Source organism: Acinetobacter sp. YT-02 (assembly GCF_002412355.1).
Taxonomy (GTDB): domain Bacteria; phylum Pseudomonadota; class Gammaproteobacteria; order Pseudomonadales; family Moraxellaceae; genus Acinetobacter; species Acinetobacter towneri.
In genome coordinates, this window is the sequence record NZ_NOZT01000001.1 from 115343 (window position 1) to 173013 (window position 57671).

Below are 57671 nucleotides of genomic sequence, written 5' to 3' on the forward strand. Positions count from 1 at the left end.
GCTCGGCTGCTGAACCCAATGCCTCAAACCATGCACCACAGGCAAATTGCACCTGATTTAAAGCATGCTTGCTTGCATTTTCTTGAGCAACTGCAAGCGTTGGCAGGTAAATATCGGTTGCGGTTACCTGCCAATCTGGACGTTCAGATGCTAAAGCCAAAGCAATCGCCCCTGTACCTGTGCCTAAATCGACAATTACAGCATCACGTTGTAATGACAAAGCCAACACAGTTTCGACCAAAACCTCGGTATCAGGACGTGGCACCAAAGTATCGTGCGTGACTTTTAAATCCAGTGTCCAAAATGGCTGTGAACCTGTGATATACGCCAAAGGCTCGCCTGCTGCTATACGTGCCAAAGCCTGCACATACATCTGCTCTTGCGCGGCACTCAATTCCTGATCTGCACGATATTTTAATTCAAGCGCACTGAGTCCTAAAAAATGCTCTAACAACCAAATATTTTCTTGACGCTCATAGCTATCGACTTCACCACGTAGCGCCAAGGCTTGTGCAATATTCATTAACCACCGTTTTGCTGAGCAAGCATCGCCAACTGATCTGCCTGATATTCACGATGCAGACTATCTAGTAGTTCAGTTAAATCACCTTCCATCACCGCATCCAACTTATATAAAGTCAGGTTAATACGATGATCTGTCATACGTCCTTGCGGATAGTTATAGGTACGAATACGCTCAGAACGGTCACCCGAACCCACCAAATCACGACGCATTTCTGAAGTTGCTGCATCTGCTGCAGCACGTTTGGCATTTTCCAAACGTGATGCCAACAACGCCATCGCTTTCGCTTTGTTTTTATGCTGTGAACGCTCTTCCTGACATTCCACCACAGTACCCGTCGGAATGTGGGTTATACGCACTGCAGAGTCGGTTTTGTTAACGTGCTGACCACCCGCACCCGAAGCACGATAGGTATCGATACGCAAATCGGCAGGGTTAATATCTACCGTGGTGTCTACATCTACTTCAGGTAAAATTGCCACAGTACACGCTGATGTATGCACACGACCTTGCGATTCAGTCGCAGGAACACGTTGCACACGATGCGCACCACTTTCAAACTTCAAACGGCCATACACGCCTTCGCCATTCACCAAGCAAATGACTTCTTTATATCCGCCGTGTTCACCTTCATTTTCAGATAAAATTTCGATTCTCCAGCCCTGACTTTCGGCATATTTGCTATACATGCGGAATAAGTCACCCGAGAAAATCGCGGCTTCATCGCCACCTGTCCCTGCGCGAATCTCCAAATAAGCCGAGTTGGCATCATTCGGGTCTTTTGGAATCATTAAAATATTTAAGTCAGCTTCAAGTTGCTGAATCAGCGCTTTATTGTCTTTAATTTCTTCTTGCGCCATTTCCTTAAAGTCAGGATCAGACAACATTGCTTCGGCTGTTTCAATATCGGCTTCGGCTTGTGTGTATTGTGACCACACTGCCGTAATTTCGTCTAAATCACTGTGTTCGCGTGATAATTGACGAAAACGCTTGTTATCTGAAATCACTTCAACATCTGCCAACAAAGCAGTCAATTCTTCATGGCGGTCAGAAAGCTGATCTAATCGTAAACGTAACGATTCTTTCATTGTTTAAAAAATCTCAATGCAAAGGCTGTTACATGCAACACGCAGCACAGCGAAATAAAAAATTGCGCATAGTTTACCGATTCTACCACCCAAATAACATCATTATTAAGTCTGTACGATGTTTGAAATGCCTATCTGCAGATGTTCTAGCAGTATTTCTGCTTGATGATGCTGTGCATTGCGGTGAATGTACAACTCACCAAGTACCGCAATTAGCATCCGCATTTGGACATTTTTTTAGCAATTTTAATCAAACTCATACAAAGCCCACACCAAAGAACACCAATCTCGTCTGCACTCTCCACATTTTAAAAGCGGCGCTTTGTTAAATTGAGCCCATCAAAATTGATCATAAATAAGTCCTATAAATGGACATGGAGTTCAACATGAAACTTAATGCAATGTTAATGACAGCAGCTTTAGCCACAGCTTCAATGCTCAGTGCCAACGTTTATGCAGACAATACTACGCGCGTTGCCGCAGCCAGTGCTTTAGGCAGTGTTGCAGGTACAGCTATTGGTAAAAATATGGGTGGTACTACGGGTGCAACACTAGGCGCTGCCTTAGGCGGTGCTGGTGGTGCAGCCGTGGCGAGTGATAAGCGTCATCGTACTGAATCTGCAATTGGTGGTGCTTTGGGTGGTGGTGCGGGTTATACCGTAGGTAAAAATATGGGCGGTACCAATGGTGGTTATATTGGTTCAGCTTTAGGTGCAGCAGGTGGTGCAGCACTCGGCAATAAAATCTCGAAAGATAAAGAATATGACCGCTATCAAGAACGTAAATGGAAGAAAAAACGCAACCGTCGTTAATCTTGAACGATAGGCATAGAGCAGCAAAAAAGCATCAACACAGGTTTGATGCTTTTTTATAGGATTAATTTTTCTTCATATATCAGTTCAAAAAAACGACCATAATCAATATGAAGAAATTTAGCAGTGCAATTACAAAGTCTTTACCAAACTTTGCAGATTTACCTCATTGCCCTTCACGATCTTTGCCATCTGTTTCTATATCTTCATTACAAAACATATTAATCAATATTTGGAGCATCCGCATGAAACTTAATCGTATTTTATTGGGTAGCGTTATCGCAAGTTCTGCCTTGCTTATGAGTACTGCGTATGCAAACGATACACGTGTTGCCGTAAGTTCTGCCTTGGGTGGTGCTGTCGGAGCAGCAATTGGTCAACAAATGGGTGGACAAACAGGCGCGATGATTGGTTCAGCCATTGGTGGTGCGGGCGGTGCTGCAGCTTCTGCCAATAAACGTGACCGTAACGGTGCCATGATTGGTGCTGCCTTGGGCGGTGCAGGTGGATATAGCGTTGGTCGCAATATGGCAGGCAACAATGGTGGCTATGTCGGTGCAGGACTCGGCTCTGCAGGTGGTGCAGTATTAGGTCAAAAAGTTAGTGAAGACCGTCGTGATGATCGTTATGACCGCCGCTATGATAGCCGTGGCTATCGCTACAATGACTACCGTTATAATGACCGTTACCGCAAAGACAATGGCTTACATTTAGGTCACTATAAAAATGGTAAACGTCGTTAATTTCTCACGATACTTCTAACAATCAGCACCTTCGGGTGCTTTTTGTTTGCTGACTACTTGCTTGGATAAATGTTTTTTTATAAAGCGTGCTTTTTGGATGAATGTCGCGCGTTGTTAAATGGCAATATCTCATGACTCGCCCATATATCGAAAATTTTCGATATACAAAATCAGTGCAGCATCGTATGATAAAACTCTCTTTAATCAAGCTGGAATAAATGATGCGTTCCCTGCAAGACACAAAATTTGCCATTCTTGAACTCGCACCTGTACGTGATGATCAATCAGTACAGTTTTCACTGCATCATGCACTTGAATTAGCACGACACGCAGAACAACTCGGCTATGACCGTTTGTGGTTGGCGGAACATCATAATATGGATGGCATTGCCAGCTCAGCAACCGCAGTTCTTTTGGGTTATTTATTAGCAAATACGCAAAAAATTAAACTCGGTTCTGGCGGTATTATGCTCCCCAACCACGCACCGTTAGTGGTCGCTGAACAGTTTGGAACTTTAGCGACTTTATATCCTAACCGTATTGAACTCGGTTTAGGTCGCGCACCAGGCACAGATCAAGTGACCATGCGTGCGCTGCGTCGTGGGCGACAGGAAACTGAAGATCAATTTCCGCAAGATGTTTTAGAAATTTTGCATTACTTTAAAGATGCTGAACCACAACAACGTATTGTTGCTACGCCAGGACAAGGGACACACGTTCCTGTATGGTTGCTTGGTTCAAGTTTATTTAGCGCACAACTTGCTGCAAAATTAGGACTACCCTACTCATTTGCCTCACACTTCGCCCCGCGTATGCTTGCTCAAGCCATTCAGTTATATCGTGACAATTTTGAGCCTTCAGAATATTTAGAGCGGCCTTATGTGTCTATGGGTGTGCCAACAGTGGTTGCAGATACCGACCAAGAAGCAGAATTTTTGGCGACTAGTGCCTATCAGCGTGTTTTAGGTTTAATGCGTGGACAAAGCCTAAAACTCAAAGCTCCAGTCGAAAGTATGGATGGCTTATGGTCACCTGCAGAAAAAATGTCAGTTGATAGTTTTTATGCCATGGCGCAAATTGGCTCAAAGGCGACTGTCAAAGCAGGATTGGAAAACTTATTGGCGAAGTATGATGTCGATGAGTTTATTTTTACCTGTGACATCTATGACACAGAAAAACGCTTACATAACTTTGATTTGCTCATGCAAATGAAGTTAGATACTTAATTAGCTCCGACCTTGTAGTTCTATTAAGCTACAAGGTTTCATCAATTAAAAACATTTAAAATAAATAACTTAAATCCGTTTTCTTGTTCTCTTTCGCTTAAATCTCAGTAATCTCAGTTGAATTAATTTTCAATCTTTAGGAATGACTGGCTCGCCTGCATAAAAGACTTTACCAAACAGTACTGCCCCAACAAAATAGAGTAAATGTTCTAATTTATAAAATGAATATATCAAGAGATTCAGCATGGTCAGTCCTAAACACGACGTACATAGACACGCTTTTCAAAACTGCTTGGCAGATTTTCAAGAATTCCAAGGCGAATGCATTCCTGCAACTGAAATCAAACAGCATGACTTCACAGGTTTACGCGTTGCAGTTATTGGTGCAAATCAGGACAGCGTGGCACAACTCGATAGAATTTGTCAGCAAGCAACATCTGTTCAAGTCTTTCAAATTGCACCGCATTTTGTCCTGCCAAGTACAGAACGTGGCATCCATCGCCTAATTAGCCATCCTTTGGTGTTTAAAAATCGACGTTTGTTTAATAACCGCGTCAAAAATATTTTGGCTTTACGCTTTTTAGATGCTCAAGTCAAAGACACGTGGCTTAAACGTCAACTCACACCAAACATTGCAGATACACATCAACGCTATTTTAAATCTGATCATTATTATTCAGCTTTACAACGCGAAAATTGCCATTTGATTACTTGGCCAATTGTCAAAGTCTGTGCACATAGCGTGCATAGTATTGATGGACAAGAACATCCAATTGATACCATTATCACTACATTTTAAGTCACACTAAAAGCATTATCATTTAAATAAATAGTAGCTTGATTTTTATTCTATTTAAATCCAATAAAAAAGAGCCAAAATAAAATTTTGGCTCTTTTAATACATATAGTTTCATTAACCAATACGACGTTTTAAACCTGTCATTTGTAAAACACGTGTTGAAATTTCTTCAATCGACATTTCTGAAACATTTAAATATTTAATCCCTTCTGAAATATAAATACCTTCAATCGCACGTAATTCCATTTGGCATTGATTAAAACTTGCATAACGGCTATTGGCTTTACGTTCAGTACGAATTGCCACAAGGCGTTCAGCATCAATCATCAAGCCAAATAACTTATGTTTATGCGGCTTTAATACGGCTGGCAAACGGTTGTCATCGAGGTCTTCTTCAGTCAATGGATAGTTCGCCACACGAATCCCGAACTGTAAAGAAAGGTAGATGGAAGTTGGCGTTTTACCCGAACGCGACACCCCAATCAGAATCAGATCGGCCTTGTCGTAATGGCGTGTACGTGCGCCATCATCGTTATCTAAGGCAAAATGCACCGCATCAATACGTGCCTTGTAAGATTCAGAATCTGTTACGGCATGCGTCTGCCCGACCAAAGTGGTTGGTGGTGTTCCTAACTCTTCAGAAAGCTTACTAATTAAGCCTTCAAATACATCTAAATTAATTGCTTTGGCAGTGTTGATAATGTCACGCACATATTGGTCAACCAAGGTATCAAACACCAAAGGTAATTGACCATCAGTTTGTGCTCGGGCATTAATCTCTGCCACCACATTCATAGCCGCTTCTTCAGACGTAATATAAGGATGAATATGAATATCAAAGTCCACATTTGGAAATTGCGCTAAGAGTGAATGTCCAAGGGTTTCAGCCGTAATTGCAGTTCCATCGGAAATAAAAAAAACACTCCGCTTAATTTGTTTACCATCTGACATTAAAATTCTCCTTAAACATTTGTCTTAGTGCTATATAATCTTTATAGTAAACCGATCTTACATGACTGTCGCTTAGTAAAACCAAATTGCTAAGTAGATTTATTATAATTTCATGACAAGATAGTGATTAATACTGCAAAAGTGGAGTAACAACTTTGGAAGCGCGCGTAATTGGTCTGGAAAAATTAGGGAAACACGATGTTGAGCTCGTGGGTGGGAAAAACTCATCTTTGGGCGAAATGATCAGCCACTTATCTAATGCTGGTGTATCGGTACCAGGTGGCTTTGCAACAACAGCTGCTGCTTATCGTGAATTTCTCGAGCAAAGTGGCCTAAACGCTAAAATTCAAGCAGAGCTAAAAACACTCAATGTAGATGACGTGAATGCGCTTGCTGAAACTGGTGCAAAAATTCGTCAATGGATTGTCGACACTCCGCTTACTGCATCACTAGAACAAGAAATCCGAGTTGCTTTTGAAGCACTCTCTAACGGCAACCCAAACATCGCGGTTGCCGTTCGTTCATCTGCAACTGCAGAAGATCTACCAGACGCATCTTTCGCAGGTCAGCAAGAAACATTCCTAAACATCCGTGGCATTGACAACGTATTAATTGCCATTAAAGAAGTTTTTGCATCTTTGTACAACGACCGCGCGATTTCTTACCGTGTACACCAAAACTTTGACCACGATGTCGTTGCTTTGTCTGCAGGCGTACAACGTATGGTACGTTCAGAAACTGGCGCTGCTGGTGTAATGTTTACCCTAGATACAGAATCTGGTTTCCGTGATGCTGTATTCATTACTGCTTCTTATGGTTTGGGTGAAATGGTGGTTCAGGGTGCAGTTAACCCAGATGAATTCTATATTTCTAAGCCTTTATTAAAAGCAGGCAAACACTCAGTTTTACGTCGTAACCTTGGCTCTAAACACCAAAAAATGATTTATGGTGAAGAAGGCGCGGCTGGTAAATCTGTAGTTGTGGTCGATGTTGAAAAACAAGATCGCCAACAGTTCTCTTTAAATGATCACGAACTACAAGAATTAGCGAAACAAGCGTTAATTATTGAAGAACATTATCAAGCGCCTATGGATATTGAATGGGCAAAAGATGGTGATGACGGTCAAATCTACATCGTTCAAGCACGTCCTGAAACTGTAAAAAGCCGTGAAAACATCGGTACTATGGAACGCTACCTATTGAAACAAAAAGGTACGGTCATTTGTGAAGGTCGTTCAATTGGTCAGCGTATCGGTTCTGGTAGAGTCCGCGTTGTAACGTCTATTAAAGAAATGGACAAAGTTCAGGAAGGTGACGTTCTTGTTTCAGACATGACTGATCCAGACTGGGAACCAGTGATGAAACGTGCTGCTGCAATTGTCACTAACCGCGGTGGTCGTACTTGTCACGCTGCAATTATTGCCCGTGAATTAGGCGTACCTGCAATTGTAGGTTGTGGTAATGCAACTGAAGTTTTGACTGATGGTCAGGAAGTTACAGTTTCTTGCGCCGAAGGCGACACAGGTTTCATTTATGAAGGTGCTTTAGATTTTGAAGTTCAAAAGAACTCAATCGAATCTATGCCTAAACTTCCGTTCAAAATCATGATGAACGTTGGTAACCCAGACCGCGCATTTGACTTTGCTCAAATTCCAAACGAAGGGATTGGTCTTGCACGTTTAGAATTCATCATCAACCGTATGATTGGTGTGCATCCTAAAGCATTGCTTAATATTGACAGCTTACCACGTGAAACACGTGCAGCAGTTATGGCGCGTACTGCGGGCTATTCATCGCCAATCGAATTCTATGTAGAAAAATTGGTTGAAGGTATTTCTACCCTTGCTGCTGCATTCGCTGACAAACCAGTGATTGTGCGTATGTCTGACTTCAAATCAAACGAATACGCAAACTTAATTGGTGGTAAGTTATATGAGCCAGAAGAAGAAAACCCAATGTTGGGCTTCCGTGGTGCAAGTCGTTATGTGTCTGACAATTTCCGTGACTGCTTCGAGCTTGAATGTCGTGCCTTGAAAAAAGTACGTGACGAAATGGGCTTAACCAACGTACAAATTATGATTCCATTTGTACGTACCGTTGCTGAAGCAAAACGTGTGATCGAATTGCTTGCGCTGAATGGTTTAAAACGTGGTGAAAATGGTCTGAAAGTGATCATGATGTGTGAATTACCAACCAACGCATTGTTGGCTGAACAATTCCTTGAGCATTTCGATGGTTTCTCTATCGGCTCAAATGACTTAACTCAGTTAACACTTGGTTTAGACCGTGACTCAGGCATTGTTTCTCACCTGTTCGATGAACGTGACCCTGCAGTGAAAGCATTACTTTCTATGGCAATTCACGCATGCCGTAAAGCAGGTAAATATGTCGGTATCTGTGGTCAAGGCCCTTCAGATCACCCTGACCTTGCACGTTGGTTAATGGAACAAGGTATTGAATCTGTATCTTTAAACCCAGACTCAGTTTTAGACACTTGGTTCTTCCTTTCTGAAGAAAAAGCTCAACAAGCGTAGTAAAACGTGTTAAAAGAAAACCCATGCACCTGCGTGGGTTTTTTTTCAAATTCATTTTTTGAGATTTTATATTTATGCAAATTTACTTGGCACGAAATAATCAACAAGCTGGGCCATACACCTTAGAGCAGCTCAACCAAATGCTCGCCAGCCAACAAGTGTTGCTGACAGATTTGGCTTGGCACCAAGGCATGAGCGAATGGAAAGCTTTAGGTGAACTCACCCAAGGTAAACTTGTATATGAACCACAAGGCTACGTCAGCACACCACCTGCCCCTGAACATTCACCTTTTCAAAATACAGATTACACGGCTACAAACACATCACGACCAAGCTCAGCATCATCAAATTCAAGAACACAGGCAACAAAAAATGAATTGGCGAGCATTAACCAACGTGCTTTAGCCAAAATTATAGACATGTTGTTATGGTTGCCTGCAGCAGCACTTCCCTCTTTTTTCTTAAATGCGGACCAGTTTGAACAATTGTCTGGTTTACAACAAAAAATGCAGGCAGCGACAACGTCTGATCAAGCCATGCAATTGCAAACTGAACTCTTTCAGCTCATTCCAATGCAAGCTTGGCAAGCGGTGGCAATTTATTTATTGATTATGCTGGGCATACAAGCCTTCCTGCTGGCTAAAACTGGACAAAGTATTGGCAAACGTCTGACTAAAATTAAGATTGTCGATGCTGAAACCGATGAAAAAGTCAGCCTAATGCGTGTGTTTACTATTCGCTCTATCATTTTCATTATTTTGAATATGATGTTTATGCCCTTCATCACAATTTTAGATTATGGCTTTGCATTTGGTGCAAAACGACAGGCTTTGCACGATAAACTCGCCAAAACCAAAGTCGTAAAGCAATAATTTGATTTTATTTATTCAGGGATGATTGATCATCCCTTTTTTCTTATAATATTGATAAATATAAATAAATTAAAATTAACACAAATACTTCCGAGTATAAAAATTGGTTTTCATTCCCTCCACTTAAAGCCGCTTTATGTGTAGCTTAGTTTGTCGATATCAGGCATAATGCCCTACAACGTAGCGGTGTCCGATGATTAAGAAGACTTTTTCATCTTTTTTGATGTCTTTTTAATCATGCGACACTTTAATCGCTATCCCATATTAAATTAGGGAATGGGACTCTTCACCGAGGTTGTAAAATGAGACAAACGATTTTAGCTGTATTGTCTTTATCTACGATGGCTGCACTCTTAACTGGGTGTGGCGGTGATTTAGTACTTCTGAACTCAAAAGGTCCAGTTGCAGCAGGTCAAAGTAACCTGATGATGACTGCGATTTACCTAATGCTATTGGTGGTTATTCCATCTGCAATTATGGCATTGTGGTTCGGTTGGAAATATCGCGCATCGAATAAAGACGCAGACTATCAACCAACATGGTCACACTCTACTGCAATTGAAATTGTAGTATGGGGTATACCTGTTATTATTATTTGTATTTTAGCTTGGTTAACTTGGTGGGGTTCCCACAAGTACGACCCTTACCGTCCGCTAGAATCCGAAAAAGCTCCTTTAACTGTTCAAGTTATTGCTGAACAATTTAAATGGATCTTCATCTACCCAGAACAGAACATTGCTACTGTTAACGAATTACGCTTCCCAGAGCAAACGCCTGTAAGCTTACGTTTAACATCTAACTTCACAATGAACTCGTTCTTTATCCCTGCATTATCTGGTCAGATTTATGCAATGGCGGGTATGCAAACTCACTTGAACGTTTTAGCAGACAACACGGGCGAATTCCGTGGTTTCTCATCTAACTACTCAGGTTATGGTTTCTCGCAAATGCGCTTTAAAGCTCACTCTGTAACTCAAGCTGATTTTGAGCAATGGGTAACAGCTGTTAAAGCAGGTCAAGGTACGACTATCAATCCTCAAGCTGTTCAAAAAACAGTTTTAGATCAAGCTGAATTTGCTTCTTTACGTGACGGTAACCGTTCACAGAAACAAATTGATGCAATGGTTCGTAACGCCAAAACTGAATTAGAGAAAAAACTTGCTGCAACGGCTTTAAAAGAAGGTCCATATAAGACTCAGCCACATCCTGTGACTTATTACTCTTCTGTTGAGCAAGGCTTGTTTGAATCAGTGATCAATAACTATATGAGTAACTACCATGGTGCTGACCATTCAGCTCCTGTAGTGGCTGGTGAAGCGCCTGCTTCTGAAACTCATGTAGCAGTTGAACATGCGACTGCTTCTCAAGGGGAATAAGACATGAGCTTATTAGGTAAGTTAGGTCCAGATGCAATTCCTTACGATCCAATCGTATTGGTAACTGTTGCAGCGATGATCTTAGGTGGTCTTGCAGCGATTGCTGGTATTACCTACTTCAAAAAATGGGGCTACTTGTGGAACGAATGGTTCACATCTGTAGACCATAAAAAAATTGGTATCATGTATATCTTTGTATCTGTAGTCATGTTACTTCGTGGCTTCGCAGATGCGATCATGATGCGTCTTCAACAGTTCCTTGCAAAAGGTGGTGGTGAAGGCTATTTACACCCAGAACACTATGACCAGATTTTCACCGCACACGGTGTAATCATGATCTTCTTCGTGGCAATGGGTCTTGTTGTTGGCTTAATGAACATCTCTGTACCATTACAGATTGGTGCTCGTGACGTAGCCTTCCCGTTATTAAACTCTTTAAGCTTCTGGTTATTCGCTGGTGCTGCAGGTTTAATGATGGTTTCACTTGCATTAGGTGAATTCGCTGCTACAGGTTGGATGGCTTATCCTCCTCTATCTGGTATCGAATACTCTCCAGGTGTTGGTGTTGACTACTATATTTGGGCACTTCAGGTTTCTGGTCTAGGTACGCTTCTTACTGGTGTTAACTTCTTCGTTACCATCATCAAAATGCGTGCGCCTGGCATGAAACTTATGGACATGCCTGTTTTCACTTGGACAACATTAGTTACTGCGGTACTTATCATTGCAACATTCCCAGTTTTAACTGCGACAATTGCAATGTTAACGCTTGACCGTTACTTCGGTTTCCACTTCTTTACGAACGACATGGGTGGTAGCCCAATGTTGTATGTAAACTTGATTTGGACATGGGGTCACCCAGAAGTTTATATCTTAGTATTACCAGCATTTGGTATTTACTCAGAAGTAACTGCGACTTTTGCTCGCAAAACGTTGTTCGGTTACAAATCAATGGTGTACGCAACTGTTGCAATTGGTGTGTTATCACTCGTTGTATGGGTTCACCACTTCTTTACCATGGGTGCAGGTGCCAACGTTAACGCGTTCTTCGGTATCATGACCATGATTATTGCGATTCCTACTGGTGTGAAAATCTTCTCTTGGTTATTCACCATGTACAAGGGTCGTATTACCTACACTACCCCAATGCTTTGGACACTTGGCTTCCTTGTGACTTTCGGTATCGGTGGTTTAACAGGTGTATTAATGGCAGTTCCACCAGCGGACTTCCTTGTACACAACTCTTTATTCCTAATTGCTCACTTCCATAACGTAATTATTGGTGGTGTAGTATTCGCGATGTTCGCAGGTATCATTTACTACTGGCCAAAAATGTTTGGTTGGAGACTCAATGAAACTTGGGGTAAAGCAGCATTCTGGTTCTGGTTCTTCGGTTTCTACTTTGCATTCATGCCACTTTATATCCTTGGTTTCATGGGTATGACTCGTCGTTTGAATACTTATGACAACCCTGAATGGGATCCATACTTGGCAATTGCGTTCTTCGGTTCTGTGTTAATTGCTATTGGTCTATTCTGCTTCGTTATGCAGATTGTGGTTGGCTTCCTACAACGCAACCAACGCTTAGACCTTACTGGAGATCCATGGGATGGCCGTACGCTTGAGTGGGCTACTTCTTCTCCAGCACCGTTCTATAACTTTGCTCACCTTCCAAAGATCAATGGTATTGATACTTTCTGGACTGACAAAGAAAATGGTGTTGCATACGCTCGTCCAACGAAGTATGAAGATGTCCATATGCCAACTAACCGTGCAGCTGGCTTCATAATTGCAATGTTTATTACAACTATGGGCTTCGCATTAATCTGGCATATTTGGTGGCTAGCAATCGTTACGTTCATTGCGGCAATCATCAGCTTCATCGTGAGTTCTTTCACGAAGAAAGTGGACTACTATGTTCCTGCTGCTGAAGTTGAGCGTATTGAAAACGAACGCTATGCGATCCTTGAAAAACACTTGAAGAAGGACTAAGACATGGCTGAAGTACTTCATCACGACAACCACGGACATGATGATCATCACCACGATGATACGGACATCACCGTCTTTGGTTTCTGGACCTACTTGATGAGTGACCTTGTAATTTTCGGTACACTCTTCATCGCGTTCGCTGTATTAAGTAGCCACGTTCCAGTAGGCACTCCAACAGCTAAAGATTTGTTTGGCGAGTCATTAGGCTTCGTTTTAACAGAAACTTTTGCCCTGTTGATTTCTTCTGTAACTTTCGGTTTTGCCGTTTTAGCTGCTTACAAGAAAGATGTTGCTAAAGTTCTAACTTGGTTAGGCGTGACTTGGGTTTTCGGTGCGATCTTTATTGGTATGGAACTTTATGAGTTCAACCATTTAGTTCACGCTGGACATGGTCCAAGTACGAGTGCGTTCTTATCTGCGTTCTTTACTTTGGTTGGTACGCACGGTATTCACGTAACTTCAGGTTTAGTTTGGATGATCGTGTTAATGGTTCAAATCAAGAAATATGGTTTGACTATTCCGAACATGCGTCGTTTAGCTTGCCTAAGCTTGTTCTGGCACTTCCTTGACATCGTTTGGATCTGTGTATTCAGCGTAGTTTACTTGATGGGAGTTCTCTAATGAGTCACGATCACAACTCTGCTGGTGCATCACACGGTAACACTAAGCAATATACGATTGGCTTTATCCTTTCTGTTATCCTTACCATTATTCCTTTTGGTATGGTTATGGCAGGTGGTTTTGGCCGTGGTATTTTGATTACTGTTATTTCGATTACAGCAGTTGCTCAGATTCTTATTCAATTAATTTATTTCTTGCATATGAATTCTTCTTCAGAGCAACGTTGGAACGTGATTGCATTCGTGTATACCATTCTGACCATTGCCATCCTTTTGGTTGGTTCTGTATGGATCATGAACTACCTACACTACAACATGATGATCTAAACTGGTTGTCATGCTGAAAAAGTATTTATTCCTGACAAAGCCAGGAATTCTCTTTGGTAATTTTATTACCACTTTGGGTGGCTACTTTGTAGCTGCCCAAGGTTCTGTAGATTTCCTTCTCCTACTGCTTACTCTGCTTGGTACAACGCTTGTTGTCGCCTCAGGATGTGTGGTCAACAATATTATTGACCAAGACATCGACCAAAAAATGCAACGCACACAAAACCGTGCTTTAGTGAAAAAAACTGTTTCTGTTCCTATTGCGCTGATTTATTCAGTGGTATTGGGCATAATTGGTTTTAGCATTTTATGGTTTGGAGTTAACGCATACGCTTTTCTTTTTGCACTGATTGGTTTCGTGGTTTATGTCGGCTTTTACAGTCTATGGACCAAACGCACAACAATTCATCAAACCATTATTGGCAGTATTTCAGGCGCAAGCCCACCTGTCATTGGTTATACCGCTGTTGCAAATCAATTTGACTTAGCTGCACTACTTATCTTTTTAGGTTATGCACTTTGGCAAATGCCCCACTCTTGGGCGATTGCAATTTACCGTTTTGATGATTACAAAAATGCGGGGATTCCAATTTTGCCAGTTGCTCGTTCAATTTTACGAACGAAAATTGAATCACTAATTTATGTGGTGTTATTTACCGTTGCCATGAATGGACTGTTTGTATTTGGTTATGCAAACTGGCTATATCTGGTTATTTTGAATGCACTTTGTATTTATTGGTTCTATATTGGCGTCATTGGCTTCAAAGCAGAAAATGATCAATTATGGGCAAAACGCTTTTTCCTATTTTCGGTTATTTTAATTACTGTTGTGAGTTTATGTTTTAGCTTTACAGCAACCGCACCAAGCATGCAAATCATACTTTTTTAAAAGATAGAGTTTAGCTCTATCTTTTAATGGAGTGCCTACCCTCTCCACACTTCAATATTTAAATAATAACAATTAACTGTCTTTGAATTATTCGTCCTTAATAATTTTTGCATTAAACACTCTAAAAGTTAGTGACATACAAATACAAAGCATAAAATTTAAATTCCAATCATAGATGCAAAATTTTACATTCCCTTTTTACCCAAGCCGATCTTTTCTTAGACCAAGCCTTGAATTTACTTGGTAAAAGCTCTAAAATTCACGCTTCGCAATTTTGCGACACAACTTCGGTTGTGACTCCTTGCTTCTGGCTCAATTTAGTCAGGGGCTGCATAAACCGTAAGGAGCTGACAATGCGTCACTACGAAATCGTACTTTTGGTACACCCAGACCAAAGCGATCAAGTTGTGGGTATGGTAGAACGTTACCTAACTCACATCAAAGAAGCTGAAGGTCAAATTCACCGTTTAGAAGATTGGGGCCGTCGTCAATTGGCTTACCCAATTAACAAAATTCACAAAGCGCACTACATTCTTATGAACGTTGAATGTGGTCAAACTACGCTTGACGAGTTAGAAGAATTGTTCCGTTATAACGACGCGATCCTTCGTAGCTTGATCATCCGTCGTGAAAACGCTATCACTGAAGAGTCATTATTGGCTAAGAGTGCTGAAGAAAAACGTGCGCGTAAAGCTCAACGTGAAGAAGCACAACACGCTAACCAAGACTCTGCTGAAGCTTAAGGAGAACATCAATGGCACGTTTTTACCGTCGTCGCAAGTTCTGCCGCTTTACAGCTGAGAACGTTACGTACATCGACTACAAAGATATCGATACACTAAAACAGTACATCACTGAAAATGGCAAGATTGTTCCTAGCCGTATTACAGGTACTAAAGCTCGTTACCAACGTCAATTAGCGCTTGCTATTAAACAAGCTCGCTACTTAGCGTTGATCCCTTACACTGACAATCATAAGTGAGGTTGAGCTGTGGATATTATCTTATTACAACGCATTAAGAACCTTGGTAAATTAGGCGATAAAGTTTCAGTTAAAGCTGGTTACGGCCGTAACTACTTGATCCCTCAAGGTAAAGCAGTTGCTGCAACTGAAGCAAACACTGCTGCATTTGAAGCTCGTCGTGCTGAACTTGAGAAGCAAGAAGCTGAAATTTTAGCTGCTGCTCAAGCACGTGCTGACCAATTGAACGAAGTTAACATCGTAATCACTGCTAAAGCTGGTGATGAAGGTAAACTTTTCGGTTCTATCGGTACTCGTGACATCGCTGACGCGTTAACGAATGCTGGTCTTGAAGTTGACCGTGCAGAAGTTCGTTTACCAAACGGTGCGCTTCGTCACACTGGTGAATTCAACATCGCAATCCAATTGCACCATGATGTTGTTGCTGAAGTTCTCGTTACTATCGTATCTGAGTAATTTGCTGCAAAAGAAAAGAGCATGCCTAATCGCATGCTCTTTTTTTGTCTTTAGAATATACGATTAGTACAATTTTCCTAAATCGTCCTGCACGCTTTGACTTATCCTTCGCCAAAATCTACTCGCTTTTTTTTCTAGAGGGCGTATCATCGGGAAGTGGAAAGAATATGAGTTTCAAATTCTATCCCCGTGCATTATTCAGCATTTACTGTTTTAAAAATCAGGGATTTATATGTCACAGGCGACTGCTAGCGCAAAGCAACATACTGCAAAGTCTGATCTAAAACCAAATGAGAACAGCCCGCTTAAAGAGTTTCGTACCCCACCGCATAACTTAGCCATCGAACAAGCTGTTTTGGCTGCGTTAATGACTGTGGCCGAATCTTTTGAACAAGTGGGTGATGTGCTACAAGAATCTGATTTTTACGCGACACGCCACAAATATATTTTCCGCGCCATTGATTCTTTGTCTAAAGAAAACTCACCTTATGATGCCGTATTGGTGAATGACTGGCTGATTAAACAAAATTTACTTGAAGCTGCAGGCGGGGAAGAATACTTAATGCAGCTCATGGCAGACTCGCCTTCTAGTTTTTATAACCTAGAAACCTATGCCACGAAAATTAAAGAATTCTCGACCCTCAGAAACATGATTAAAGTCAGTTCTGAAATTTTACAAAATGCCTATGACACCAAAGGTCGTAGCGTAAGTGAAATTTTAGACTTGGCCGAAACCAATATTTTCCAAATTGCCGAACAACATAATAACAATGCCAAAGCACAAGGCCCAAAAGCCATTTCGAGCGTGGTTGCCGATGTATTCGACAAACTTGATGAACTTTCTAAAATGGAAGGTAACATCACAGGCTTAACCACAGGCTTTGTGGAGTTAGATAATAAAACTTCGGGCATGCAAGCGGGTGACTTGATTATTGTCGCTGCGCGTCCATCTATGGGTAAAACCACCTTTGCCATGAACTTGGTCGAAAGTGTTTTGTTTAACAATGATTTGCCTGCCCTTGTCTACTCTATGGAAATGCCTGCAGACTCAATCGCAATGCGTTTAATTTCTGCATACGGCAAAGTGCATCAAGGGAATTTACGTTCAGGTAAACTCAGTGGCGATGAATGGTCAAAAGTCACAGGCACGATTTTACAACTGCAAGAAAAGCATTTGTATATTGATGACTCATCTGCCCTGCCGCCTACGGAAGTACGTGCACGTGCGCGACGCATTGCCAAACAACATGGCGGTAAAATTGGCTGTATCATGGTCGATTATTTGCAGTTAATGAAAGTCCCAGGCATGGGCGATAACCGTGTCGGCGAAATCTCAGAAATTTCACGTAGCTTAAAAGCCTTGGCCAAAGAGATGAACTGCCCTGTGATTGCTTTGTCACAGCTCAACCGCTCATTAGAGAACCGACCTAATAAACGCCCTGTGATGTCTGACTTGCGTGAATCTGGTGCAATTGAGCAGGATGCGGATTTAATCATGTTTATTTACCGCGACGAAGTTTACAATAAAGAATCTAAAGAAGCAGGTACTGCCGAAATTATTATTGGTAAACAGCGTAACGGCCCAATTGGTACGGTACGTCTTGCTTTTGAAGGGCAATATACGCGTTTTAGTAACTTATCTCCTGAGTATTATGCTCAGTATGATGATGAAGAGTAATGCTTGCATTGCTCTTTTTTATTAAAACCATGTTTTAATCTGACTTATTAACTTTGCCCACCATAGTTTCCAACTTGAGAGTAAATTATAATCTTGACTATTTTCTTCCATTTCAAGTGATGGAAATGCTTTATTTAATTGCTTGCATGTCGGATACTTTTGTTGCAGTTGCGCCAAATAATGTGTCTGATCATAGTCTATAAAACCATCTAAAATCCCAACCTCTGATCTATCGACTGTAGAACAATTTGAGGTCTGCTTATTCCAAGCTAAAAATGGGACAATCGGTTTAGATAAAACAAGCTGGTCATTCTTACAGTTTAATGTTGCAAATGAAACTACTTGATATTGCTGGGGTTTAGCACCATCTGGTGCATAAGCTAAACCAATAATTAATTGGTTTTTAGCTGTACTTTTACCTGAAAATCCACTGTACCATTGAGTAGGCTTTTTATATTTAACCTCATCTAGTATTGAGCGAAAAATAAATTGACCTGAACTGAGTTCAAAAATGAAGTCTGAACTCTCCTGTACTGCCAGTGAACCTTGGTAACGGGCAATAAAAACGTCATTGGGTGAATGTGGCATACAAGCCATAACTGACTGACAAAAAAATAAAGTACTCCATCCCAGATAACAAAATATTTTCATCATTTATTCAACATATCCAAGTTTAAAATGCATTGTTTAATCTCTCTTTGAGTTCATTTAAATTACGAACCCACTCTCCACAATCTTCTGAGTCTTGCCATAACTCGTACAGTTCAGAATTTTCCTAAGTGAGAGCATCTAACGCCATAATAGCTTTTAGAACGCATAGTTTTATATGAAAAATAAAGCCTGAAACTTTTACAAATTATTTGCAATCAATAACCTAATAGATTTTTCGATCTTAAGTTAATTTATGATCAAAAACTTAAATGTTCATGTCTATTTGAGGTTGATAGGTCTACAATAGTGAATATTTTTAAATAGAACTATTTTTAGTATTTATTTATCACTCCACAGTGTATCTAACACAAATTACCAATTGTCATTCCCAAGGAGTAACGAGGGTGCGCCAAGCAACAGTTTATATTGACAGTCAGGCACTGCAATATAATTTAAACCGTGTCAAACAACTTGCCCCAACAGCGAAAATTGTTAGCATGGTCAAGGCCAATGCTTACGGACATGGTGTAAAAGACTGCTTAGCAGCCTTAAAAGACAGCGATGCCTTTGGTGTCGCTTGCGTTGAAGAAGCCTTAGAAATTCGTGAATTGGGATATACGCAGCCCATCACCCTGATTGAAGGTGTTTTTTCTGCCGATGAAATGCAAAGTGTGTTAGCACACAAATTAGAATGTGTGGTGCATCATCAAGCACAGCTCGACTGGCTGCTACAACATAAAGCTGATTACATCACACAAGGCTTAAAAGTCTGGGTCAAACTCAACAGTGGCATGAATCGTTTAGGTTTTAAAATTCCTGAAATTATTGATGTGATTCACATGCTCAAAGCCGAAGGTTTTACCTGTGTGTTGACCATGCATTTTGCCAATGCCGATGGCGACCATGCTTTGAATGATCAACAAGTCGCACAATTTTTGCATGTCAAAGACAATTGCAGCCCTATTCTTGCTTCTTGCTGCAACTCTGCTGCAATCTATCGTTATCCCGAATTGCATTTTGATTATGTACGCCCAGGCATTATGCTTTACGGTGCAACGCCTTTTGCCGCACATAATGTGCATACACTCGACTTAAAGCCTGTGATGACTTTAAGCGCAGAAGTGATCGCACTAAATGAAATTGATGCAGGCGAACACGTCGGCTACGGTTCAACCTTTACTGCAGAACAAGCCATGCAAATTGCGATTGTTTCAATTGGCTATGGCGATGGTTATCCACGTACATTTGTTCAGCCAAATTTTGTTGCGATTGGTGCAAAATTAACGCCTGTGCTTGGTCGTGTGTCTATGGATATGATTGCCATTGATGTCACAGGTTTAGACGTTGAATTAGGCACACAAGTTGAACTATGGGGCAAACACCGTTTGGTGGATGATGTTGCCACAGCCAATGGTACGATTGGCTATGAGTTGTTGTGTCGTTTAAGCCCTCGCCCACAGCGCAAGGCAACCAGCATTTAACTTTCTTTTTTCGATCTGTTGCATGTAGCAGTTTTGCTGCATGCAATCGTCTAAGCCATTCTCTTTTTCTTTCTTATATTTTTCTTTTCGCTTTTTATTTTCTTAAATTCACTTTATTTCCATTCATATTGATAAAAATTTGTGGTCACCCACATTTGCATTTAGCGCTTTACAGTCATCCAAATATTTAGCTGAAAATCACACTCAAAATCTCAAGAAAAAACAATATGCTCGCGCACTGTCTTTAAACTGCCACATCGCTTCAAATTCATGGATTAATCACATTTCACCAGTTCTCAGAAGTTTGTGCTGCGCGCTACGATGAATCAATGACTTCACGACTATTTAAGCCATTTATAAAAGCATCCACATGATAAGAAAATAATCTATTACCAATATTTGTTTACTTTTGACTTCAAAGCATCATCAAACTGCAGCCTCTTTGAAATATAAAACGCTTAATTTCTAAACAAGAATAAAGAGGAAAAACTCCTTAATTTTTATAACCTTATTCTGCTTAGGAAAAGAATATGTCTGAACAAAAAGTAGCTTTAGTGACGGGTGCATTAGGTGGTATTGGCAGTGAGATTTGCCGTCAACTGGTTACAGCAGGCTATAAAATTATTGCAACGGTTGTACCAAGAGAAGAAGATCGCGAAAAGCAATGGCTTAAAGACGAAGGCTTTACAGAAAGTGATGTGCGCTTTGTTTTAACCAACTTAAATGAGCATGAAGCGGCTACAGCAGCCATTCAAGAAGCAATTGATGCTGAAGGTCGTGTAGATGTGTTGGTCAACAATGCTGGTATTACCCGCGATGCAACTTTCAAAAAAATGAGCTATACGCAGTGGTCTGAAGTGATTGAAACCAACTTAAAAACACTTTTTACCGTGACTCAGCCTGTATTTAACAAAATGTTAGAACAAAAGTCTGGTCGCATTGTGAACATTAGTTCGGTGAACGGTTTAAAAGGTCAATTTGGTCAAGCCAACTACTCTGCAACTAAGGCAGGCATCATCGGCTTTAGCAAAGCTTTGGCGCAAGAAGGCGCACGTTCAAATATCTGCGTGAACGTCGTTGCACCAGGTTATACCGCAACCCCGATGGTCACAGCCATGCGCGAAGAAGTAATTAAAAGCATTGAAGCACAAATTCCTCTGCAACGTCTTGCCGCCCCTACCGAAATTGCGGCAGCAGTTATGTATTTAGTGAGTGGTCATGCTGCATACGTAACAGGCGAAACCTTATCAATCAACGGCGGCTTATACATGCACTAAGCGTGTAACACCTCATTTTAATCTACAAGTTTATTTACTGGAGTGACACCCATGCTATACGGCGACTTATTTTCAAACATGAATGCTCAATACAAAAACGTGTTTGAACCGTACACCAAATTCAACAGTATAGTTGCAAAAAATTTTGCTAACTTAACCAACCTACAATTAGAAGCAGCACGCAACTATGCCAACATTGGTTTAGCACAAATGTTTGCCAATAGCGAAGTGAAAGACATGCAAAGCATGGTGAACTGCACCACCAAGCAATTAGAAACTATGAACAAACTCAGTCAGCAAATGATTGAAGATGGCAAAAAATTAGCAACACTGACTTCAGAAGTCAAAGCAGAATTTGAAAAGTTAGTCAGCGATTCAATGCCAAATAATAAATAAACACTGCTCTGAAAACCATGCGTTATCAGGACGAATGTTACGGGGAAGTGTGAAAATTTCCCCGTTTTAGTTTCAGCCTTGCATTCAATTTGATTGCTAAAAGCCATGTGCTATGGAGCGATGAAATGAAACAGAACTCATTTCAATTCAAAGAAAATATATTACAATTTTTCTCTAGCCACGATGATATCTGGAAAAAACTACAAGAATTTTATTATGGGCAAAGCCCTATTAATGACGCCTTAACACAGCTCAACAAAGAAGATATGTCTATGTTCTTTGAAGCTTTGTCTAAAAATCCAGCACGCTTGATGGAAATGCAATGGAGCTGGTGGCAAGGTCAAATGCAAATCTACCAAAATGTGATGATGCGCAGTGTGGCGAAAGACATCGAGCCATTTATTCAGCCTGAAAGTGGTGATCGTCGTTTTAACAGCCCATTATGGCAAGAACAACCCAATTTTGACCTGTTATCGCAGTCTTATTTGCTGTTTAGCCAACTGGTGCAAAATATGGTGGATGTCGTAGAAGGCGTGCCAGACAAAGTGCGTTACCGCCTTCACTTTTTTACCCGCCAAATGATTAATGCTTTATCTCCAAGCAATTTTCTTTGGACTAACCCTGAAGTGATTCAGCAAACCATTACCGAACAAGGTGAAAACCTTGTCCGTGGTATGCAAATTTTCCATGATGATGTGGTCAATAGCGGAAAATATTTATCTATTCGCATGGTCAATAGTGACTCTTTTAGCTTGGGTAAAGATTTAGCCTACACGCCAGGTGCTGTAGTATTTGAAAATGAAATTTTCCAGTTGTTGCAATATGAAGCAACCACGGAAAATGTATATCAAACCCCGATTCTAATCGTGCCGCCATTTATTAATAAATATTATGTGCTGGATTTACGCGAACAAAACTCATTGGTGAACTGGTTACGTCAGCAAGGTCATACGGTCTTTTTAATGTCTTGGCGTAACCCAAATGCCGAACAAAAAGAACTCACTTTCGCAGATCTGATTACCGCAGGTGCAGTTGAAGCTTTGCGTGTTATTGAAGAAATTACAGGCGAAAAAGAAGCCAACTGTATCGGCTATTGTATTGGTGGTACTTTACTTGCTGCAACGCAGGCTTATTACCTGGCAAAACGCCTGAAAAGTCATGTGAAATCTGCCACGTATATGGCAACCATTATCGACTTTGAAAACCCAGGCAGCTTAGGCGTATTTATTAATGAACCTGTGATTAGTGGTTTAGAAACCTTAAATAATCAATTGGGTTATTTTGATGGTCGCCAGTTGGCAGTCACGTTCAGTTTGTTACGTGAAAATACCCTGTACTGGAACTACTACATCGAGAACTATTTAAAAGGCAAAGAGCCTTCAGATTTCGATATTTTGTATTGGAACAGCGACGGCACCAATATTCCTGCCAAAATTCATAATTTCTTATTGCGTAATTTGTATTTGAATAATGAATTGATTTCACCAAATGCAGTAAAAGTGAACGGTGTTGGACTCAACCTTTCTCGTGTCAAAACTCCAAGCTTCTTTATTGCTACGCAGGAAGATCATATCGCGCTTTGGGATACCTGCTTCCGTGGTGCAGATTACTTAGGTAGTGAATCTACACTGGTACTTGGTGAATCTGGACACGTGGCAGGCATTGTGAATCCGCCAAGTCGTAATAAATACGGTTGCTATACCAATACTGCCAAGTTTGAAAATACCAAGCAATGGCTTGATGGTGCAGAGTATCATCCTGAATCTTGGTGGCTACGCTGGCAGGCTTGGGTCACACCGTATACAGGCGAACAAGTCCCTGCCCGCTCCTTAGGTAATGCGCAATATCCAATGATAGAAGCAGCACCAGGTCGCTATGTTTTGGTAAATTTATTTTAATCAGTCATATAACAACAGCAATGCACATGCTATATATCATGTGCATCCACAGAAATATGAACACAAAATTTAAGGATATAAAATGAAAGAGGTTGTGATTGTTGCAGCAAAACGTACTGCGATTGGTAGCTTTTTAGGTAGTCTCGCTTCTTTATCTGCACCACAATTGGGGCAAACAGCAATTCGTGCGGTTTTAGACAGCGCCAATGTAAAACCTGAACAAGTTGATCAGGTGATTATGGGCAACGTACTCACGACAGGCGTGGGACAAAACCCTGCACGTCAGGCAGCAATTGCTGCTGGCATTCCAGTACAAGTGCCTGCATCTACCCTGAATGTCGTCTGTGGTTCAGGTTTGCGTGCGGTACATTTGGCAGCACAAGCCATTCAATGCGATGAAGCCGAGATTGTGGTCGCAGGTGGTCAAGAATCTATGTCACAAAGCGCACACTATATGCAGCTGCGTAATGGGCAAAAAATGGGTAATGCACAATTGGTAGACAGCATGGTGGCTGATGGTTTAACCGATGCCTATAACCAATATCACATGGGTATTACTGCAGAAAATATTGTAGAAAAACTTGGTTTAAACCGTGAAGAACAAGACCAATTGGCACTGACTTCACAACAACGCGCGGCTGCAGCACAAGCGGCTGGTAAATTTAAAGATGAAATTGCGGCTGTAAGCATTCCACAGCGTAAAGGCGACCCAATTGTATTTGCTGAAGATGAATACATCAAAGCCAATACTACCCTTGAAAGCCTGAATAAATTACGCCCTGCGTTCAAAAAAGATGGCAGCGTAACCGCAGGCAATGCTTCTGGTATTAACGATGGTGCAGCAGCAGTGTTGATGATGAGTGCAGACAAAGCTGCAGCCTTAGGTCTACAACCTTTAGCACGTATTAAAGCCTATGCAATGTCGGGTATTGAGCCTGAAATTATGGGTCTTGGCCCTGTTGAAGCGGTAAAGAAAACCCTGAATAAAGCAGGCTGGAGCTTAGATCAAGTTGATTTGATTGAAGCTAACGAAGCCTTTGCCGCTCAGGCTTTAGGCGTTGCCAAAGAACTAGGCTTAGACTTAGATAAAGTAAACGTGAATGGCGGTGCAATTGCCCTCGGTCACCCGATTGGTGCTTCTGGTTGCCGTATCCTTGTGACGTTACTACACGAAATGCAACGCCGTGATGCAAAAAAAGGCATCGCAACGCTTTGCGTAGGCGGTGGTATGGGTGTTGCACTTGCGGTTGAACGCGACTAAGTAACCGAGCCGAAAGTACTGCACGAGTCAAAGCTATTGAATTTGATAGCTGTTCAAAGCCAGTAATAAGTTAAGACATAATGGGAGCTTCGGCTTCCACTATTTTTTTAACTACACAGAGCTTAAAATAATATTGTTGTCGATTAATTTGACATGACAAGTTCTGCTTAATCCACCGAAAGTAAGTGCTGAATATGATCACTAAAGTGATAAAAATGCATGGTATCGGGTTGCTGTTTCAGCTGTTGCCATGCGTCTACAAACGACGTCCAACCTAAATCTTTTAGGCATTGCACAATCATTTCCAATTGCGACAAAGTCTTTTCAGTCGATTGTTTTAACCGAATTTGTCGGTCTAATTGTTCAATTTTTTGCCCCAATTGGAAAAATAAATATATCTGCTGTGGTTCTGCATCTAATAGTGCTTCGCAGTCTTGTACCACATCACAAATATAACTCGCGTTATCGCACGCATTTTGAATACATTGCTGTAATTCAACATAAGTAGCTTTAGAAAACACCTGTGCCAAGTTTTGAATTTTTGTCCGTGTTTGCTCAAACTGCATCGCAAATGAAGCAGGCTGTTCTTCGTTTAAAATCAATTCATTTAAAGAAGCTGCATCAAATGCAGGCAAACAAAAGGCATGTGCATAAGTCAAAGCAGCATCATTTTGTTTAAATGGAAATTGCTGACATACATATTGAATACGGGTTAAATATCGGGCTAACCAAAAAATTTCTCGCGCATCGCTGCTAGATAAATTCACGGTTGTTTCATCCTCCTAACTCTAAGGTCTGTTGATAATTCATCGCGATAAAGCACCTCAATCGCCTTGCCCAATTAACCTACAGCACTCATCCACTCAGACCGCTTTTATTTACATAAACCTGTATCTACCATACAAAACAATGACGGGTTTTCACTTAAACACAACTATTCAATCTTGCTTTTCTAATTGATCCAAGTATGGCTTGAGGTCATAGTTTCTGATTCACTTCTATTATTTGATTAACTTTGCCCGTCCAAATTTTGTGATATTTACTGCAAAATCTGCGGTTATATTTTGCCCTTTTTCAGTAAAAAACTTGCTAATCATTCCGAGTTTTCTTATTGTGTGGAAGAACAAGTTTTCATCCGTATGAATTGACCTAGTAAATATTGAATATGTCTATACAAGAAAAAGAAACATCGAATAGTTTATATCGCCAATGGCAAATTTTATCGCGCCTTTCTACAGGTAAATGGATGGGCACACGTGAATTACACGATGTCCTGCAACGTGAAGGTATCGACATTAGTTTGCGTACGATTCAACGTGACTTAAATCAAATTTCTCAGCGCTTTCCAATTGAAAGTAATGGTACCGTACCACAAGGTTGGCGCTGGCGTTCAGATGCACCGATTCAAAGTTTACCGCACATGACCAGCTCTCAAGCGGTAACGTTTATGATGGTCGAGGAACATTTAAAACATCTGCTGCCGCCAAGTTTGATTGAAGAAATGAACCCATGGTTTGATTTGGCACGACGCAGTCTATCGACCCAAAACAATGTCCGCCAATGGATTAATCGTGTGCGAATTGTGCCTGCAACACAACCTTTAATTCCACCAGTCGTAGACCGCAATGCACAACAGGCGATATATGAAGGCTTGCTCCAAGACAAACAACTAGAATGTATTTATCAATCACGCAGCAATTCAGGCGAAGAAAAAACTTATGTGCTGAATCCTTTGGCTTTGGTGCAAAAAGGTGCGGTGATTTATTTAATCTGTACTCGATTTGACAAAACCGACATTCAAACCTTTGCCCTGCATCGTTTTAAAGCAGCCAAAGTTTTAGATTCACGCGCCTTGCATCCTGTTAATTTTGATATTGATGCCTATATTGAATCTGGCGAATTAGGTTTTAGAGTCGATTTCAGTAAAGCTACTGAAAATATTCAGCTCAAACTTACCATGCAAAAAGCTGATGCCATATACTTCGATGAAAGCCAATTAAGCAAAGATCAAACTATGGAAACACTGGAAAATGGTAATGTGTTGGTGACTGCCACTGTGCCGTTTACCTCACAATTGGTTTGGTGGTTGCGTAGTTTTGGTAAAAAGCTAATTCAGATTGAACCTGTAGAAGTTGCCAATGCGGTGCATCAAACTCAGGAATAAAAAAGCCCCAAATATATTGGAGCGATAGCATTATCGTTCTCTTTTAAATCAAATTATTGTGATTGCTGATTGAAGTTAAAATTAAAATTGACTCGGCATCGTTCAGCGTGGGCATGCCAGTTCAGCTGTACTATAACGAATGCTTTTTAAAGTCATATTTTGCTCCTATCTATGTTGATAAGTGTCACTTTAAATGCTCCTGATCTAGCTGTGAAATCATAAGATATGCAGTCGAAATCAGATTTATTCTTATACGCAACTTCTTCTTTGCTTAGCATCTGATTTACTTTGGCGCATAAAAAAGCCCGCAATTTAAATTGTGGGCTTCTTCATCAATCCATCAAACCTTAAGCAGATTTACGTGACTGTGCATTTTTACGAATGGTGATCATCACCAATTGAACTGCGGCAGGTGTCACACCTGGAATACGACTGGCTTGTGCCAAAGTTTCAGGCAAAACATGCTTCAATTTTAGCGTGATTTCACGCGATAAACCTGACACTGCATCATAATCAAAATCGGCAGGGATTTTGGTTTCTTCCAAGCGTTTTAATTGTGCGACATCTTCATGCTGACGGTTGATATAACCTGCATATTTCACTGCAATTTCAATTTGATCGCCCACTTGTGCAGAAACGTCTGAACCCGTTAATTCTGCGATTTGCGCAAAACTGATATTTGGACGTTTTAACAGATCAATCGCAGAACATTCTTTGGATAAATCTGCACCTGTCATTTCAACAAATTTTTTACCCATTGGGTTGTTTGGTGCAGCCCACAAATGTTGTAAACGCCCTGTTTCACGTTCTACTGCTTCCATTTTTTCACAGTAAGCTGCCCAACGAGTGTCATCCACCAAACCAAGCTCACGACCAATTGGCGTCAAACGCTGATCGGCATTATCTTCACGCAACATCAAACGGTATTCCGCACGTGAGGTAAACATGCGGTACGGTTCTTTGGTACCTAGCGTGATCAAATCATCAACCAATACACCAATATAAGCTTCGTCACGTTTTGGTGTCCATTGTTCCTGATCCCAAGCGCGACGTGCCGCATTCAAACCAGCTAACACACCTTGCGCACCCGCTTCTTCATAGCCAGTCGTACCATTAATTTGACCTGCAAAATACAAGTTATTAATGGCTTTGGTTTCCAAAGTGAATTTCAAGGCTTGTGGATTGAAGTAATCATATTCAATTGCATAGCCCGGACGCAAAATATGCGCATTTTCCATACCACGAATTGAACGAACTAACTCGAACTGCACATCAAACGGCAAAGAGGTTGAAATCCCGTTTGGATACAATTCATGTGTATCTAAACCTTCAGGCTCCAAAAATACCTGATGCGAGTCTTTATCAGAAAAACGGTGAATTTTATCTTCAATCGATGGGCAGTAACGTGGGCCAACACCTTCAATCACACCTGTATACATCGGTGAACGATCTAAACCACCACGAATAATTTCGTGAGTACGTTCATTGGTATGGGTGATATAGCAGTTCACTTGTTCAGGGTGCATCGACACATCACCCATGAATGACATGGTTGGTGATGGGAAATCACCTGGCTGCGGAATCATGACCGAAAAATCGACTGAACGTGCATCAATACGTGGTGGCGTACCTGTTTTTAAACGCCCTACAGGCAAATTTAATTCACGTAAACGTGCCGCCAAAGCAATTGATGGAGGATCGCCTGCACGACCACCGCTCGATTTTTCTAAACCGATGTGAATCACACCACCCAAGAATGTACCTGTGGTCAATACCACGGTTTTCGCATCAAAACGAATCCCCATTTGAGTGACTACACCTTTTACAGTATCGCCTTCTACAATCAGGTCATCGGCTGCTTGTTGGAAAATATCTAAATTGGCTTGGTTTTCTAAAGTGGCGCGAATCGCAGCTTTAAAGCGAACTCGGTCTGCCTGCGCACGTGTTGCACGAACAGCAGCACCTTTACGCGAGTTTAAAATACGGAATTGAATCCCGCTTTTATCGGCAGCCAATGCCATTGCGCCGCCTAAGGCATCAATCTCACGTACCAAATGCGACTTACCAATCCCGCCAATTGCAGGGTTACAGCTCATCTGCCCTAAAGTCTCAATGTTATGAGTTAAGAGTAAGGTTTGACGACCCATACGTGCTGCTGCAAGCGCCGCTTCGGTGCCTGCGTGACCGCCACCAATAACAATGACATCGTAAACTTTAGGATAGTGCATAATGGTCAATGAGAGATAAAAAATAAAGACGGAATATTATAGCAAAACTTGTGGCATAAGTTGACAGATTCAGTCGATTTTATTGGCTTAACCGCGCTACAAAATTAATATTTTGTAATCCAAATTTGCATTTTTACTGTACATAAAAACATTTAGACCTAAAAATTAACCAGATCACCGTTGTTTTAATTTGTCTATTTTTTATCCTAATAACACAGATATGAGAAACAAAGGGAAACATCATGAATAAGAAAATTTTGCTGTCCTCTATGCTTTGTGGCTTATTTTTCAGTCCATTTGCAGTGCAGGCAAATGATAAAGTAGAAACCGTCTATAACGCGCAAAAATTCCAGCAAGTCTGTAAAGGTAAAACTCAGGGCGCACCTGTAAGCTTTGCTTATCGTGGGATTATCTGGAATGGTACCTGTGAACCACAATTCTTTAGTTCATCTAAAGCAGTGCAATTACAAGGCAATGAGCCTGAATTATACCGTTCTTGTATGGCAGATGCGCAAAGCACCGTCATTACAGTCAATGGTACTGAGTTAAAAGGCAAATGTGCCTTAGGCTTTACGCCACCACGCCCTGCTGCAATGTGATCAATCACTTAATCTATATTTTCATGAACAGATCGGGTATTCATTCAAACTGAAAGCATGAAAATAACACCAAAGCAGTCATTTATAAGAAGTGACTGCTTTGTTTATTGCACAAGCTCAAAAAACAATTACACTGCAAAGAGAGGGAAAATTATACCCATAAGAAAAAAATAAAGGATGTGCTATGGATTCAGGCTTTTTTACCTTTTTTCTACCACTGACCTTAGCTGTGATGATGATGGGCTTAGGCTTACAACTCACGCCTAAAGACTTTATTCGGGTCAATCAATTTCCTAAAGTCATTTTTTTAACGCTTTTTTCACAATTGGTCATTTTGCCTGTTTTAGCATTTTCAATTTGTTTATTTTTAGAATTGCCACCGCTCTTGGCAATTGGCTTAATGCTGCTTGCTGCCTCACCAGGGGGGCCTACTGCGAACTTATTTAGCTATGTTTATAAAGGTGACGTTGCCCTAAATATTACCCTAACCGCAATGAACTCTGTGATGGCGACCTTTACGCTGCCTTTTATTGTTAATTTGTCTTTTCTGTATTTTATGACCGATCAACAACAAATTGGCATGCCAATTGAAAAAATGGCACAGGTTTTTTTACTGATTATTGTGCCTGTTTGTGTAGGAATGGCGGTGCGTAATGCAATGCCACAAATTGCATTACAGTTGGGCAAACCTATGCGTTTGATGTCCATTTATTTCATTTTCGCTTTATTCTTTTATGCGCTTTTCCGCGAACGCGCCAATGTCTTTGACTATTTCAGTGCGATTGGTATCGCCACAGCGCTTTTTTGCTTTTTAAGTTTACTTATTGGTTATCTTGTGCCGTATTTGGCTGGTGTGCCTGATCAACAAGCACGCTCTTGTTGTTTTGAAATTGGCATTCATAACACTGCTGTTTCTTTAACCGTTGCGCTATCGGTTTTGCAAAGCACTGAAATTGCCATTCCTTCTGCGATTTACACCATTTTTATGTATATGTTCAGCTTTATTTTAGGGAGTATGTTAGCTAGACAATCGGCCAAACTTGCCCATCAACACAAACAGGAGCAGAGTTTAAACCACAATAAAAATACAATTTAAAACGTGAGCAAAATTAACTACATATTAAACAAACAGTTAAATATCAAATAAATTATTGTAGATGTAAAAACAAAGGAGTGTTTATGGATTCAGGATTAATCACAATATTTTTGCCGCTGGCTTTGGCCGTGGTCATGGCTGGACTTGGCTTAGAACTCACTCCTAACGACTTTAAACGGGTGAGCAAACACCCCAAAGCAGTGTTTATTGCTTTATTTTGTCAATTGGTCGTCCTGACAGCAATTGCATTCTTTATTTGTAAACTGCTGAATTTACCACCACTGCTTGCAGTCGGACTCATGCTACTAGCAGCATCTCCAGGTGGGCCAACAGCCAACTTATTTAGCTACTTATATAAAGGTGATATTGCACTAAACATCACCCTCACTGCCGTGAATTCCGTGATTGCAGCATTTACCTTGCCCCTGATTGTCAACTTTGCCATTCAACATTTTATGCAGGATGGGCAACAAGTTGGCTTACAATTTGCCAAAGTATTGCAGGTGTTTTTAATTATTATTATCCCTGTCACTTTAGGGATGTTAGTACGCCATTTTAGCCCTCAAACGGCAGACCGCTTAAACAAACCTGTGCGTATTTTTGCTGTGGTTTTTCTAATTGTGATTATTATTGGCGCAATTGCCAAAGAGCGAAACAACATCATGCTTTATTTGGCAGATGTAGGACTTGCCACTGCCCTGTTCTGTGCTTGCAGTTTATTGATTGGTTATTTTGTCCCGCGTTTCTTTGGCGTAAATAGCCAACAAGCCCGTGCCTGCGCCTTTGAAATTGGCATTCACAACAGTACCCTTGCAATGACCATCGCCCTAACCGTTATGGCAAGCTCAACCATTGCCATGCCTGCTGCGGTTTATTCTATTTTCATGTATATTTTTGCCGCAATTTTAGGCACATTACTAAATAAATTTGTGCCGACTCCTGCATCGGAGCAATCTGCATCCTAAAACAAGTCTCTCAATCATCCCCAATCCAGCAATTTGACGGTTTTGGGGATGATTGAGCGATGATGGTTCAAACAAATTCTTAACTTATATTTTTTAGGGTTATATTTTTGTCACATTATTCGACTATAAGCATAAAGCGAATTTGAAACTTCCAATCGTATAGAGTTTTCCCTTTCGCAATCCGAATAAAAAATAACAGCGCCTGCAGCAGTTCAGTTACAATAGCGCTTTCGCATTAAATTTTAGGTTATCTCCGTGAAGTGGTTACAAATACATATTACTGTTGATCAAGCGCAAGTCGATTTTACTGAAACCCTGCTCAGTTCATTGGGCGCAGTCAGCGTAACCTTAGATGATGCGGAAAATCAGGACTTACTTGAGCCACTACCAGGTGAAACACCACTTTGGAACAAAGTCATTGTGACAGGTATTTATGCACAAGACGAAGGTGAAGAAATTGATGTTGCAGCCTTAGAAACCTTTATTCGTGCGCAAATGCCAGATGCCCCTTTACGCAGTGAATTTTTGGAAGATCAGGTTTGGGAACGCTCATGGATGGATTACTACGAGCCAATCCAGATTGCAGAGAAATTCTGGATTGTACCTGAATGGTTAGAACCACCTGAGGCAGATGCAGTCAATATCAAACTTGACCCAGGTTTGGCTTTTGGTACAGGTAACCATGCCAGTACGTTCCTGTGCCTGCAATGGTTAGGTAAAACCAATGTAAAAGATAAAGTCGTGATCGACTACGGTTGTGGTTCAGGTATTTTAGGAGTAGCGGCTTTGTTGCTCGGTGCAAAAAAAGTCTATGCGACTGATATTGACCCGCAAGCAGTTTTAGCGACCAAACAAAATGCTGAACTCAACGGTGTACTTAAAAACTTATATGTTGGACTTCCAGAAGAGTTCAATGAAACCATTGGCAATGAAAAAGCAGACATTTTGGTTGCCAATATTTTGGCAGGCCCATTGATGATGCTTGCGCCAGAGTTTGCAACTTTAATTAAATCTGAGGGCGAGTTCGCACTTGCAGGTGTAATTGAAGAGCAAGTTGCTGAAGTTTCTAGTGTTTATTCTGAATTTTTTGATATAGTACAAGTCGAAAAACGTGAAGAAAACTGGTGTCGAATTTCTGGGAAACGCCATCCCCACTAACTGTAATTTTTGAGTTATGAGTGACAAGCAAACCAAGTGCCCTGAATGCCAAACTGTTTATAAAGTATCCGTTGCGCAGCTGACCGTTGCGCAAGGGATGGTTTGTTGTCCTAAATGCGACAATACCTTTAATGCTCTTTCGCATTTGGTATTTGCCTTTCCTCAAAATAAAAACTCAGTCACATCACAATTACATCACATTCAAAACCGCAGTTTTATGCAGGCAACTGCTGAACTTGCGCAACCGCAACATATTTTAGATATTTTTCAGCGTAAAGTTGAACATTCCAATATTGATCTGAAAACCTATCTGAATAACCTCAATTATTTCAGTACTGAACCGATTGGCAACATTCCTGCCATGAAGTTGTCTGCGCCTGATCTTGAAAGTGAAAAAAAGCATGACAATGGTTACTACTTACTTTGGGGAATTATTAATCTTTTATTGATTGGCTTGTTGATCTTCCAAATTTTGTGGTTTAACCCAAAGTTTTTAAACAGCAGCCCTGCACTGAATTCTGTGTTTACCCAAGTCTGTCAATTTTTTAACTGTAGCAGTTTAGAAGAACGCTATAGCTTAATTTCAGCAAATCGCGTGAAGGTTAAACGTGTAGATCGTATGAATACACAATTTACGGGTGAGCTGATCAATTACTATGATAAAAGCTTGGCTTTGCCTAATATCAAAGTCACTTTAAAAGAAAAACAACAAACATTATCGACTTACATCTATTCCCCACAGGAGTATTTGGTCGAAAGTCTTTCGAGCATTCAACGTATTCCTAAAAACAGTCCATTTAAGTTTGACATTTTAGTTCCAATATCACGAAACGACTTCGATGCCTATACTTTAGAAATTATCAAGCCTTAATTCACAAAAAAATAGTGAAAAAATAGCGAAAAAAATTAAAAAAATTGCAGTTTTCTTGCTCACTTTTTCTCATACAATGGTATCATACGCGCCACGAAAGCTTTGTGCTGCAAACTCCTCGCAAGATTCACAACAAATATAGATCTGTCTAATGCGCTTTATTTTTATATATCGCGTACAGAGTAGATTTTTTGTTTTGATTTTGGTCTGTAACAATTATTAATGTATTGTTACGCTTAAATTTCGACCAATGCCTAGAGTTGTGGCAAGCTAAATGTTCCAGTTTTAGAACTTCCCGTTTTAGGATCTAAAACGGAGTTCATTTAATTTATAGACCACATTGATATATCACTTTATCCCAGTGATATCTGATTTTCGGATTAATTCGCATGAATAGCAAATCTCCTATTTTTACTGCACAATCTGATGTTGCTTTACGTATTCACGTAGATCGCGCAGTTCGCCATTATTTTGCACAACTACAAGGTGAACAACCTTCACAAGTGTATGACATGGTGTTAGCAGAAATGGAGAAACCTCTTTTATCTGTTGTTCTTGAATACACTCGCGGTAACCAAACACGCGCTGCTGAAATTCTTGGACTAAACCGTGGTACTTTACGTAAAAAGTTAAAAGCTCACGGTTTAATGAGTGAATAAGTGATAAAATGCTTGCGACCTCCGCAGGCATTTTTTTTACCTGCATTTTGCTAGTTTGTTTTAATCTGTAATTGAAAACTGTGACGAAGATCATGACTATTAAACGCGCTTTAATCTCTGTTTCTGACAAAACAGGTATTGTTGAATTTGCACAAGACCTTGCTGCTCTTGGGGTAGAAATTTTATCTACTGGCGGTACTTATAAGTTGCTTAAAGACAACAATATTGCTGTCGTAGAAGTATCAGAGCATACTGGTTTCCCTGAAATGATGGATGGTCGTGTAAAAACGTTACACCCAAAAATTCATGGCGGTATCTTGGCTCGTCGTGGTCTAGACGAAGCAGTCATGGCAGAACACAATATTGATGCCATCGACTTGGTTGTTGTTAACCTTTATCCATTTGCTGCGACTGTTGCAAAACCAAATTGTTCACTTGCAGATGCGATTGAGAACATCGACATTGGTGGCCCTACTATGGTTCGCGCTGCAGCGAAAAACCATGCTTCTGTAGGTATTGTAGTAAATGCTTCTGACTATGCGACTGTTATTGCAGAAATGAAAAGCAACGGTGCATTGTCTTACGAAACTCGTTTTGATTTGGCAGTGAAAGCATTTGAACACACTGCACAATATGACGGCATGATCGCCTCTTACTTAGGTGCACGTGTAGGTAAAGAAGAAGGTACTGCTGACCAATTTTCACGCACATTCAATACACAATTGAACAAAGCGCAAGATTTACGTTACGGCGAAAACCCGCATCAATCTGCAGCGTTCTATGTAGACCCTGCTGCAACTGAAGCTTCTGTTTCTACAGCGAAACAGCTTCAAGGTAAAGAATTATCTTATAACAACATTGCAGATACTGATGCCGCACTTGAATGTGTGAAATCATTTGCAAAACCTGCTTGTGTGATCGTAAAACACGCGAACCCATGTGGTGTTGCTGTCTCTTTAGACGGTATTCAAGCGGCTTATGACCTTGCTTATGCAACTGACCCTGAATCTGCATTTGGTGGCATCATTGCGTTTAACCGTGAGTTAGACGTTGCCACTGCACAAGCGATTGTAGACCGTCAATTCGTTGAAGTAATCATTGCGCCTAGCATTGCAGATGGCGTACTTGAAGTGACTGGCGCGAAGAAAAACGTACGTGTACTGGTATGTGGCGAACTTCCTGCGATTGATGCACGCGCTCCACAAATGGATTACAAACGTGTCAACGGCGGTTTATTGGTTCAAGACCAAGACTTGGGCATGATCACTAAAGATGACTTAAAAGTTGTGACCAAACGTGCACCAACTGAACAAGAAATTGACGACATGATCTTTGCTTGGAAAGTTGCGAAATACGTAAAATCGAACGCAATTGTTTATGCGAAAAACCGTCAGACCATTGGTGTTGGCGCAGGTCAAATGAGCCGTGTAAACTCTGCTCGTATTGCTGCCATTAAAGCAGAACATGCAGGTTTAGTGGTTGAAGGTGCAGTAATGGCATCTGACGCATTCTTCCCATTCCGTGATGGTATTGATAACGCAGCTAAAGCTGGTATCAAATGCATTATTCAACCGGGTGGTTCTATGCGTGATGAAGAAACGATTGCAGCAGCAGATGAAGCTGGTATTGCAATGGTCTTCACTGGCATGCGTCATTTCCGTCACTAATTAAACTCATTAATTAGAAGTCGTATTTAATAATCCTCCGAAATCCCCCTTTTTTATAAAAGGGGGACTTTTCACGTAAGGGAACTGTGTTTTTATGCACAATCTCCTTCCTTTTCAAGGGTGAAAAGCATAGCTTCGCTAGGGGGATTTTATTCTTTGAGGGATTTTTAGATGAATATTTTAGTTTTAGGTAGCGGCGGTCGTGAACATGCGTTGGCATGGAAAATCGCACAAGATGACAAAGTCGCTAAAGTCTTCGTTGCACCGGGTAATGCAGGTACGGCAACAGAAAACAAATGCGAGAATGTAGCGTTAGATATTCAAAATAACCCTGCAATCATCGACTTTGCCAAAAATAATGCTGTTGATTTAATCATTGTTGGCCCTGAAGCACCACTGGTCAATGGTGTAGTAGATGCCTGCCGTGAAGCGGGTTTAAAAATTTGGGGCCCAACCCAGTTTGCTGCACAGCTTGAAGGTTCTAAAGCCTTTGCCAAGCACTTTTTAAAACGTCACAACATTCCAACTGCATTCTATGACGTATTCACCGAAGTTGATGCGGCAAAAGCATTTGTTGAAAAAAATGGTGCTCCAATCGTGATCAAGGCGGACGGTCTTGCTGCAGGTAAAGGCGTGATCGTGGCGATGACCAATCAAGAAGCATTTGATGCAATTGATGACATGCTAGCAGGCAACAAATTTGGTGATGCAGGTTCACGTGTAGTCATTGAAGAATTCCTTGCAGGTGAAGAAGCTTCTTTCATTTGTATGATTGATGGCGACAACATCCTTCCTATGGCAACTTCACAAGACCACAAGCGTATTTTTGAAGGCGACCAAGGTCCAAATACTGGTGGTATGGGTGCATACTCTCCTGCCCCTGTCGTGACTGCAGACGTATTTGAAAAAACCATGAATGAAGTGATGCGTCCTACTGTTGAAGGTATGAAAAAAGACGGTCATGTTTATACAGGTTTCTTATACGCAGGCTTAATGATTGACGACAAAGGTCAACCAAAAGTGATCGAGTTTAACTGCCGTTTTGGTGACCCAGAAACACAACCAATTATGATGCGCTTAAAGTCATCTTTGGTAGATTTGGTTGAAGCAGGTATTGCTGGCAACTTACCTGCCGAAGCAGACTGGGATGAACGCAAAACTGTCGGGATTGTATTGGCGACTGCGGGTTACCCTGAAACTTCAGGCAAAGGTGATGTGATTTCTGGTTTAGAAACACAAATGGCAGATGCGAAAGTATTCCACGCAGGTACAGCAAGCAATGCCGATGGTGAGATTGTGACCAATGGTGGTCGTGTACTGTGTGTAACTGCGCTCGGTAATACCATTGGCGAAGCGCAAGCTAAAGCCCTTGAACTGTGCGAAAAAGTTACCTTTGATGGTGTGCAATATCGTAAAGATATTGGCTATCGTGCCATTGCTCGTGAAAATGCTTAAAATTTTTAGTTTAGTCTAAAAATTTAAGTCCATAAAAAAGCTCGTCACTGTACGAGCTTTTTGTTTATCAGGTTGTAACCCATGTACATTGTGATGATCTACGTTTATAAAATACTTTAGATCAATAAACATGCAAAAAATAAAAAGCTTCAAAGAATTTTTAATTTCAATATTCGTTGAGTTTACATTGCAAATACTTTTTATTTTTGCAGGATTAATATATTTGGCTAATGTTTTTATAGGGATAGGTTCATTGTTACTCTGTTTGCCTTATATATGGGCGATATATTATCGTTGGAAAAATCATTCATAACTTCTTTTATGTATTTACAGCCATGTTCTGATTCTTGTAACTAAGCCGATTTCATACCGACAATTTCATATCTCGTTTTTTACTATCGATTGCAGAATAAATTTTAAAGCACCTAAATATTTAAACACTTGTTCAAATCCTTAATCTTTACAGAATATATTTATTTATAAGAACTTATTTTGACTTACTCGCTTTCTGTTGTAAAAACAGTGATATGCATAACATACACAGCACTATATAGAATTATTTTTTATTGTTATGATGGTGCATCTTTTGAAAAAGTGAATTGCCCATCCATCTCAAAATTATTGATTGAGCTGTGGGCTGACTTTTTCAGTACTCAAACAATACCTACAACATATTTGAGAAACATACAAAATCATCATCATGCGATTCCATCCATCGTGCTGATTTGATTCTTCTCAATCATTGGCAACTTTAGGCACGGCTTAAACTTGCTCGGGATATATTCATGAAAAAGCTCCTTGGTCTTGTACTTGGTCTTTCAGTTGGCTTGGCTGGCTGTGGCAAACAAGAAGCGCCTGCGACTGACGCGGCACAAAAAGATTCTTCTGCTCTACACACTGTCACTATGGCATCGACTGGTTCAGATGCAGATATTTGGCGTTTTATTGCCGACTTACCTGAAACCAAAGCAGCAGGTATTCAACTTGAAGTGAAAAACTTCACCGATTACGTGTCAATGAACACGGCGGTAGCAAATAAAGAAATTGATCTTAACGCATTCCAATCTTATGCCTATATGGTGGCATTTAATGCCAACAATAAAGATCAAATTGCACCAGTAGCGACAACTTACTTAGAGCCAATGGGTATTTACTCAAGCAAAGTGAAAAAGTTGGATGAGTTCAAAACAGGTGCAACCATTGCTATTCCAAATGATGGTGCCAATGAATCACGTGCACTGTTATTACTTCAATCGGCTGGTTTGGTTAAACTGAAAGATGGTTTTGACAATGTTCAAGGCACGCCTGCAGACATCGTAGAAAATGCGAAGCAAATTCAAATCAAACCGATTCAAATGGCAACGGCTGTACGTGTAAAAGATGAAGTCGATGCAATTGTTTTGGGCAACACTCTTGCAATGGAAGGTGGTTTGAACGTACTTAAAGATTCAATTTATTACGAGCCAATTGACCAGAGCACAAAAATGAATGTCAACATTCTCGCGACTGCTGCAGATCGTCAAAATGACCCAATCTTGCAAAAAGTAGGTGCGTTGTATCATACCGAAGCGGTGAAGCAATATATTGATCAGCACTTTGGCGGAACAAAAGTTGCGGTAAATAAACCTGTCAGCTATTTCACTGAAGCAGCAAAATAGTAATATAATGCGTTAAACAAAACAGGCAAAGCGAACTTTGCCTGTTTTTTCATTTATGGACATTTCTTGACGATATGATTGAATTTAAAAACATTTCAAAGCACTATCAGCTCAAAGGTCAAACACTGCGTGCGTTGGATCAAATTAACCTACAAATTCCAACAGGCAGTATTTTTGGCATTATTGGCTATAGTGGTGCAGGTAAAAGTACGTTAATCCGCTTGATCAATTTGTTGGAGCGTCCTAATGCTGGGCAAGTCATCATTCATCAAAAAGATTTTACTGCACTCAATGCCCGCGAATTACGTCAAGAACGTGCCCATATTGGAATGATTTTTCAGCACTTCAATTTATTGCAGACCAAAACTGTGGCTGCCAATATTGAAATGCCGATGAAACTGTTAGGCTGGAACAAAGCCGAACGCGAAAAGCGTTTAAATGAATTACTTGAGTTTATTGATTTAAAACATAAAAAAGACGCCTACCCTGATGAACTTTCAGGCGGACAAAAACAACGTGTCGGTATTGCCCGCGCACTCGCCAATCATCCTAAAATTTTACTCTGCGATGAAGCAACTTCAGCACTTGATCCACAAACCACCAAATCTGTGCTGGAATTACTGAAAAAAATTAACCGCGAACAAGGCATTACCATTGTAATGGTCACACATGAAATGGATGTGATTGAATCGGTTTGTGATTATGTGGCGGTGATGGAACAAGGCAAAGTCATTGAAACAGGTTCAACCCTAGAAATATTTAGTCAACCGCAACATCCGACCACCAAAAGCTTTATTCAAACCGTGTTGCAGCAGCAATTGCCTATCAATATTTTGAATAATCTGGAAAATCAAAATCAGCACAGCATTTATTGTCTGAAGTTTTTAGGTAAATCAGCTCAGGAAACCGTAATTCAAGCCGTCATTAAACAGTTTGATATCAGCCTGAATATTTTATTTGCCAATATGACCGAAATTGATGGCGCTGTGATTGGGCAAATGTTTATACAATTGCTCGGTGATGCAAGGGTCATTCAACAAGCACTTGAATTTCTGCAAGCCAATGGTGTTGAAGTTGAACAGTCAGGAGTACAAGCATGAGAGATTTAATTGTACAGTGGCTGACCTCAGTAACTGCGCCTTTCTGGAAAAGCTCTTTATCTATTGACCAGTTTGTTACAGCCTTACAAGAGACCTTTCACATGGTGTTCTTTGCCATGTTGTTTGGTTGTATCTGGGGCTTTATTCAGGGCATTACCCTTGTAGTGACTCGTCCGACAGGTATTTTGCCAAACCGTGTGATTTATCACGGGCTTAACCCGATTGTAAACGCACTACGCTCCCTACCCTTTATTATTTTATTGATTGCGGTGATTCCGCTGACTAAATTGTTAGTGGGTACATCCATCGGAACTTGGGCAGCCATTGTTCCACTGACCATTTATGTCGGCCCGTATATTGGTCGTTTGGTAGAAACTTCACTGCTTGAAGTCAATGAAGGGATTGTCGAATCTGCACAGGCAATGGGTGCTACACCCTTACAGATTATCTTCAAATTTATTTTACCTGAAGCACGTAGCTCACTCATTTTGAACCTAACCACAGCCACCATTAGCTTAATTGGCGCAACTGCTATGGCAGGCGCAGTCGGTGCAGGCGGCATTGGTGACCTTGCTATTTCTTATGGTTATCAACGCTTTGATAGTAGTGTCGTGATGCTAACCGTGGTGGTCTTATTAATTTTAGTGCAATTGGTGCAAAGTTTAGGCGATTGGTTATCTAAACTCAGATAAATCTTTCATCTACACATCAGAAATAGATTCACCATTTAACTCCTTGCTACTCGTATGAGTGTGTAAGGGGTTAAAACCACACTCCTTCTCCATGCATACGTGATTCACGCCATATCAACATCCAAAAAACTGAAATTTTGATATACGGTCAAGATCATCGAAAACCGTAGGAAAAACTTTGCAGCATGTTTTGTCTTGAGCAGAGCATGCTAAACTAACCCGTGATTTTTTAAGGGACTGATTCATGCGCTTTGTTCATTTAGGTATACATACAGAATTTTCGATTACCGAGTCGATTGTACGCGTACCTGACTTGATTAAAGCTGCAGTCAATGAAGAAATGCCTGCTTTGGCATTGACCGATCTCTCTAACCTGCACGCTGCCGTAAAGTTTTATGGCAAATGTTTGGGGCAAGGCATCAAACCGATTTTAGGTTCAGTGCTGCGTTTAAATGATGCCGATCATCGTGTGACGCTATTGTCGATGAACAATCACGGCTGGCGCAATCTGACCGAACTGGTGTCGCGTGGCTATATTGAAGGTCAGCAACTCAATATCCCTTGCGTCAATAAAGCATGGATTTTAGAACAAGCCGATGATCTGATTCTGTTACTCGGCATTCAAAGTGATGTCGGCAAAATGCTGATCACGTCCAATCCACAAAAAGCCGAACCGTTGCTAGAAGAATGGATAGAAAAATTTGGTAATCGGGTCTATTTGGCGCTGACCCGTACAGATCGTCCCGATGAAGATGCTTTTATTGCCGAAGCGGTTAAATTAGCTAAAAAATATAATATTGGCGTGGTGGCACATAATGATGTGCACTTTGTCCGCCGTGAAGATTATGAAGCGCACGAAGCGCGAGTTTGTATTGCCGATGGTTATGTTTTAGGGGATAACCGTCGTCCTAAAACGTATAGTCCTGAGCAATATTTTAAAACTACTGCAGAAATGACGGAATTATTTTCCGACATTCCAAGTGCTATTGAAAACAGCTATCACATTGCCAAACGCTGTAACGTCACGCTGCAATTGGGTAAATATTTCCTTCCAGATTATCCAATTCCAGACGGACACACCATTGATACCTACTTCGCGCACCTATCCAAACAAGGTTTAGAAGAACGTCTAAATGTGCTCTATCCTGTCACACAGCGCGATGAAGACTGGGCAGAAATTCGCAAACCTTATGATGAACGAATTGAATACGAAATTAATATTATTAACTCGATGGGCTTCCCAGGTTACTTCCTCATCGTCATGGACTTTATTCAATGGTCTAAAAATAATGGCGTACCTGTTGGGCCGGGTCGTGGTTCAGGCGCAGGCTCATTGGTCGCTTATAGCTTAAAAATTACCGACTTAGACCCATTGCGTTATGAACTACTCTTTGAACGTTTCTTAAACCCAGAACGTGTATCCATGCCCGACTTTGACGTCGATTTCTGTATTGCAGGACGCGATAAAGTCATTGATTATGTGGCACGCACCTATGGACGTGATGCGGTATCACAAATTGCCACTTTCGGTACTATGGCCGCCAAAGGTGCGATTCGAGATGTCGCACGGGTTTTGGGCAAGTCTTATGGTTTGGCAGACCGTATTTCTAAACTGATTCCAACTAAACCTTTAGGGCTTAGTTTGGAAGAATCAATTGAAGCCGAACCACAGCTGAAAGATGTGGTGACCAATCCATCTAACCCAGACTATGACGATGCTTCAGAAATTTGGGAAATGGCTTTAAAACTTGAAGGCATTACCCGCAACACAGGCAAACACGCAGGTGGTGTGGTCATTGCACCAACCAAAATCACCGACTTTTCTGCGGTTATGTGCGATGCTGATGGAACCGCCCGTGTTGCACAATACGATAAAGACGATGTTGAATCGGCAGGTTTGGTCAAATTTGACTTCTTGGGTTTACGTAACCTGACGGTTATTGAAGATGCAGTACAAAATATCAATAAACGCATCCAAGCCGATACACCGCTAGATATTGCCCATATTCCATTGGACGATAAAGACGCCTATTTAGTCTTTGCCAATGCCAACACCACAGCGGTATTCCAGTTTGAATCCGTGGGCATGAAAAAGATGCTGAAAGAAGCACGCCCAAGCAAATTTGAGGAAATTATTGCCTTCGTGTCCTTGTATCGTCCTGGCCCGATGGATCTCATTCCAGACTTTATTCACCGTATGCACGGTGGCGAGTTTGAGTATCTGCATCCTTTGCTAGAAGGTGTGCTTGAACCAACCTACGGCATTATGGTTTATCAGGAACAGGTAATGCAGGCGGCACAGTATTGTGCAGGCTATACCCTCGGTGGTGCGGACTTACTACGTCGTGCTATGGGTAAGAAAAAACCTGAAGAAATGGTGAAACAGCGCCAAATCTTTATTGAAGGTGCTGCGAAAAAAGACATTGATGCCGCCACAGCCAACCATATTTTCGACTATATGGAAAAGTTCGCAGGCTACGGTTTTAACAAATCCCACGCGGCTGCTTATGCCCTCGTTGCCTATCAGACGGCATGGCTGAAAGCACATTACCCTGCCGAATTCTTGGCAGCGGTCATGTCATCAGAAATGCAAAACACCGACAACGTGGTGTTCCTAATTGATGACTGTCGCCATAATGGTCTGGAAGTTTTACCACCTTCGGTCAATATGTCTTTGTACCATTTCCACGCCAGCGATGAGCGCACTATTGTTTATGGACTTGGCGCAATTAAAGGCGTGGGCGAACAAGCCATGCAATCGGTGATTGATTCTCGCCAAAAAGAAGGCCCATACCGCGATTTATTTGACTTCTGTCATCGTATTGATTTGAAAAAAATCAACAAACGAACCCTTGAAGCCTTAATTCGTGCGGGTGCATTAGACTGCTTAGGCATCGAACGCTCTAGTTTAATGGCTCAATTACCAGAAGCGGTACAAGCGGCGGAACAAGCGCGTTCCAACCGTGAAACAGGCATCATGGATTTGTTTGGCGAAGTTGAAGAAGTGCAACGTAAGCCTGCCAAACCTGTAAAACCATGGTCAGATGAAGTCCGACTTAAAGGTGAAAAAGACACACTTGGACTTTACCTCACTGGTCACCCGATTGATGTCTATCGCAATGAATTAAAAGCCTTTATTCCAAGTAAAATTAATGAACTGACGCCAACCCGTCGTGGCGTGACCACCGTCTTTGCAGGCTTGGTGGTGGATGTCGCCAACTTCCCAAATCGGATGGTGGTCACTTTAGATGATGGTACTGCACGTATTGAAGTATCTGCCAACCATGAGCGCTTCCAACGCTTTAAAGATATTGTACAAACTGAAAAAGTGGTGGTGATTGAAGGTGAAATTTACGAACGCGAAGGTTTTGATCGCCCGATGGGACGCTTAACCAAAGCATTTAGCCTGAACGAAATTCGCCAAAAACGTGCCAATAGCATTCAAATTCACTTGCATGCAGAACATTTAAGCAAGACCTTGAGTCAAGACTTACAAAATATGTTGCTGCCTTATTGTAATGTGGATTTATGCACGCATATTCCTGTTTTATTGCACCTTGACTATGCTTATGCCACTGCAGAATTACATTTGGGCATTCAGTGGAAAATCGCACCCTTAGATGAAGCCTTGGTCAAATTGCGTGACTATTTTGGTAAAGAAAGCCTGCATATCGAATATCAAGTGAAATCCAAAGCCGCGAAAGCTGTCGATGTGGCGAAACCTGCATCGATTGCTCCACCACCTGCTGATATGAGCATGGATGATGCTATGGATTTATACCATACCGAAGTTGATCAATATTCTTAATTAAAAATTTAACCCATCTGGATTTGTTATGAGTCAAACCGACAATGCAGCTGTTGCCGCACACCTCTCCCACGTGCGTATTGTCATGGTGAATACCACCCTGCCTGCCAACATCGGTAGTGCCTTACGCGCCATGAAAACCATGGGGCTATGTAAATTGGTTTTGGTTGATCCAAAAACCTATCCGCATCCAGATATTGATGCTTTGGCGGCAGGTGCAACCGATTTAATTGAACAGATTGAAGTGGTTGAACAGCTCGAAGATGCAATTGCCGACTGCCATTTGGTCTTTGGCACCAGTGCACGTAGTCGTACTATTCCTTGGCCACTCTTAGATGCACGCCCTGCGGCAGAAAAGTCGTTAAATGCTGTGGCACAGCATGGGCAAAATGTTGCCATTATTTTTGGACGTGAAGATCGTGGTTTAACCAATGAAGAGCTGGCTTTGGCGAATTATCACGTGACGATTCCTGTCAATGAAGAATATGGTGTGCTCAATGTTGCTCAAGCCATTCAAGTGATTTGCTATGAAATGCGTATGGCTGCCATCGATATTGTCGGAAAAATTGCCGATCCTGCAGCGACGATGCAAGTGACAGATTCTGAAGCGATGCAATGGGATGAACCTTTGGTCAACCATGAACAAATGCAACAGTTCTATCCACATTTAGAAAAAATGCTGGCAGAAATTGAATTTATGGATCCAAAAAATCCACGATTATTGCCTTTGCGCTTGCGTCGGCTTTTCGGACGTATACAATTAGATCGTATGGAATACCATTTACTTCGCGGTATTTTTAGCCGCGTACAAGCAATGAATAACGGTTCATGGAAAAAATCTACATCAACACAGGACGAGGATCAAACTAATGCTTAAACAGCTCAAAGAAGACATTCAAGCTGTCTTCGCGCGCGATCCTGCTGCTCGAAATACACTTGAAGTCTTAACCACTTATCCAGGAATTCACGCTTTAATTATGCATCGTGTGGCGCATGAATTATGGAACAAAGACTGCAAGGGGGCGGCACGTCTACTCTCGTCATTTAGCCGTTTTGCTACAGGAATTGAAATTCATCCCGGTGCAAAAATTGGTCGTCGCTTTTTTATTGACCATGGCATGGGCGTGGTGATTGGTGAAACTGCTGAAATTGGTGATGATGTCACCTTATATCATGGCGTGACTTTAGGCGGCACAACGTGGAATAAAGGCAAACGTCATCCAACTTTGGAAGATGGCGTAGTAGTCGGTGCAGGCGCGAAAATTCTAGGCCCATTCACCGTACATAAAAATGCCAAAGTTGGCTCTAATGCGGTTGTGACCAAAGAAGTACCTGAAGGCGCAACTGCTGTGGGTAACCCTGCGCGCTTTATTATGAAAAATAAACCTGCCGATGATCAGGAAGCACGTCGTCGTGATTATGCTGCCAGTATTGGTTTCCAACCTTATGCAGCAACGCAGGACCAATCTGACCCAGTATTGGACGGCATGCGAGTATTACTAGATCGCTTGGAACAAAATGAAAAACGTATGAATTTATTATGTCAGCGTCTCTCTTTACTTGACCCAAGCTTTAAAAACCCACAGCAAAATGAACAACCTTATAGTGCAGAAGAATTAAAAATAATTGAAGATGTTAGACGTGAGTGTGAAGCACAAAGTAAATAGGGCTGTTTATTTGATCAATCCTACATACTTAAAAAAACTTCGTATCACTGTGTAACTAAGCCCCCTCAATTGTATTGCATGTTCGGAACAGATTTCTTAGACTGACCGACATGCAATATTTTAATCCGACACAATCACCTCTCACTTTTAAAATAAATTGAACGGAAGAACACCATGACTCTTAAGCCTTTGGCACTCAGTATTCTAGCCGCAACGCTCGTTAGCGCCTGTGTTGCACCACCAAAACAAGAAGTAAAACCACCTATCGTATTTACCGAACCTGAATTAAGTGCACCATTCTATGCCTTAAATCCATTTAATTATGATGCCCCACCACCATTTGAAATTAACCTACAAAAAGCAGCAGCACAGCCTGTGACTAAAATGGTGGTTACTAACCCAAATGATCCAAGCAAAAGCATTACCTTAGATCAAAACAAATTGATTGTACCTACGGTCAATAACAATGCCCGTAGCTTGAAGTTTGCAGTTTTGGCAGGTGAAAACGAAATTGACATCACCGAAATTGATGACTTCTTACAATTGGTCGAAGGCAAAGCACGTCACTATCCACCACGTTTTAGCGAACGTCAGGAACGTCGTGGTTTCGAGGCAAAGCTCAAAGAAGTGACTCAACAATTAGACACTTTGGCAGCCAATGAAAATGCCTCTTTTGATATTTTGATGCGTGCATTTAAAGCCAGTGTTATGGCACGTAACCTAGACTTAGGCTCTGTTTACACCACACGCTCACTTAACTATGCGCAGCGTATCTTAAAAATTAATCAGGAAGATGCCGAAGCGAATTTCTGGTTTGGTTTCGGTCTGTCTGAAGGTGGCGGTCATCGTGAAGCCATTCCTTATTTAGACAAAGCCATGAAAGCAGGTGTGCAGGAAGCTTATTTGTCTGCGGCAAACAATTATATTGCCATGGAACAAAAGAAAAATGCAGTACAAACTTTGAAAAACTATAAAATCAAATACCCGCAAGAAGCCGAAGTGGCTGACCGTTTGATTGCTGAAATTGAAAAGCAAGGTCGCTGGAATGTGTGGCAAGTGATCGCACCACGCACTTAATAAAAAATCGATACAAAAATACCTAAAAATAGACCGTTTCGACGGTCTATTTTGCTTTCTACGCAATTGAAAAAGCTTTAAAAAAACGTATGATGGAAAAAAATCTTAAAAATTAAGCCAGACTTTCCATGAATAAAATTGTGATTGCTGCATTGCTCAGTACAACACTGCTGTCTGGTTGTCAGGTGGTCAGTGTTAAAAATCAGGCGTTAAAAGTTAGTATTGCCAATGAACGTGATAGTATTTTATCGCGCAAAAAACTGAGTGAAGCCAGTTTAAATGTCTTGTCGATGACAGGACGTGAAGCCAATATTTGTGCCGAAAAACCTGAAGAATGTGTGAGTGCACTCAAGCAAATCCCACAAATTCAGGATGAACAACTGCTCTCAACCGCCAGTGAATTATATTTAGCGAAAGCGATTGAACTGGCAAATTCATCGTCCTGTAAAATCAGTATTCTGAACAGTAAAAGATCGGAAGAACAACAAAAAATTCATCAGGCCAATTATGAACAATGTTTAGATCAGCAATTGCACATGCTCGATCAAAGTATTCGTTATAGTTACGCCTACATGTTTAAAACCAAACGTGCGCCGCAAGACCGTCTTTTTGATAACAGACAAGTCCAAATTCGGGATTTTTATAATCAGGCGATTGCCAAATTGGTCAGCAGCTATGCGCTGCGCTATAAACACGATGAATTGCAACAACAAATTCGTGTTGGCAACAGCATTTATGACATTGATTTTGAGTACTACCCGCAGCTGAAACAACAAAAAATTCAGCAGTTGATGTCAACCTATAACCTGAACTTTTCGGGTTTGCGCTCGGTCACGCGCCGTGATGGTTTTGGGTCTGAATTTCTGGTGGTATTGCCTGAAAATCCAAACGATGATCTGAGCAAAAGCAAATATATTATTGATCCGCTAAAATATGATTATCCTGCAGGAAAAAATCCAAATATTCACCAAGCTCGCTATTTAGCCGCGACAATCACTGCAGAACCACATAGCGCCAATTCCATTGAAGATATTTTGAATCGGCCGCATTTTAAGCTCAAGGCTTATGATCCATATAAATATGAATCTGCCCAAATTGCACAAAAGAACTACCCGCTTGCAGCTAACTTTTCTGCACCTTATGGCTTGTGGTTAGCGCAAAATAATTTAGGTAAATCGGCTTATTTATCCTTAATTGATCGTGAAGAACGACTCAGTATGCCGCATTTGTACTTACTTGAGCCTTATAATCCGAATAAAAAAGTCATTGTACTCATTCATGGTTTGGCCAGTAGCCCCGAAGCGTGGATTCGCTTAACCAACGATATTATGGGCGATCCTGTATTGCGAGAAAACTTTCAAGTCTGGCAAGTGTTTTACTCGACCAATATGCCAATTTTAGAAAGCCGTTTCCAAATTTATGCCTTGCTTCAACAAGGCTTTAAACAGGTCAGTCCTTCTGCTGCAGCCAAAAAAGATGCTGTAGTAATTGGACACAGCATGGGTGGTATTTTGGCACGTTTGTTGGTCAGCGATACTGATTTAACTCAACCTGCCATGCAAATGCTTAAAAACCGACGTCTGGAACGCTTTAAATCTGATCCTTTGTTGCAAGCACGTTTGCGCCTTAAACCCATCACCAATTTTAACCGTGCAATATTCTTGGCTGCACCGCATAAAGGTACAGAGTTTGCAGACCGCTGGTTCACCCTTGCAGCACGTAAAGTCATTCGCTTACCGACTGCATTTTTAAGCGCGTTTGCGGATACCTTGCAGCAACATGAAGTCGATTTAAAAAATCTAACCAAAGAAATTGGGCATGGCGTCATTCAAAATGGACCGAGTGATTTAAGTAAAAATTCCAAATTTACGGAATTAACTGAAGATATTTTGCCTGTCAAAGGATTTAAATATCACAGTATTATTGGCAATAATACCGACAGCACTGAGCATCTGTTAATGAATGACGATGTGGTGCATTACAACAGTGCCCACTTAGATGGCGCTGTTTCAGAAAAAATTATTAAAGGCGGACATTCCATTCAGGAAACGCCAGAAGCTGTATTGGAACTGCGACGTATTCTTAGATTACATTTGCAAGATTTAGGCTTGTATAAACCGTAATCCGTCACGGTAAATAAAAAACCGAAGTCTAAGTGGCTTCGGTTTTTTATCTATCATGCTATTTCTCAGCAGTATTAGATTGGTGCTTGTCCCCAATAAGCTTTGGTCAATAAGGCCTCTAATTCGGCATAGTCATATTCGCGTGGATTATAATATGGACTATCGCAGATAATACGTGCCACTTGGGCAGGTGCTGTTTCGGGTAATCCTAAATCTTTAAGTGCCATTGGAATATTCAATCTTTGGTTAAGCTGATAAATCGCCAAGCCCAACTGTTCCCGATCTGACACATTTAAAGCCGCTGCCAGTTGATTCATTGCAGCAATATCTGCATGTCGGTTGTAATACACTGAATACGCCAACACAATGGCGTGGGTTTGCGCATGTGGCAACTGATAACGTCCACCTAAGCTATGGCAAATTTTATGATGAATTGCCATCCCCACCGAACCCAAACACACACCAGCCAACCATGCACCATATAAAGCGTGTTCACGTGCCTGCATATTATGAGGCGCTTGCACAATTTCAGGTAAAGCCTGTGCCAGTTGAGTAATCGCCTCTAGCGCCATTAAACTTACAATGGGATTTTTATCCTGTGCATATAATGCCTCAACTGCATGTGCCATCGCATTCATGCCCGAACATGCCGAAATTTCAGTGGGTAAGTTGAGTGTCAATTCAGGATCATAAATCACAACTTTAGGCAAAACTTGAGCTGCTTTGCCTGTGGTTTTCAGCTGGTTTTCGGTGATGCCATACACCGCTGTCATTTCACTACCTGCATAAGTGGTCGAAATTGCAATAATCGGCAAATGAGTTTCTAAGACAATCGCTTTGGCTAAACCAATCGCAGAGCCACCGCCTAATGCCAAACAGCAATCTACTCCTAAACGCTGCACATCTTGAATGGCCTGATCTGCAACCTCTTTTGGCACATGCATCACCGCATGAGGATAGACCGCTACAGCCATGTCTTGGATTTGTGTCAATAAACGCTCGCCTGCGGCTTGTTGCCCTGCAGTAGTAATAATTAAAATACGCTGATAGGCATAAGGACGTAAAATCTCTTGGATTTTTTGCAGATGACCTACGCCAAAGTGAACATCGATTGGCAATGCCTGATAATGGAATGCTTGCATGTTATTGAGCTTAAATATTGTCGTTACATTTTAATAGCATATAACTATGACTAGGCTACTGAACAGCCCAATTCTGCAACGCTGCTTTGCAAATATTCACATAAAGACTCGAGATAAACTATTTTGCTATAAATACAAAAACCCATGATCTCATGGGTTTTTGTATTATTAAAATCAAATGCGATGAATAAATCAGCTATCAATTTTAATGTAAAGAAAACTTGTACTTTTGTGCTTAGTCAATTTCTTTTAGGCACACTGCAGATAAAATTGGCACACCGAAACATGGAAGCAACAATAAAATCCAGTATTCCACGACGGTAGCTTCACCACTGATCATATTGATGAATAATCCACCAATGATTAATACCGCTGCAATTAAACCCAGAAAAATTCCAAAAAATCTTGCAGGCATTTTACGTCCCCTGAACAATCGAACAAAAGTGTTAAATCTAGTATATACCTTATAGTTGAATAAGATATGACTTTTTGATCAATTGATGGCTTAAATTTTATCAGGATTTAAACACCTGATTTAAAATGTTTTTTATAGAAAATCACAACGATATTCGATCAGACACATTTGCTAACAATAATAAAATCTTATTAAATATATAAAATTATATTATATAGACTCAAAATAAATGAGTGTGGATGAATGAAAACACCAGATCAACTAATCACTGAAGCCAAAAGTGAAATTACAGAAATTAGCGTGCAAGAATTGCATGAAAAATATTTGCAACATCCCGATATTATTTTGATTGATGTACGAGAACCTGAAGAACATCAGGCTTGTGCAATAGACCGTGCAGTGAATTTTCCACGCGGCATGTTAGAAATGAAAATTGCACAACACCCTGTAGTAAACCACTATTGCGATGTTGAACGTGCCCTTACCAATCTGGCTGAACGAGATATTTACTTACTTTGTGGTACTGGTGCGCGTTCTGCACTTGCCACTCAAGCCTTACAAAGAATGGGTTTCGAGAAAGTCTATTCAATGCAAGGTGGTATGCAAGCTTGGCTGGAAGCAGGTTTTCCGACAGTTTCTTTTACAAGATGATACTAGGGTCTGTTGAATGCTTAAATAACGCTCAATATTAAGGTTAAATATTAATTAAAACTTCGTGTAATACTTCAATATTTATCATTGGCATTTTTGTTATAGTATTACATGAATAAATTGAATAAAAGATTGATACAGTGTTTATGATGTTGGGCAGATTGCTAGGATTATTTGCAATCTTGTTACAAGTCGCTGTGTTCCTACAGCCTTTATTGCCAGAGAAACAACATTTTTCCTCTGTCTGTGAAACTATTGCCCAAGCATTATTTTTAGAACGCACCGCACCCCATTCTTCGTATTCATCTACACACCATGAAACTGCGACTCATGTTGCATTGGAACTTGAAAGTTCACACGAACATGCATCATCTGAAGATGCGGCGCATACAGATCATGAATGTGAATACTGTCTAGTTTATAGTTTTGCACTACCATTATTTGAAAACAAACTCAGACCAATTTTAGTCCGAACGCAAATTCGGATTTTGTCTTTTAAAACATCGTTTACACCAACACTATTTCAAACTGAGCCGCTTTTTATTCTACCACAAGGTCGTGCTCCGCCTCGTTTTGACTCTTGAATTTTCTTATCATTTCTTACAGTGTTGCCATCTTTGCTTCACTCTAAAGTGTAAATTTTGCAGTATCAAATTTATGCAGCTGTAGGACAATACTTATTTTAATAACTCATTGACTTGTTTATTCGACCCTAAGGAGGAGATAACTATGCATCTGCTTCAACACAGTCATAATCATGTGAATCATACTGTAGAGCAAACGGCTTGTTTGGATTTAGCACAACAGATCATTAAAGTTCGGCAAAAAATGAATATTTCACAAACTGAACTTGCGGCAAAATTGTGTATCTCTGCCCGAACTTTAGAAAGTTGGGAACGTGGTGTCCGTCAACCGTCGAGTTCTGCTCAAGCATTGATTCGATTATTTATTAAATCGCCACAATTTGTGTTAGAAAACTTGGCATAAAGCACTTTATAATTATGAATTAAAGCAATGTAAATCAATAAAGAAGCTCCCAAGGGAGCTTCTTTGGTCAAAAGAGTTGAAGCATCATTTTGATATACATATAGAATGAATACCCTTGCTGTTTCATAGCTATATATTCAAAAATAGAATAAAGATATGAATTTATATTCAAATACAAGAATACAACTTTTCAATATACTGCCGCATATATTGTTTTTACTCGATCTATATTCTCATGAAATATCTATCTTCTTTTATCTCAATTGCTGTTATCGCACCTTTGTTTTCAACATCTGCTTTTGCAACAACAGGATATTTCATGCATGCATATAGTGTGAAATCTCAAGGAAACGCAGGCACAGCTATTGCCAATTTTCAGGACAGTCTGACTATTGCAAGCAACCCAGCGGGTTTGAGCTGGTTAGATAAGCGTGTTGATGCAGGTTTAACTATTTTCTCTCCAGATCGTGAGTCTGAAATTACAGGAAATGGTTATGGAGCAAATGGTCAGTATGATGGCAATAGCCGTAAATACTTTGTAATTCCAGATGTAGGTTATGTTCACCCAGTGAATGAACAAGTCACTGCGGGTATTGCGGTTTATGGCAATGGTGGCATGAATACCAATTATAAAAATAATCCTTATGCAGTTTATGATAATACAGGAAGCGCAGGTATTTCATTAACCCAAGCCTTTATTTCACCTGCTTTATCTTGGAAATATGCAGAAAATCAATCTATAGCCTTGGCTGCAAATATTTTATATCAACGTTTTAGTGCACAAGGTTTTGCTGGTGATGTCTTTGGTGGTGCTTCGTCAAACGGTGCGGCAATTAGCGATCGTGGCAATGACGATTCATACGGCGTAGGTGCACGTATTGGCTGGTCGGCAAAACCAAATGATAAACTGACCCTTGGTGCAAGCTATTCATCTAAAATTAATGCCAGCCGCTTTAAGAAATATGAAGGTTTATTTGCCAAGCAAGGTGATTTTGACGTACCTGAAAGCTATGGTGTAGGTTTAAATTATCAACTTACCCCTGCTTTATCAGTCGCGACAGATTACTTACGCATTAATTATTCAGATGTAGATTCTGTTGGCAATAAACTGGATCAATTATTCGCAAACAATAAATTTGGCACAACACAAGGTCCTGGTTTTGGATGGGATGACATCAATGTCTACAAAATTTCAGCGACTTATCAAGCCTCAGAAAAACTGACTTTACGTGCGGGTTATAGCTATAACGATCAGCCTGTTAAAAATGATCAAACCTTCCTAAATATTTTGGCACCAGGTGTGGTACAAGAGCATTTAAGTGTTGGTGCAACTTGGCAACTCGATGATCAACAAAATGTAAGTGTGGCTTATACACACGCACTCAAAGAAACAGTGCAAGGTAACAACTCTATCCCCGCTGATTTTGGTGGTGGCGAAGCCAATTTAAGCATGAGCCAAAATATTTTGGGCGTGTCATATAGTTTGAATTTTTAAATTCTACATAGCTTGAGTTTGAATAATAGCTTGCCATGATCTGAAAAGATGATGGCTTTTTTTACTTTGATTGTGATGAAGTTTTTCCAAAGTACGGCTTTTAGCTAGAAATAAGACCATGCAAAGCATAATGTTACAACATGCACTACTTTCTAAATGAATCCATAGAAAACAATCAAATTTCGATGCTTTTTATAACGATGAATTACACGAAAAACTCAGTAAAATTCAGCCAAATGACACAATAATTTTCACTTTTAACTTCGCAAATCATACATTTTCAACAGCTAAGCTCTTTGAGCTATGCGATATCATTTTTGAAACTGTGGGTTTAGATTTTATGGGCGATATTTTTTATGGCTGTGTGCTCACTAACACACCCGATCAATTGAATATTATCCATTTAAAAGCTTAAACCGCTCGATGTTCGACTCGTTAGAGAGCGAGCAACAATGACATGCAGGTTCACTAATTTGACTAAGATGGCGTAAAATAAGCTAGTCACATACTTACACTTAAATTACGCTTCAAATTAAAGGACTTCAACTGCATGAACATGACAGAAATCATGGCTGATCTATCTTCACACACTCCAATGATGCAGCAATACTTACGGGTGAAGATGGAACATCCACATTCTTTAATGTTCTATCGCATGGGCGATTTCTACGAATTATTTTTTGATGATGCACACAAAGCTGCCAAACTTTTAGGCATTACCCTCACCCACCGTGGTAAAACTAGTGGCAAACCTATTCCAATGGCGGGCGTGCCATATCATGCTGCTGAAGGTTATCTCGCTCGCTTGGTCAAAAAAGGCGAAACCGTGGTAATTTGTGAGCAAATTGGCGAGGTGACAGGCAAAGGTCCTGTAGAGCGTGGAGTAGTACGGATTATCACCCCAGGCACGCTCACCGATGATGCCTTGCTCAACAGTCATCAATCTTCCAACTTGGTCTCTTTATGCTTACAGCAAAACCAAATTGGTATCGCATTGCTGGATTTAAGTGCAGGGATTTTTAAAGTTCAGCAAATGGATTATTTGCCTGAACAACTCGCGATTGAACTTTCTCGTTTAATGCCAAGCGAAATTGTGGTCGATGAAGATATTGTCGATCCGAATATTATTGAACAGGTTAAAAAGCAGCTTGACTGCCCTGTGACCAAACGCCCAAATGTCGATTTCAACCTGAACAATGCACAAAAAACGCTTTGTGATCAATTTGCTGTATCGTCACTTTCAGGTTTTGGTATTGATCATTTGCCCTTAGCCAAAGCAGCAGCGGCAGCGTTAATACACTACGCCAAAGAAACCCAAAAAACGGCTTTACCACATATTCGCAGTATTCAATTAGAACAAAGCAGCGATTTTATTGCGCTTGATCCTGTGACCCGACGTAATTTGGAATTGGTTGAACCATTATTTGAACACGGCACTTCTTTATTCCAACTGATTAACGATTGCCAAACTGCCATGGGTAGCCGTTTACTGAGTCGTACCTTGATGCAACCTTTGCGTGACACGGCATTGTTAGATGCAAGACTGGATGCAATTCAAGCCTTAATACAAGGTTACCATGAGTCGCCTGTGCGTTTGGTACTGAAAGAAATTAGTGATATTGAACGTGTGCTGAGTCGTGTCGCACTCGGTAGCGCACGCCCACGTGATTTGGTACAACTACGTCAGGCCTGTGCGCAAATTCCCTATTTGCGTCATGCCTTACAGCCCATTGTTTCTGCACAACAATCCGCACTCATTCAAAACCTGAATGAAGAACTGGGCGATTTTCATGGACTGCATCAACGGCTGATGCAGGCAATTGTAGAAAACCCACCTGTACTATTGCGTGATGGCAATGTCATTGCAGAGGGTTTTGACAGTGAACTCGATGAACTACGCAAAATCCGTGATCATGCGGGGCAATTCCTGATTGATTTAGAAGTCAAAGAGCGCCAAGAAAGCGGTATCCCAACGTTAAAAATTGGCTACAACCGTGTCAGTGGTTACTACATTGAACTCACTCGCGCCCAAGCCGAGCAAGCACCTGAACACTATATCCGTCGTCAAACTTTAAAAAATGCAGAACGCTACATCACCCCAGAGCTAAAAAGTTTTGAAGATAAAGTCCTGTCTAGCGAGTCCCGTGCTTTAGCCCGTGAAAAGATGCTATTTGAAATGCTATTGGATGAATTACGCCAAGACATTGCTCAATTACAAATGATGAGCAGCGCGATTGCACAAATTGATCTATTGGCAAACTTTGCCCATCAAGCACGTTTACGCAATTGGGCACGCCCTGAATATAGCCCTGAAATTGGAATTAAAATTACTGCAGGACGTCATCCTGTTGTTGAGGCCTTGAGTAAAACCGCCTTTACACCGAATGATACTTTACTCGACTACAATCATCGTTTGGCAATTATTACTGGCCCGAATATGGGCGGTAAATCAACGTATATGCGTCAAACCGCACTCATTGCCCTACTTGGCTATTGTGGTAGTTATGTGCCTGCCCAAACAGCCGTATTAGGTCCTATTGATCGCGTGTTTACCCGTATTGGTTCTGCCGATGATTTATCGACAGGTAAATCGACCTTTATGGTCGAAATGACTGAGACTTCACAAATTTTACACCATGCAACCTCACAGTCTTTGGTGCTGATGGATGAAGTTGGTCGCGGAACCAGTACCTACGATGGCTTATCTTTGGCATGGGCATGTGTGTTGGATTTAAGCAAACGCATCAAATGTTTATGCCTATTTGCAACGCATTATTTTGAATTGACCGAATTAAGCAAAGAATCTGGGGTGGATAACTACCACGTAACCGCCAAAGAAATGAATGGCAACCTGATTCTCTTGCACAAAGTTCAACAAGGTCCTGCAAGCCAAAGTCACGGTTTGCAAGTGGCAAAATTGGCAGGCATTCCAGCCAATGTGATTAAAGAAGCGCAAAACCGTTTAAGAATTTTAGAAAAACAGCAGCACAAAAATGTCAATTTAGCCGTTCAAGATGACCTATTTGCACCAGCAACAAGCTCAGCTGAACCAGAAGTGATTGAACGTGTAATAGAGGTAGAAAAACCATCACCTGCTTTAGATTTATTACGTAGTATAGATGTCGATAATTTAACGCCACGACAAGCGCTGGAACAATTGTA

General features: G+C 40.9%; 50 protein-coding genes (2 of these 50 running past the window's edge). 42 read left to right on the plus strand and 8 right to left on the minus strand.

What is annotated here, in order from left to right; all coding sequences use genetic code 11:
* Together prmC and prfA are read right to left on the minus strand one after the other, a co-directional pair.
* Positions 1 to 523, minus strand: partial view of a peptide chain release factor N(5)-glutamine methyltransferase gene (gene prmC, locus CF596_RS00535; protein ID WP_096900900.1) — the 5' portion only. Its footprint begins 308 nt before the window's first position; only the first 523 of its 831 coding nucleotides appear in the window; the start codon lies at positions 521 to 523; its stop codon lies beyond the left edge, outside the window.
* A complete protein-coding gene (gene prfA, locus CF596_RS00540) occupies positions 523 to 1611 on the minus strand; it encodes a peptide chain release factor 1 (RefSeq protein WP_004973192.1) in 1089 nt (362 codons plus the stop codon). Before prfA ends, prmC begins: the two co-directional genes overlap by 1 nt.
* Before the next feature lie 386 nt (positions 1612 to 1997).
* On the opposite strand from prfA, the gene CF596_RS00545 reads away from it, so the two are divergent.
* The 4 genes from CF596_RS00545 (at position 1998) to CF596_RS00560 (ending at position 5191) form a co-directional block, all read left to right on the plus strand.
* Positions 1998 to 2423, plus strand: coding sequence for a glycine zipper 2TM domain-containing protein (locus CF596_RS00545; RefSeq protein ID WP_004973189.1), 426 nt, complete (start codon positions 1998 to 2000; stop codon positions 2421 to 2423).
* 245 nt (positions 2424 to 2668) lie between these two features.
* Complete coding sequence (locus tag CF596_RS00550; RefSeq protein WP_096900901.1) at positions 2669 to 3166, plus strand: hypothetical protein; 498 nt, start codon at positions 2669 to 2671, stop codon at positions 3164 to 3166.
* A gap of 221 nt (positions 3167 to 3387) precedes the next feature.
* The gene (locus CF596_RS00555; RefSeq protein ID WP_004973182.1) at positions 3388 to 4392 is read left to right on the plus strand and encodes an LLM class flavin-dependent oxidoreductase; all 1005 of its coding nucleotides are present in this window, start codon (positions 3388 to 3390) and stop codon (positions 4390 to 4392) included.
* Positions 4393 to 4636: 244 nt separating this feature from the next.
* Positions 4637 to 5191, plus strand: coding sequence for a hypothetical protein (locus tag CF596_RS00560; RefSeq protein ID WP_004973179.1), 555 nt, complete (start codon positions 4637 to 4639; stop codon positions 5189 to 5191).
* Positions 5192 to 5305: 114 nt separating this feature from the next.
* Here the strand turns inward: CF596_RS00560 and CF596_RS00565 are convergent, their stop codons facing one another.
* Positions 5306 to 6142, minus strand: a complete 837-nt coding sequence (locus CF596_RS00565; protein ID WP_096900902.1) for a pyruvate, water dikinase regulatory protein — start codon at positions 6140 to 6142, stop codon at positions 5306 to 5308.
* Between the two features lie 155 nt (positions 6143 to 6297).
* Here CF596_RS00565 and ppsA point away from each other — a divergent pair, with 155 nt between their 5' ends.
* From ppsA to dnaB, 11 genes are all read left to right on the plus strand, one after another.
* Positions 6298 to 8676 (plus strand): phosphoenolpyruvate synthase, encoded by a 2379-nt coding sequence (ppsA, locus tag CF596_RS00570; RefSeq protein WP_096900903.1) that lies wholly within the window; start codon positions 6298 to 6300, stop codon positions 8674 to 8676.
* Positions 8677 to 8750: 74 nt separating this feature from the next.
* Positions 8751 to 9548, plus strand: a complete 798-nt coding sequence (locus CF596_RS00575; protein ID WP_004973172.1) for an RDD family protein — start codon at positions 8751 to 8753, stop codon at positions 9546 to 9548.
* A gap of 302 nt (positions 9549 to 9850) precedes the next feature.
* A complete protein-coding gene (gene cyoA, locus CF596_RS00580; protein WP_004973169.1) occupies positions 9851 to 10924 on the plus strand; it encodes a ubiquinol oxidase subunit II in 1074 nt (357 codons plus the stop codon).
* 3 nt (positions 10925 to 10927) lie between these two features.
* Positions 10928 to 12916 carry a cytochrome o ubiquinol oxidase subunit I gene (gene cyoB, locus CF596_RS00585; RefSeq protein ID WP_096900904.1) on the plus strand — a complete coding sequence of 663 codons (1989 nt, stop codon included), beginning with the start codon at positions 10928 to 10930 and terminating at the stop codon, positions 12914 to 12916.
* Between the two features lie 3 nt (positions 12917 to 12919).
* Entirely contained in the window at positions 12920 to 13537 is a 618-nt protein-coding gene (cyoC, locus tag CF596_RS00590) for a cytochrome o ubiquinol oxidase subunit III (RefSeq protein ID WP_096900905.1), read from the plus strand.
* Positions 13537 to 13863 (plus strand): cytochrome o ubiquinol oxidase subunit IV, encoded by a 327-nt coding sequence (locus CF596_RS00595; RefSeq protein WP_004973158.1) that lies wholly within the window; start codon positions 13537 to 13539, stop codon positions 13861 to 13863. Before cyoC ends, CF596_RS00595 begins: the two co-directional genes overlap by 1 nt.
* 10 nt (positions 13864 to 13873) lie before the next feature.
* Positions 13874 to 14752, plus strand: a complete 879-nt coding sequence (gene cyoE, locus CF596_RS00600) for a heme o synthase (protein ID WP_096900906.1) — start codon at positions 13874 to 13876, stop codon at positions 14750 to 14752.
* Positions 14753 to 15105: 353 nt separating this feature from the next.
* Entirely contained in the window at positions 15106 to 15495 is a 390-nt protein-coding gene (rpsF, locus tag CF596_RS00605; protein WP_004973153.1) for a 30S ribosomal protein S6, read from the plus strand.
* An 11-nt stretch (positions 15496 to 15506) separates the two neighbouring features.
* Positions 15507 to 15734: a 30S ribosomal protein S18 gene (gene rpsR / locus CF596_RS00610; protein ID WP_004719336.1), complete on the plus strand. Its 228-nt coding sequence runs from the start codon at positions 15507 to 15509 to the stop codon at positions 15732 to 15734.
* A 9-nt stretch (positions 15735 to 15743) separates the two neighbouring features.
* A complete protein-coding gene (gene rplI, locus CF596_RS00615; protein ID WP_004973150.1) occupies positions 15744 to 16190 on the plus strand; it encodes a 50S ribosomal protein L9 in 447 nt (148 codons plus the stop codon).
* 232 nt (positions 16191 to 16422) lie between these two features.
* A complete protein-coding gene (gene dnaB / locus CF596_RS00620; RefSeq protein WP_004973149.1) occupies positions 16423 to 17868 on the plus strand; it encodes a replicative DNA helicase in 1446 nt (481 codons plus the stop codon).
* Between the two features lie 21 nt (positions 17869 to 17889).
* Here dnaB and CF596_RS00625 read toward each other — a convergent pair whose 3' ends face one another.
* Positions 17890 to 18456, minus strand: a complete 567-nt coding sequence (locus CF596_RS00625; RefSeq protein WP_026438364.1) for a hypothetical protein — start codon at positions 18454 to 18456, stop codon at positions 17890 to 17892.
* A gap of 467 nt (positions 18457 to 18923) precedes the next feature.
* Between CF596_RS00625 and alr the strand changes: the two genes are divergently transcribed.
* From alr to CF596_RS00650, 5 genes are all read left to right on the plus strand, one after another.
* The gene (alr, locus tag CF596_RS00630; protein WP_096900907.1) at positions 18924 to 20000 is read left to right on the plus strand and encodes an alanine racemase; all 1077 of its coding nucleotides are present in this window, start codon (positions 18924 to 18926) and stop codon (positions 19998 to 20000) included.
* A gap of 530 nt (positions 20001 to 20530) precedes the next feature.
* Positions 20531 to 21277: a beta-ketoacyl-ACP reductase gene (locus CF596_RS00635; RefSeq protein WP_096900908.1), complete on the plus strand. Its 747-nt coding sequence runs from the start codon at positions 20531 to 20533 to the stop codon at positions 21275 to 21277.
* Positions 21278 to 21328: 51 nt separating this feature from the next.
* Positions 21329 to 21673 carry a phasin family protein gene (locus tag CF596_RS00640; protein WP_004973142.1) on the plus strand — a complete coding sequence of 115 codons (345 nt, stop codon included), beginning with the start codon at positions 21329 to 21331 and terminating at the stop codon, positions 21671 to 21673.
* A 125-nt stretch (positions 21674 to 21798) separates the two neighbouring features.
* Complete coding sequence (locus CF596_RS00645; RefSeq protein ID WP_096900909.1) at positions 21799 to 23571, plus strand: class I poly(R)-hydroxyalkanoic acid synthase; 1773 nt, start codon at positions 21799 to 21801, stop codon at positions 23569 to 23571.
* 82 nt (positions 23572 to 23653) lie between these two features.
* A complete protein-coding gene (locus CF596_RS00650; protein ID WP_096900910.1) occupies positions 23654 to 24832 on the plus strand; it encodes an acetyl-CoA C-acetyltransferase in 1179 nt (392 codons plus the stop codon).
* 167 nt (positions 24833 to 24999) lie between these two features.
* Here CF596_RS00650 and CF596_RS00655 read toward each other — a convergent pair whose 3' ends face one another.
* The gene (locus CF596_RS00655) at positions 25000 to 25599 is read right to left on the minus strand and encodes a hypothetical protein (protein WP_004973138.1); all 600 of its coding nucleotides are present in this window, start codon (positions 25597 to 25599) and stop codon (positions 25000 to 25002) included.
* 398 nt (positions 25600 to 25997) lie between these two features.
* On the opposite strand from CF596_RS00655, the gene CF596_RS14830 reads away from it, so the two are divergent.
* On the plus strand, positions 25998 to 26996 hold the full coding sequence (locus CF596_RS14830; RefSeq protein WP_004973137.1) for a WYL domain-containing protein: 999 nt from the start codon (positions 25998 to 26000) through the stop codon (positions 26994 to 26996).
* 347 nt (positions 26997 to 27343) lie between these two features.
* Here CF596_RS14830 and mnmG read toward each other — a convergent pair whose 3' ends face one another.
* A complete protein-coding gene (gene mnmG / locus CF596_RS00665) occupies positions 27344 to 29224 on the minus strand; it encodes a tRNA uridine-5-carboxymethylaminomethyl(34) synthesis enzyme MnmG (RefSeq protein WP_096900911.1) in 1881 nt (626 codons plus the stop codon).
* A gap of 242 nt (positions 29225 to 29466) precedes the next feature.
* Here mnmG and CF596_RS00670 point away from each other — a divergent pair, with 242 nt between their 5' ends.
* From CF596_RS00670 to CF596_RS00745, 16 genes are all read left to right on the plus strand, one after another.
* Positions 29467 to 29823 carry a hypothetical protein gene (locus CF596_RS00670; protein WP_004973135.1) on the plus strand — a complete coding sequence of 119 codons (357 nt, stop codon included), beginning with the start codon at positions 29467 to 29469 and terminating at the stop codon, positions 29821 to 29823.
* A gap of 184 nt (positions 29824 to 30007) precedes the next feature.
* Positions 30008 to 30919: a bile acid:sodium symporter family protein gene (locus CF596_RS00675; protein ID WP_004973134.1), complete on the plus strand. Its 912-nt coding sequence runs from the start codon at positions 30008 to 30010 to the stop codon at positions 30917 to 30919.
* 83 nt (positions 30920 to 31002) lie between these two features.
* The gene (locus tag CF596_RS00680; RefSeq protein WP_096900912.1) at positions 31003 to 31884 is read left to right on the plus strand and encodes a bile acid:sodium symporter family protein; all 882 of its coding nucleotides are present in this window, start codon (positions 31003 to 31005) and stop codon (positions 31882 to 31884) included.
* 255 nt (positions 31885 to 32139) lie between these two features.
* Positions 32140 to 33042, plus strand: a complete 903-nt coding sequence (gene prmA / locus CF596_RS00685) for a 50S ribosomal protein L11 methyltransferase (RefSeq protein ID WP_004973131.1) — start codon at positions 32140 to 32142, stop codon at positions 33040 to 33042.
* 16 nt (positions 33043 to 33058) lie between these two features.
* The gene (locus tag CF596_RS00690; RefSeq protein WP_096900913.1) at positions 33059 to 33913 is read left to right on the plus strand and encodes a DUF3426 domain-containing protein; all 855 of its coding nucleotides are present in this window, start codon (positions 33059 to 33061) and stop codon (positions 33911 to 33913) included.
* Between the two features lie 389 nt (positions 33914 to 34302).
* Positions 34303 to 34572 (plus strand): DNA-binding transcriptional regulator Fis, encoded by a 270-nt coding sequence (gene fis, locus CF596_RS00695; protein ID WP_001086304.1) that lies wholly within the window; start codon positions 34303 to 34305, stop codon positions 34570 to 34572.
* 92 nt (positions 34573 to 34664) lie between these two features.
* Positions 34665 to 36239 carry a bifunctional phosphoribosylaminoimidazolecarboxamide formyltransferase/IMP cyclohydrolase gene (purH, locus tag CF596_RS00700; RefSeq protein WP_096900914.1) on the plus strand — a complete coding sequence of 525 codons (1575 nt, stop codon included), beginning with the start codon at positions 34665 to 34667 and terminating at the stop codon, positions 36237 to 36239.
* Positions 36240 to 36410: 171 nt separating this feature from the next.
* Positions 36411 to 37694 carry a phosphoribosylamine--glycine ligase gene (purD, locus tag CF596_RS00705; RefSeq protein WP_004973125.1) on the plus strand — a complete coding sequence of 428 codons (1284 nt, stop codon included), beginning with the start codon at positions 36411 to 36413 and terminating at the stop codon, positions 37692 to 37694.
* Between the two features lie 785 nt (positions 37695 to 38479).
* Complete coding sequence (locus CF596_RS00710) at positions 38480 to 39352, plus strand: MetQ/NlpA family ABC transporter substrate-binding protein (protein WP_096900915.1); 873 nt, start codon at positions 38480 to 38482, stop codon at positions 39350 to 39352.
* Between the two features lie 74 nt (positions 39353 to 39426).
* Positions 39427 to 40452, plus strand: coding sequence for an ATP-binding cassette domain-containing protein (locus tag CF596_RS00715; protein ID WP_096900916.1), 1026 nt, complete (start codon positions 39427 to 39429; stop codon positions 40450 to 40452).
* Positions 40449 to 41144 (plus strand): methionine ABC transporter permease, encoded by a 696-nt coding sequence (locus tag CF596_RS00720; protein WP_004973122.1) that lies wholly within the window; start codon positions 40449 to 40451, stop codon positions 41142 to 41144. The genes CF596_RS00715 and CF596_RS00720 overlap by 4 nt, the downstream gene beginning before the upstream one ends.
* Positions 41145 to 41388: 244 nt before the next feature.
* Positions 41389 to 44952 (plus strand): DNA polymerase III subunit alpha, encoded by a 3564-nt coding sequence (gene dnaE / locus CF596_RS00725; protein WP_004973121.1) that lies wholly within the window; start codon positions 41389 to 41391, stop codon positions 44950 to 44952.
* Between the two features lie 28 nt (positions 44953 to 44980).
* Positions 44981 to 45829 (plus strand): RNA methyltransferase, encoded by an 849-nt coding sequence (locus CF596_RS00730; protein ID WP_004973119.1) that lies wholly within the window; start codon positions 44981 to 44983, stop codon positions 45827 to 45829.
* Entirely contained in the window at positions 45822 to 46619 is a 798-nt protein-coding gene (cysE, locus tag CF596_RS00735; protein ID WP_096900917.1) for a serine O-acetyltransferase, read from the plus strand. Before CF596_RS00730 ends, cysE begins: the two co-directional genes overlap by 8 nt.
* 174 nt (positions 46620 to 46793) lie before the next feature.
* On the plus strand, positions 46794 to 47696 hold the full coding sequence (locus tag CF596_RS00740) for a hypothetical protein (protein ID WP_004973117.1): 903 nt from the start codon (positions 46794 to 46796) through the stop codon (positions 47694 to 47696).
* Positions 47697 to 47824: 128 nt separating this feature from the next.
* Complete coding sequence (locus tag CF596_RS00745; RefSeq protein WP_096900918.1) at positions 47825 to 49819, plus strand: alpha/beta hydrolase; 1995 nt, start codon at positions 47825 to 47827, stop codon at positions 49817 to 49819.
* A gap of 74 nt (positions 49820 to 49893) precedes the next feature.
* On the opposite strand, the gene CF596_RS00750 is transcribed toward CF596_RS00745, so the two are convergent.
* Together CF596_RS00750 and CF596_RS00755 are read right to left on the minus strand one after the other, a co-directional pair.
* On the minus strand, positions 49894 to 50961 hold the full coding sequence (locus CF596_RS00750; protein ID WP_096900919.1) for a maleylacetate reductase: 1068 nt from the start codon (positions 50959 to 50961) through the stop codon (positions 49894 to 49896).
* Between the two features lie 235 nt (positions 50962 to 51196).
* A complete protein-coding gene (locus CF596_RS00755; RefSeq protein ID WP_096900920.1) occupies positions 51197 to 51376 on the minus strand; it encodes a hypothetical protein in 180 nt (59 codons plus the stop codon).
* Between the two features lie 243 nt (positions 51377 to 51619).
* On the opposite strand from CF596_RS00755, the gene CF596_RS00760 reads away from it, so the two are divergent.
* The 5 genes from CF596_RS00760 to mutS form a co-directional block, all read left to right on the plus strand.
* Positions 51620 to 52027, plus strand: a complete 408-nt coding sequence (locus tag CF596_RS00760) for a rhodanese-like domain-containing protein (RefSeq protein ID WP_096900921.1) — start codon at positions 51620 to 51622, stop codon at positions 52025 to 52027.
* A gap of 149 nt (positions 52028 to 52176) precedes the next feature.
* Entirely contained in the window at positions 52177 to 52611 is a 435-nt protein-coding gene (locus CF596_RS00765) for a DUF2946 family protein (RefSeq protein WP_096900944.1), read from the plus strand.
* A 145-nt stretch (positions 52612 to 52756) separates the two neighbouring features.
* Complete coding sequence (locus tag CF596_RS00770) at positions 52757 to 53014, plus strand: helix-turn-helix domain-containing protein (protein WP_004973099.1); 258 nt, start codon at positions 52757 to 52759, stop codon at positions 53012 to 53014.
* Positions 53015 to 53249: 235 nt separating this feature from the next.
* The gene (locus CF596_RS00775; RefSeq protein ID WP_026438485.1) at positions 53250 to 54509 is read left to right on the plus strand and encodes an outer membrane protein transport protein; all 1260 of its coding nucleotides are present in this window, start codon (positions 53250 to 53252) and stop codon (positions 54507 to 54509) included.
* 550 nt (positions 54510 to 55059) lie between these two features.
* A protein-coding gene (gene mutS, locus CF596_RS00780) for a DNA mismatch repair protein MutS (protein ID WP_096900922.1) crosses the window boundary here: on the plus strand, positions 55060 to 57671 show its 5' portion. It continues 28 nt past the right edge of the window; the window shows 2612 of its 2640 coding nt (coding positions 1–2612); it begins with the start codon at positions 55060 to 55062; its stop codon lies off the right edge, out of view.

Coding starts and splice junctions, on each gene's coding strand:
- prfA (WP_004973192.1), bottom strand. CDS start 1,611: ATGAAAGAATCGTTACGTTTACGATTAGATCAGCTTTCTGACCGCCAT.
- CF596_RS00545 (WP_004973189.1), top strand. CDS start 1,998: ATGAAACTTAATGCAATGTTAATGACAGCAGCTTTAGCCACAGCTTCA.
- CF596_RS00550 (WP_096900901.1), top strand. CDS start 2,669: ATGAAACTTAATCGTATTTTATTGGGTAGCGTTATCGCAAGTTCTGCC.
- CF596_RS00555 (WP_004973182.1), top strand. CDS start 3,388: ATGCGTTCCCTGCAAGACACAAAATTTGCCATTCTTGAACTCGCACCT.
- CF596_RS00560 (WP_004973179.1), top strand. CDS start 4,637: ATGGTCAGTCCTAAACACGACGTACATAGACACGCTTTTCAAAACTGC.
- CF596_RS00565 (WP_096900902.1), bottom strand. CDS start 6,142: ATGTCAGATGGTAAACAAATTAAGCGGAGTGTTTTTTTTATTTCCGAT.
- CF596_RS00575 (WP_004973172.1), top strand. CDS start 8,751: ATGCAAATTTACTTGGCACGAAATAATCAACAAGCTGGGCCATACACC.
- cyoA (WP_004973169.1), top strand. CDS start 9,851: ATGAGACAAACGATTTTAGCTGTATTGTCTTTATCTACGATGGCTGCA.
- cyoB (WP_096900904.1), top strand. CDS start 10,928: ATGAGCTTATTAGGTAAGTTAGGTCCAGATGCAATTCCTTACGATCCA.
- cyoC (WP_096900905.1), top strand. CDS start 12,920: ATGGCTGAAGTACTTCATCACGACAACCACGGACATGATGATCATCAC.
- CF596_RS00595 (WP_004973158.1), top strand. CDS start 13,537: ATGAGTCACGATCACAACTCTGCTGGTGCATCACACGGTAACACTAAG.
- cyoE (WP_096900906.1), top strand. CDS start 13,874: ATGCTGAAAAAGTATTTATTCCTGACAAAGCCAGGAATTCTCTTTGGT.
- rpsF (WP_004973153.1), top strand. CDS start 15,106: ATGCGTCACTACGAAATCGTACTTTTGGTACACCCAGACCAAAGCGAT.
- rpsR (WP_004719336.1), top strand. CDS start 15,507: ATGGCACGTTTTTACCGTCGTCGCAAGTTCTGCCGCTTTACAGCTGAG.
- dnaB (WP_004973149.1), top strand. CDS start 16,423: ATGTCACAGGCGACTGCTAGCGCAAAGCAACATACTGCAAAGTCTGAT.
- CF596_RS00625 (WP_026438364.1), bottom strand. CDS start 18,456: ATGCCACATTCACCCAATGACGTTTTTATTGCCCGTTACCAAGGTTCA.
- CF596_RS00635 (WP_096900908.1), top strand. CDS start 20,531: ATGTCTGAACAAAAAGTAGCTTTAGTGACGGGTGCATTAGGTGGTATT.
- CF596_RS00640 (WP_004973142.1), top strand. CDS start 21,329: ATGCTATACGGCGACTTATTTTCAAACATGAATGCTCAATACAAAAAC.
- CF596_RS00645 (WP_096900909.1), top strand. CDS start 21,799: ATGAAACAGAACTCATTTCAATTCAAAGAAAATATATTACAATTTTTC.
- CF596_RS00650 (WP_096900910.1), top strand. CDS start 23,654: ATGAAAGAGGTTGTGATTGTTGCAGCAAAACGTACTGCGATTGGTAGC.
- CF596_RS14830 (WP_004973137.1), top strand. CDS start 25,998: ATGTCTATACAAGAAAAAGAAACATCGAATAGTTTATATCGCCAATGG.
- mnmG (WP_096900911.1), bottom strand. CDS start 29,224: ATGCACTATCCTAAAGTTTACGATGTCATTGTTATTGGTGGCGGTCAC.
- CF596_RS00670 (WP_004973135.1), top strand. CDS start 29,467: ATGAATAAGAAAATTTTGCTGTCCTCTATGCTTTGTGGCTTATTTTTC.
- CF596_RS00675 (WP_004973134.1), top strand. CDS start 30,008: ATGGATTCAGGCTTTTTTACCTTTTTTCTACCACTGACCTTAGCTGTG.
- CF596_RS00680 (WP_096900912.1), top strand. CDS start 31,003: ATGGATTCAGGATTAATCACAATATTTTTGCCGCTGGCTTTGGCCGTG.
- CF596_RS00690 (WP_096900913.1), top strand. CDS start 33,059: ATGAGTGACAAGCAAACCAAGTGCCCTGAATGCCAAACTGTTTATAAA.
- fis (WP_001086304.1), top strand. CDS start 34,303: ATGAATAGCAAATCTCCTATTTTTACTGCACAATCTGATGTTGCTTTA.
- purH (WP_096900914.1), top strand. CDS start 34,665: ATGACTATTAAACGCGCTTTAATCTCTGTTTCTGACAAAACAGGTATT.
- purD (WP_004973125.1), top strand. CDS start 36,411: ATGAATATTTTAGTTTTAGGTAGCGGCGGTCGTGAACATGCGTTGGCA.
- CF596_RS00710 (WP_096900915.1), top strand. CDS start 38,480: ATGAAAAAGCTCCTTGGTCTTGTACTTGGTCTTTCAGTTGGCTTGGCT.
- CF596_RS00715 (WP_096900916.1), top strand. CDS start 39,427: ATGATTGAATTTAAAAACATTTCAAAGCACTATCAGCTCAAAGGTCAA.
- CF596_RS00720 (WP_004973122.1), top strand. CDS start 40,449: ATGAGAGATTTAATTGTACAGTGGCTGACCTCAGTAACTGCGCCTTTC.
- dnaE (WP_004973121.1), top strand. CDS start 41,389: ATGCGCTTTGTTCATTTAGGTATACATACAGAATTTTCGATTACCGAG.
- CF596_RS00730 (WP_004973119.1), top strand. CDS start 44,981: ATGAGTCAAACCGACAATGCAGCTGTTGCCGCACACCTCTCCCACGTG.
- cysE (WP_096900917.1), top strand. CDS start 45,822: ATGCTTAAACAGCTCAAAGAAGACATTCAAGCTGTCTTCGCGCGCGAT.
- CF596_RS00740 (WP_004973117.1), top strand. CDS start 46,794: ATGACTCTTAAGCCTTTGGCACTCAGTATTCTAGCCGCAACGCTCGTT.
- CF596_RS00745 (WP_096900918.1), top strand. CDS start 47,825: ATGAATAAAATTGTGATTGCTGCATTGCTCAGTACAACACTGCTGTCT.
- CF596_RS00750 (WP_096900919.1), bottom strand. CDS start 50,961: ATGCAAGCATTCCATTATCAGGCATTGCCAATCGATGTTCACTTTGGC.
- CF596_RS00755 (WP_096900920.1), bottom strand. CDS start 51,376: ATGCCTGCAAGATTTTTTGGAATTTTTCTGGGTTTAATTGCAGCGGTA.
- CF596_RS00760 (WP_096900921.1), top strand. CDS start 51,620: ATGAAAACACCAGATCAACTAATCACTGAAGCCAAAAGTGAAATTACA.
- CF596_RS00765 (WP_096900944.1), top strand. CDS start 52,177: ATGTTGGGCAGATTGCTAGGATTATTTGCAATCTTGTTACAAGTCGCT.
- CF596_RS00770 (WP_004973099.1), top strand. CDS start 52,757: ATGCATCTGCTTCAACACAGTCATAATCATGTGAATCATACTGTAGAG.
- CF596_RS00775 (WP_026438485.1), top strand. CDS start 53,250: ATGAAATATCTATCTTCTTTTATCTCAATTGCTGTTATCGCACCTTTG.